At 63.1% G+C, this 56880-nt stretch carries 51 protein-coding genes and 1 tRNA gene (1 of these 52 only partly in view); 20 read left to right on the top strand and 32 right to left on the bottom strand.

Annotated features, from left to right (window positions below):
• Together treZ and glgA are read right to left on the bottom strand one after the other, a co-directional pair.
• Positions 1-1601, bottom strand: partial view of a malto-oligosyltrehalose trehalohydrolase gene (gene treZ / locus DMX11_RS11535; protein WP_110744649.1) — the 5' portion only. The gene continues 142 nt to the left of window position 1, outside the view; 1601 of the gene's 1743 nt are visible here — the first part of the coding sequence; the start codon lies at positions 1599-1601; its stop codon lies beyond the left edge, outside the window.
• A 13-nt stretch (positions 1602-1614) separates the two neighbouring features.
• Positions 1615-3174, bottom strand: a complete 1560-nt coding sequence (glgA, locus tag DMX11_RS11530) for a glycogen synthase GlgA (protein WP_110744648.1) — start codon at positions 3172-3174, stop codon at positions 1615-1617.
• Between the two features lie 563 nt (positions 3175-3737).
• Here glgA and DMX11_RS11525 point away from each other — a divergent pair.
• Complete coding sequence (locus DMX11_RS11525) at positions 3738-3944, top strand: PAAR domain-containing protein (protein ID WP_110744647.1); 207 nt, start codon at positions 3738-3740, stop codon at positions 3942-3944.
• A gap of 42 nt (positions 3945-3986) precedes the next feature.
• Here the strand turns inward: DMX11_RS11525 and DMX11_RS26040 are convergent, their stop codons facing one another.
• On the bottom strand, positions 3987-4154 hold the full coding sequence (locus DMX11_RS26040) for a DUF6026 family protein (RefSeq protein WP_013973320.1): 168 nt from the start codon (positions 4152-4154) through the stop codon (positions 3987-3989).
• A 205-nt stretch (positions 4155-4359) separates the two neighbouring features.
• On the opposite strand from DMX11_RS26040, the gene gnd reads away from it, so the two are divergent.
• From gnd to DMX11_RS11505, 5 genes are all read left to right on the top strand, one after another.
• The gene (gnd, locus tag DMX11_RS11520; protein ID WP_110744646.1) at positions 4360-5343 is read left to right on the top strand and encodes a phosphogluconate dehydrogenase (NAD(+)-dependent, decarboxylating); all 984 of its coding nucleotides are present in this window, start codon (positions 4360-4362) and stop codon (positions 5341-5343) included.
• Positions 5340-6845: a glucose-6-phosphate dehydrogenase gene (zwf, locus tag DMX11_RS11515; protein ID WP_110744645.1), complete on the top strand. Its 1506-nt coding sequence runs from the start codon at positions 5340-5342 to the stop codon at positions 6843-6845. Before gnd ends, zwf begins: the two co-directional genes overlap by 4 nt.
• A 5-nt stretch (positions 6846-6850) precedes the next feature.
• Positions 6851-8704, top strand: a complete 1854-nt coding sequence (locus tag DMX11_RS11510; protein ID WP_256590600.1) for a glycoside hydrolase family 15 protein — start codon at positions 6851-6853, stop codon at positions 8702-8704.
• Positions 8705-8790: 86 nt separating this feature from the next.
• Positions 8791-8943 (top strand): hypothetical protein, encoded by a 153-nt coding sequence (locus tag DMX11_RS26035; RefSeq protein ID WP_177410737.1) that lies wholly within the window; start codon positions 8791-8793, stop codon positions 8941-8943.
• On the top strand, positions 8943-9563 hold the full coding sequence (locus DMX11_RS11505; protein ID WP_110744735.1) for a TetR/AcrR family transcriptional regulator: 621 nt from the start codon (positions 8943-8945) through the stop codon (positions 9561-9563). Before DMX11_RS26035 ends, DMX11_RS11505 begins: the two co-directional genes overlap by 1 nt.
• Positions 9564-9600: 37 nt before the next feature.
• Here the strand turns inward: DMX11_RS11505 and preA are convergent, their stop codons facing one another.
• The 3 genes from preA to hydA all read right to left on the bottom strand — a co-directional run bounded on the left by preA (position 9601) and on the right by hydA (position 13764).
• Complete coding sequence (gene preA, locus DMX11_RS11500; protein ID WP_110744643.1) at positions 9601-10875, bottom strand: NAD-dependent dihydropyrimidine dehydrogenase subunit PreA; 1275 nt, start codon at positions 10873-10875, stop codon at positions 9601-9603.
• Positions 10876-12243 (bottom strand): NAD(P)-dependent oxidoreductase, encoded by a 1368-nt coding sequence (locus tag DMX11_RS11495; RefSeq protein WP_110744642.1) that lies wholly within the window; start codon positions 12241-12243, stop codon positions 10876-10878.
• An 81-nt stretch (positions 12244-12324) separates the two neighbouring features.
• Positions 12325-13764, bottom strand: a complete 1440-nt coding sequence (gene hydA, locus DMX11_RS11490) for a dihydropyrimidinase (RefSeq protein WP_110744641.1) — start codon at positions 13762-13764, stop codon at positions 12325-12327.
• 341 nt (positions 13765-14105) lie between these two features.
• Here hydA and DMX11_RS11485 point away from each other — a divergent pair, with 341 nt between their 5' ends.
• Positions 14106-15611 carry an NCS1 family nucleobase:cation symporter-1 gene (locus tag DMX11_RS11485; protein ID WP_110744640.1) on the top strand — a complete coding sequence of 502 codons (1506 nt, stop codon included), beginning with the start codon at positions 14106-14108 and terminating at the stop codon, positions 15609-15611.
• 11 nt (positions 15612-15622) lie between these two features.
• Positions 15623-16906 carry a Zn-dependent hydrolase gene (locus tag DMX11_RS11480; protein ID WP_110744639.1) on the top strand — a complete coding sequence of 428 codons (1284 nt, stop codon included), beginning with the start codon at positions 15623-15625 and terminating at the stop codon, positions 16904-16906.
• Here the strand turns inward: DMX11_RS11480 and DMX11_RS11475 are convergent.
• From DMX11_RS11475 to nhaB, 3 genes are all read right to left on the bottom strand, one after another.
• Positions 16903-17862 carry a ribonuclease Z gene (locus DMX11_RS11475; RefSeq protein WP_110744638.1) on the bottom strand — a complete coding sequence of 320 codons (960 nt, stop codon included), beginning with the start codon at positions 17860-17862 and terminating at the stop codon, positions 16903-16905. The genes DMX11_RS11480 and DMX11_RS11475 overlap by 4 nt on opposite strands.
• Before the next feature lie 88 nt (positions 17863-17950).
• On the bottom strand, positions 17951-18496 hold the full coding sequence (locus tag DMX11_RS11470; protein WP_110744637.1) for a lipocalin family protein: 546 nt from the start codon (positions 18494-18496) through the stop codon (positions 17951-17953).
• Between the two features lie 428 nt (positions 18497-18924).
• On the bottom strand, positions 18925-20427 hold the full coding sequence (gene nhaB, locus DMX11_RS11465) for a sodium/proton antiporter NhaB (protein WP_110744636.1): 1503 nt from the start codon (positions 20425-20427) through the stop codon (positions 18925-18927).
• 150 nt (positions 20428-20577) lie between these two features.
• Here nhaB and DMX11_RS11460 point away from each other — a divergent pair, with 150 nt between their 5' ends.
• Positions 20578-21390, top strand: coding sequence for a crotonase/enoyl-CoA hydratase family protein (locus DMX11_RS11460; protein WP_110744635.1), 813 nt, complete (start codon positions 20578-20580; stop codon positions 21388-21390).
• Positions 21391-21426: 36 nt separating this feature from the next.
• Positions 21427-22257 carry an NAD(+) diphosphatase gene (gene nudC, locus DMX11_RS11455; RefSeq protein WP_110744634.1) on the top strand — a complete coding sequence of 277 codons (831 nt, stop codon included), beginning with the start codon at positions 21427-21429 and terminating at the stop codon, positions 22255-22257.
• A gap of 68 nt (positions 22258-22325) precedes the next feature.
• Here the strand turns inward: nudC and DMX11_RS11450 are convergent, their stop codons facing one another.
• The 11 genes from DMX11_RS11450 to DMX11_RS11400 form a co-directional block, all read right to left on the bottom strand.
• On the bottom strand, positions 22326-23105 hold the full coding sequence (locus tag DMX11_RS11450) for a TSUP family transporter (protein WP_012051814.1): 780 nt from the start codon (positions 23103-23105) through the stop codon (positions 22326-22328).
• Between the two features lie 140 nt (positions 23106-23245).
• Positions 23246-24076, bottom strand: coding sequence for an alpha/beta fold hydrolase (locus DMX11_RS11445; RefSeq protein ID WP_110744633.1), 831 nt, complete (start codon positions 24074-24076; stop codon positions 23246-23248).
• A 90-nt stretch (positions 24077-24166) separates the two neighbouring features.
• Complete coding sequence (locus tag DMX11_RS11440) at positions 24167-25456, bottom strand: FAD-binding oxidoreductase (RefSeq protein WP_110744632.1); 1290 nt, start codon at positions 25454-25456, stop codon at positions 24167-24169.
• Between the two features lie 139 nt (positions 25457-25595).
• Positions 25596-27554: a DNA topoisomerase III gene (locus DMX11_RS11435; protein ID WP_110744631.1), complete on the bottom strand. Its 1959-nt coding sequence runs from the start codon at positions 27552-27554 to the stop codon at positions 25596-25598.
• A gap of 164 nt (positions 27555-27718) precedes the next feature.
• Positions 27719-28147, bottom strand: a complete 429-nt coding sequence (locus DMX11_RS11430) for a GNAT family N-acetyltransferase (protein ID WP_110744630.1) — start codon at positions 28145-28147, stop codon at positions 27719-27721.
• Entirely contained in the window at positions 28140-29306 is a 1167-nt protein-coding gene (locus DMX11_RS11425) for a cupin domain-containing protein (RefSeq protein ID WP_110744629.1), read from the bottom strand. The genes DMX11_RS11430 and DMX11_RS11425 overlap by 8 nt, the downstream gene beginning before the upstream one ends.
• Positions 29307-29387: 81 nt before the next feature.
• Positions 29388-30758 carry an adenylosuccinate lyase gene (gene purB, locus DMX11_RS11420; protein WP_110744734.1) on the bottom strand — a complete coding sequence of 457 codons (1371 nt, stop codon included), beginning with the start codon at positions 30756-30758 and terminating at the stop codon, positions 29388-29390.
• Between the two features lie 158 nt (positions 30759-30916).
• Positions 30917-31543 carry a high frequency lysogenization protein HflD gene (hflD, locus tag DMX11_RS11415; protein ID WP_110744628.1) on the bottom strand — a complete coding sequence of 209 codons (627 nt, stop codon included), beginning with the start codon at positions 31541-31543 and terminating at the stop codon, positions 30917-30919.
• Positions 31540-32664, bottom strand: coding sequence for a tRNA 2-thiouridine(34) synthase MnmA (mnmA, locus tag DMX11_RS11410; protein WP_110744627.1), 1125 nt, complete (start codon positions 32662-32664; stop codon positions 31540-31542). The genes hflD and mnmA overlap by 4 nt, the downstream gene beginning before the upstream one ends.
• 59 nt (positions 32665-32723) lie before the next feature.
• Complete coding sequence (locus DMX11_RS11405) at positions 32724-33164, bottom strand: NUDIX hydrolase (RefSeq protein WP_110744626.1); 441 nt, start codon at positions 33162-33164, stop codon at positions 32724-32726.
• Between the two features lie 97 nt (positions 33165-33261).
• The gene (locus DMX11_RS11400; protein WP_110744625.1) at positions 33262-35487 is read right to left on the bottom strand and encodes an NADP-dependent isocitrate dehydrogenase; all 2226 of its coding nucleotides are present in this window, start codon (positions 35485-35487) and stop codon (positions 33262-33264) included.
• A gap of 414 nt (positions 35488-35901) precedes the next feature.
• Between DMX11_RS11400 and icd the strand changes: the two genes are divergently transcribed.
• Complete coding sequence (icd, locus tag DMX11_RS11395) at positions 35902-37158, top strand: NADP-dependent isocitrate dehydrogenase (RefSeq protein ID WP_110744624.1); 1257 nt, start codon at positions 35902-35904, stop codon at positions 37156-37158.
• Between the two features lie 69 nt (positions 37159-37227).
• On the opposite strand, the gene cspD is transcribed toward icd, so the two are convergent.
• Positions 37228-37479 carry a cold shock domain-containing protein CspD gene (gene cspD / locus DMX11_RS11390; RefSeq protein WP_146230358.1) on the bottom strand — a complete coding sequence of 84 codons (252 nt, stop codon included), beginning with the start codon at positions 37477-37479 and terminating at the stop codon, positions 37228-37230.
• Between the two features lie 229 nt (positions 37480-37708).
• On the opposite strand from cspD, the gene clpS reads away from it, so the two are divergent.
• Positions 37709-38071, top strand: coding sequence for an ATP-dependent Clp protease adapter ClpS (clpS, locus tag DMX11_RS11385; protein ID WP_003251220.1), 363 nt, complete (start codon positions 37709-37711; stop codon positions 38069-38071).
• A 30-nt stretch (positions 38072-38101) separates the two neighbouring features.
• On the top strand, positions 38102-40372 hold the full coding sequence (gene clpA, locus DMX11_RS11380; RefSeq protein WP_110744623.1) for an ATP-dependent Clp protease ATP-binding subunit ClpA: 2271 nt from the start codon (positions 38102-38104) through the stop codon (positions 40370-40372).
• An 88-nt stretch (positions 40373-40460) separates the two neighbouring features.
• Here the strand turns inward: clpA and infA are convergent, their stop codons facing one another.
• The 3 genes from infA to aat all read right to left on the bottom strand — a co-directional run bounded on the left by infA (position 40461) and on the right by aat (position 42230).
• Positions 40461-40679, bottom strand: coding sequence for a translation initiation factor IF-1 (infA, locus tag DMX11_RS11375; RefSeq protein ID WP_002553999.1), 219 nt, complete (start codon positions 40677-40679; stop codon positions 40461-40463).
• Between the two features lie 102 nt (positions 40680-40781).
• Complete coding sequence (locus DMX11_RS11370) at positions 40782-41489, bottom strand: arginyltransferase (protein WP_110744622.1); 708 nt, start codon at positions 41487-41489, stop codon at positions 40782-40784.
• 57 nt (positions 41490-41546) lie between these two features.
• Complete coding sequence (gene aat, locus DMX11_RS11365; protein ID WP_110744621.1) at positions 41547-42230, bottom strand: leucyl/phenylalanyl-tRNA--protein transferase; 684 nt, start codon at positions 42228-42230, stop codon at positions 41547-41549.
• 303 nt (positions 42231-42533) lie between these two features.
• Between aat and DMX11_RS11360 the strand changes: the two genes are divergently transcribed.
• The 6 genes from DMX11_RS11360 (at position 42534) to cysG (ending at position 50196) form a co-directional block, all read left to right on the top strand.
• Positions 42534-45098 (top strand): DNA translocase FtsK, encoded by a 2565-nt coding sequence (locus DMX11_RS11360; RefSeq protein ID WP_371921789.1) that lies wholly within the window; start codon positions 42534-42536, stop codon positions 45096-45098.
• A 62-nt stretch (positions 45099-45160) separates the two neighbouring features.
• Entirely contained in the window at positions 45161-45784 is a 624-nt protein-coding gene (lolA, locus tag DMX11_RS11355; RefSeq protein WP_110744620.1) for an outer membrane lipoprotein chaperone LolA, read from the top strand.
• Positions 45785-45796: 12 nt separating this feature from the next.
• Positions 45797-47122 (top strand): replication-associated recombination protein A, encoded by a 1326-nt coding sequence (locus DMX11_RS11350; RefSeq protein WP_110744619.1) that lies wholly within the window; start codon positions 45797-45799, stop codon positions 47120-47122.
• Entirely contained in the window at positions 47119-47493 is a 375-nt protein-coding gene (gene crcB / locus DMX11_RS11345) for a fluoride efflux transporter CrcB (RefSeq protein WP_110744618.1), read from the top strand. The genes DMX11_RS11350 and crcB overlap by 4 nt, the downstream gene beginning before the upstream one ends.
• A 30-nt stretch (positions 47494-47523) precedes the next feature.
• Positions 47524-48804, top strand: a complete 1281-nt coding sequence (gene serS / locus DMX11_RS11340) for a serine--tRNA ligase (protein ID WP_110744617.1) — start codon at positions 47524-47526, stop codon at positions 48802-48804.
• Positions 48805-50196, top strand: coding sequence for a siroheme synthase CysG (gene cysG / locus DMX11_RS11335; protein ID WP_110744616.1), 1392 nt, complete (start codon positions 48805-48807; stop codon positions 50194-50196).
• A gap of 34 nt (positions 50197-50230) precedes the next feature.
• On the opposite strand, the gene DMX11_RS11330 is transcribed toward cysG, so the two are convergent.
• The 8 genes from DMX11_RS11330 to DMX11_RS11290 form a co-directional block, all read right to left on the bottom strand.
• Positions 50231-51190 (bottom strand): glutathione S-transferase family protein, encoded by a 960-nt coding sequence (locus DMX11_RS11330; protein ID WP_110744615.1) that lies wholly within the window; start codon positions 51188-51190, stop codon positions 50231-50233.
• 93 nt (positions 51191-51283) lie between these two features.
• Positions 51284-52285: a glycosyl transferase family protein gene (locus DMX11_RS11325; protein WP_371921790.1), complete on the bottom strand. Its 1002-nt coding sequence runs from the start codon at positions 52283-52285 to the stop codon at positions 51284-51286.
• Positions 52286-52296: 11 nt separating this feature from the next.
• A complete protein-coding gene (locus DMX11_RS11320; protein ID WP_110744613.1) occupies positions 52297-52632 on the bottom strand; it encodes a TusE/DsrC/DsvC family sulfur relay protein in 336 nt (111 codons plus the stop codon).
• Positions 52629-52925 carry a sulfurtransferase complex subunit TusB gene (tusB, locus tag DMX11_RS11315; protein ID WP_110744612.1) on the bottom strand — a complete coding sequence of 99 codons (297 nt, stop codon included), beginning with the start codon at positions 52923-52925 and terminating at the stop codon, positions 52629-52631. The genes DMX11_RS11320 and tusB overlap by 4 nt, the downstream gene beginning before the upstream one ends.
• On the bottom strand, positions 52925-53284 hold the full coding sequence (tusC, locus tag DMX11_RS11310) for a sulfurtransferase complex subunit TusC (RefSeq protein WP_110744611.1): 360 nt from the start codon (positions 53282-53284) through the stop codon (positions 52925-52927). The genes tusB and tusC overlap by 1 nt, the downstream gene beginning before the upstream one ends.
• Positions 53285-53286: 2 nt before the next feature.
• The gene (gene tusD, locus DMX11_RS11305) at positions 53287-53679 is read right to left on the bottom strand and encodes a sulfurtransferase complex subunit TusD (protein WP_110744610.1); all 393 of its coding nucleotides are present in this window, start codon (positions 53677-53679) and stop codon (positions 53287-53289) included.
• A gap of 121 nt (positions 53680-53800) precedes the next feature.
• Positions 53801-55180: a nucleobase:cation symporter-2 family protein gene (locus DMX11_RS11300; protein WP_016498869.1), complete on the bottom strand. Its 1380-nt coding sequence runs from the start codon at positions 55178-55180 to the stop codon at positions 53801-53803.
• A gap of 510 nt (positions 55181-55690) precedes the next feature.
• A complete protein-coding gene (locus DMX11_RS11290) occupies positions 55691-56362 on the bottom strand; it encodes a Bax inhibitor-1/YccA family protein (RefSeq protein WP_003251184.1) in 672 nt (223 codons plus the stop codon).
• Between the two features lie 251 nt (positions 56363-56613).
• On the opposite strand from DMX11_RS11290, the gene DMX11_RS11285 reads away from it, so the two are divergent.
• Positions 56614-56703 (top strand) — tRNA-Ser (locus tag DMX11_RS11285).
• The last annotated feature ends 177 nt before the right edge of the window (positions 56704-56880 follow it).

The raw sequence follows: 56880 nt of genomic DNA, 5'->3' as shown, positions 1-56880 counted from the left end.
AGGTTCAGGTCGATGCGCAGGATGCTGCCATTGCCCAACCGCCAGCGTGCGGTCAGCGCCTTGTCGCCGTGGACCTCGGCGCCCAGTGCACGGCTGCCGGGCAGGTGCGGGATGACATGGCGGTGGCGCAGGCGGAGTAGATGCTGGTACAGGCCGTGCCAGCCGGCGATCACTTCCTTGTTTTGCGGGCGTGATGACTCGAAAGTCTGCTCGGCATTGGGGTCGGGAATGTGCTCGCGCTGCTCGGGGTCGGCGAACGCGGTGAAGTGGGCGAATTCTCCACGGCGGCCTTCACGCACGGCGTCGGCCAGCTGGTCGTGAAAGTCGGTGAAGAACAGAAACGGCCGGCAGCTGCCATCGTCGTCGCCCATGAACAGCAAGGGGATCATCGGCGCCAGCAACAGCAGGCTGGTAGCTGCCCGCAGGGCCGGCGGCGGGCACAGGCGGGTCAGGCGCTCGCCGAGGGCGCGGTTGCCGACCTGGTCGTGATTCTGCAGGAACAACACAAAGGCGCTGGGCGCCAGGTGCCCGCTGGGTTCGCCGCGTGGCGTGCCATGGCGATTGGGCTGGCCCTGGAACACGAAGCCTTCGCCCAGGCAGCGCGCCAGTTGATCGATGGGGCGTTCTTTGTAGTCCGCGTAGTAGCCTTCGGTTTCGCCGGTCAGCAGCACATGCAGGGCATTATGGCCGTCGTCATTCCACTGGGCATCGAAACCCTGCTCCAGCAGGCCGGCCTGGTTGTGCTCGTTCTCCAGCACCAGCCACACGTGCCGCCCGGGTTCCACCGCGGCACGCACTCGCTGGGCCAGCTCGACCAGAAAGTCGGGCTGGTCGATGGCATGTACGGCATCCAGGCGCAGGCCGTCGCAGCGGTAGTCGCACAGCCACATCAGCGCGTTCTGGATGAAGTACTCGCGCACCTGCGGGCGGCGAAAGTCGATGGCCGCGCCCCAGGGGGTCTGGCGATCCTCGCGGAAGAACGGGCTGGCGTACTGATGCAGGTAATTACCGTCGGGGCCGAAGTGGTTGTACACCACGTCCACCAGCACCATCAGCCCTTCGCCGTGGGCCTGATCGACCAGCGCGCACAGCTGCTCAGGGCTGCCGTAAGTATTCTGTGGTGCATACGGCAGCACGCCGTCATAGCCCCAGTTGCGCTCACCAGGGAACTGCCCCAGCGGCATCAGCTCGACTGCGCTGATGCCCAGTTCGGCCAGGCGCGGCAGTTGCCGGGCCACGCCGTCGTAGCCATCGAGCAGGCCAACGTGCAGTTCCTGGATGACCGCCTCGTGCCAGGGGCGGCCTTGCCACGGATGTTGCCAGGTGTAGCGGGTGACATCCACCACCTGGCTTGGCCCCTGCACGCCGTCGGGCTGATAGCGCGACGCCGGGTCGGCCACCTGCAATTCATCATTGATACGGTAGCGGTAACGGTCACCGGCCTGGCAGGGAACCACGCCGGTGTACCAACCATCTTCTGCGGGCTGCAGCGCGAAGGCCGGCTGCTGCTCCAGTTCCACGCTCACGCTGCGCGCATCGGGTGCCCAAAGGGCGAAGCGCGCCGACGTGGCGTCCAGCAAGTGTGCGCCATGCCTGTGCATCTTCCACCCTCGCTCAGTAGTGGCTCAGTTGCGTCTGCTTGACCAGGTCCTCGTACAGGCGGGCGTAGGGTTCCACCGCTTGGCACCAGTTGAATGGCTGAGTCATCGACAGGCAGCGCATGGCATTCAGCAAGTCCTTCTTGCCATACACGTAGAAGGCGCGGCCCAGTGCTTCGCGGTAGCTCTCGACGGTCGACTCGTTGAACAGGAAGCCGGTGACGCCGCACTCGATGGTGTCGGCCAGGCCGCCGGTGTTACGCGCCACCGGTAGCGAGCCGAAACGCTGCGCGTACATTTGGCTCAGGCCGCACGGCTCGTAGCGCGACGGCATCAGCAGGAAATCGCTGCCGGCGAACATGCGACGCGCGTCGGTTTCGTTGAAGCCGATACGCACGCCGATACGGCCCGGGTGGCGGAGCGCCAGCTCGCGCATGGCCTGTTCTTCTTCCGGCTCGCCACGGCCGATAATCGCAATCTGACCGCCTTGCTCGACAATGTAGTCGGCCACACCCAGGGTCAGGTCCAGGCCTTTCTGATACACCAGTCGCGAGACCACGGCGAACAGGGGGCCTGCGGAGTCATCCAGACCGAACAGTTCGCGCACCTCCTGGGTATTGCGCGCCTTGCCTTCCCAGTCGTTGATGCTGAAGTTGTGCTGCAGGTGCTTGTCGGTGGCCGAATCCCAGCTTTCGTCGATGCCGTTGGGGATGCCCCCCAGCAGGCCTTGCTGGGCCTTGCTGGCAAGGAAACCGTGCAGGCCGCAGCCAAATTCCGGGGTGGTGATTTCCTGGGCGTAGGTGGCGCTGACCGTGGTGATGTGGCTGGAGTAGGCCAGGCCCGCCTTGAGGAACGACAGCTTGCCGTAAAACTCCATGCCCTCCTGTTGCATGGCATGGTCCGGGATTGCCAGTTCCGGGCTGCAGCCACGGCTGTACACGCCCTGGTAGGCCAGGTTGTGGATGGTGAACAGGGTCGGCGTGTTCAACCCGCGCCAGTGCATGTAGGCCGGTGCCAGCCCGGCAGGCCAGTCGTGGGCGTGCACCAGTTCAGGCTTCCAGTGGATCATGCCTTCCCCGGCGGCGATTTCGGCGGCGGCCAGGCCCAGGCGGGCGAAACGGATGTGGTTGTCGGGCCAGTCGCGGCCGTTGTTGGCACCATAGGGCGTGCCGTCGCGTTGGTACAGTTCGGGGCAGATCAGTACGTAGATCACCAGGCCGTCAACCATGTCCATACGGCCGATCTTGCAGGGCGGAAGGGCCGCGTGGCCGCCCAACTCGCCGACGATATGGATCGGGTTGTCGCTTTCCATGACCTGGGGGTAGCCCGGGATCAGCACCCGCACATCATGCAGGTGCGCCATGGCGCGGGGCAGCGCTGCGGATACGTCACCCAGGCCACCGGTTTTCACCAGGTCGGCGATTTCCGAGGTCACGAACAGGATCTTGCGCTTGTTGGGATTGTGCTGGCGCTGGGCGCCGGGTGCCTTGCCTGTCGTGGCGAAGTCCGGGGTGAGCGGCTCGCGGTTGTCCGGTTTGAATGAATCTGCGTGAGGCTCGACAGCGGCACTGATCATACTTCTCTCCGTCCCTATGCTTGGCCGGGTGCTGGCACCCATGGCGATATTTCGTGTTGGTTCTCTCTGCTTGCTGAATGCTGCGTAGTGCGTTCCATGCCCCAGGGTCGTGCGCGCACGCACGGCGCGATCGGCGTTCCGGCCGAAAGCGATTGGGCTGGTGGGTTGGTGGCCGTGGCTGGGAAGTCCCTTTGCGTTTGGCCTACTTAGTTCCTGACCTGCCCGCTTTCCGTAAAGTTCGACTTTTTTTCGTCACTCTTCCATTGAGCAAATGGCGGGCCGAAACCCGAGTGTAGGAGAGAAAAAGGTGAAAAGGTGACCCACTGGTCACTATTGTGATGCCGCGGAATAGACGCAAACGTTGGCGTATGGGAACGGATGTGAATGCACGGCTGGCGAGGGGGGTGAGGTGGCGGTCGGCATGCCCTACCATGATGAGGGCGCACTACTTTGGTGCGCGCCTTGGTCGCCAATGGGACACACTGCTGCACGTTCAGATGTGCGCAGTCCTACATCGGTGCGACGCCCTGCGCAGGTTCTTATCTTATCGGTGATACGGTCTAATGATGAGCCGGCGTGGGCTCAAGACAGGGGGCGACGGCGTTTGCGCTACTGCGAGCAGGTACGTACGGCCCGGCAAGTGCAGCGCGGCGATCACCAGCGGCTCGGCACTGATGATGGATGAAGGACAGCCGCTTGCAAGGGTGGGCGATGCTACCCGTCATGGTGGCATCCTGGAAAACGGCGATAGCAGTCGGTTGCTCGATTAAGCAAAGTGGGAGCTGTTCAGCCCCCACTGGGAAGGACCAAGGTCAGAGGCTGACGGCTTTGCCGTCGGTGCGCGCTTGCGCCAGCAGCAGGTTCAGTTGGGCAACCTGCTGGCGCAGCTGGTCGCGTTCGTCCTTCAGTTTACGCAGCTCATCACGGCGCACGGAGACATAGAGGGTCTGGGTTGGAGTGGCAGGCATCAAGGTACCCATGAGCACACCTCGCGGTTTTGGCTGGTGACAAGTTAAAGCGTAGACGCTTCACGCGGGGCGCATTCTGAATTCTTTTACAGGTCTTGGGAACTTTTTTGTTTATCGTGGTCTCGCCGTTCGTCGCTGAACCCTCGGCCGGCATGCTGGACTAATCTGAACAGCTGGACTGTGTTGACATCCATTTATGAAAGGGGAGCATCGGCTCATGCAACTGGGAATCGTCGGGCTGGGCCGCATGGGCGGCAATATCGCAAGGCGCCTGATGCGCGCCGGCCACCGTACCGTGGTGCACGACCGTAACCGTGAGGCCATCAGCGGCCTGGAGGGCGAGGGCGCCCAAGGGGCGCATGACCTGGGTGCGCTGGTACAAAAGCTGAAAGCGCCGCGCGCGGTGTGGGTGATGCTGCCAGCAGGTGAGCCCACCGAACAGACCATCGCCCAGCTGGCCGAGTTGCTGGAACCGGGTGATGCGATCATCGACGGCGGCAACACGTTCTACAAGGACGACATGCGCCGCGCGGCTGAGTTGGCCAAGCGCGGCCTGCATTACCTGGACGTCGGCACTTCCGGCGGGGTGTGGGGCCTGGACCGCGGCTATTGCATGATGATTGGCGGCGAGAAGGACGTGTTCGAGCGCTTGGAACCGCTGTTCAAGGCGTTGGCACCGGGTGTGGGCGACATCCCGCGTACCCATGGCCGCAGCGGCGAGCACCAGCGTGCCGAGCATGGCTATATCCACGCCGGCCCACCTGGGGCCGGGCACTACGTGAAAATGGTCCATAACGGCATCGAGTACGGCTTGATGCAGGCCTATGCCGAAGGCTTCGACCTGCTGCGCAGCAAGGGTGGCGACGAGCTACCGCAAGACCAGCGCTTCGACCTCAACGTGGCCGAGATCGCCGAAGTGTGGCGGCGTGGCAGCGTGGTGACCTCTTGGCTGCTCGACCTTACTGCCGATGCGCTGGTGGCCGACCCGCAGCTTGCCCAGTTCAGTGGTTCGGTGTCCGACAGTGGCGAAGGCCGCTGGACCATCGATGCCGCAGTGGAGCAGGCCGTACCGGTGCCGGTGTTGTCCAGTGCACTGTTCGCGCGTTTCCGTTCACGCCAGCAGCAAGGCACCTACGGTGACAAGATTCTCTCGGCCATGCGCCTGGGCTTCGGTGGCCATGTCGAGAAAAAAGGCGAATGACTAAACAGACCATACCCGCTGCCCCTCCATGCACCCTGTTCCTGTTCGGCGCCAATGGCGACCTGGTCAAGCGCCTGCTGATGCCGGCGCTGTACAACCTCAGCCGCGACGGTTTGCTGGACCGCAACCTGCGCATCGTCGGCGTCGACCATAACCCGGCCAGCGCCGAAGATTTCGCCGAGCGCCTGCATGCGTTCATGGTCGAGCGTGACAAGGGCGGCGAGGGTGCGGCAAGGTGCCTGGACGAAAAGCTCTGGGCCCGCCTGGCCAAGCGTCTGGATTACCAGACTGGCGATTTCCTCGACCCGGCCACTTATGCTGCCATCGGCAAACGCATCGACAAAACCAGCCATGGCAACGCCATTTTCTACCTGGCTACCTCCCCGCGTTTTTTCCCGGAAGTGGCACAGCGTCTGGGTGAAGCCGGCTTGTTGGACGAGTCCGCCGGTGGTTTTCGCCGGGTAGTGGTCGAGAAACCTTTCGGCACCGACCTGGCCAGCGCCGAGGCCCTCAATGCCTGCCTGCTGAAAGTGATGGGCGAGCGGCAGATCTACCGCATCGACCATTACCTGGGGAAGGAGACGGTGCAGAACATTCTGGTCAGCCGCTTCTCCAACGGGCTGTTCGAATCGTTCTGGAACAATCACTACATCGACCACGTGCAGATCACCGCTGCAGAAACCGTCGGTGTCGAAACCCGCGGTGCCTTTTACGATGGCACCGGCGCCCTGCGCGACATGGTGCCAAATCACCTGTTCCAGTTGCTGGCGATGGTGGCCATGGAACCGCCAGCTGCGTTCGGTGCTGACGCCGTGCGCGGCGAAAAGGCCAAGGTGGTCGGCGCCATCCGCCCCTGGTCGGCCAAGATGGCGCTGAAGAACTCCGTGCGTGGCCAGTACGGCAGTGGCAGGCAGGGGCGCAAGCAACTGCCCGGCTACCGCCAGGAGGCCAACGTTGCGCCTGACAGCCAGACCGAAACTTACGTGGCGCTGAAAGTGATGATCGACAACTGGCGCTGGGCCGGCGTGCCGTTCTACCTGCGTACCGGCAAGCGCATGAGCGTGCGCGACACCGAAATCGCCATCTGCTTCAAGCCTGCGCCGTATGCGCAGTTCCGCGAGTCTGAACTGGAGCGGCCCAAGCCCAACTACCTGAAAATCCAGATCCAGCCCAACGAAGGCATGTGGTTCGACCTGCAGGCCAAGCGGCCTGGGCCGGAGCTGGTGATGGAGAACGTCGAGCTGGGTTTCGCCTACAAGGACTTCTTCAAGATGACCCCGGCCACTGGCTACGAGACGTTGATCTACGACTGCCTGACCGGTGACCAGACGCTGTTCCAGCGGGCCGACAACATCGAGAACGGTTGGCGTGCTGTGCAGCCATTCCTTGATGCCTGGGCCCAGGGTGGTGAGGTGCATGAGTACCCGGCTGGTGAGGATGGGCCCGAGGCTGGCCATGAGCTGCTGACCCGGGACAAGCGCGAGTGGCACCGGTTGGGGTGAGACGTTTGCAAGCGCCTGAGCCGCGAAAGGGCCGGCACAGGCGATCAAATCAAGGAGGCTTGATGCCCGCCCATATTGAAGACTACGCCCTGCTGGGCAACTGCCGCAGTGCCGCCCTGGTCAGCCGTGATGGCGCGCTCGACTGGCTGTGCCTGCCACGGTTCGACGCCCCTGCGGTATTCGCCGCCCTGCTGGGCAACGAAGAAAACGGCCGCTGGCGCCTGGCCCCTTGCGACCCGGTCGAGCACAGCAGCCGCCAATACCTGGGCGACACCCTGGTACTGGAAACCACTTGGGTCACCGCCACTGGCCGTGCCCGTGTACTCGATTTCATGCCGCTGGGGGAAGTCAATTCGGTCGTGCGCATCGTCGAAGGCATCGCTGGCGAAACCCATTTCGAAATGGACCTGGTCATGCGCTTCGACTATGGCCGCAGCGTGCCCTGGGTCGAGCGCCTGGAGCCGTTGATCCTCAGCGCTGTCGCTGGCCCTGACCGGTTGATCTTGAGCAGCACCGTGCCCCCGCAAGCCCGCGACCACCATACCGGCTGCCGCTTTCGCGTCAGCACGGGCCAGCGCCAGGTCTTCAGCCTGCGTCACCAGCCCTCGCACTTGCCGGTGCAGCCCGACTGCAACATCGACGAAGCCCTGGCAAACACCTGCGAGCAGTGGCAGGCCTTCGCCGACCGCTGCCCGCAGGTAGGGCCGTATACCGCTCTGGTGCGCCGCTCGCTGCTCACCCTCAAGGCCATGACCTACGCCCCTACCGGCGGTATTGTCGCCGCCGTCACCACCTCGCTGCCCGAGCGTGTAGGTGGCGAACGCAACTGGGACTACCGCTTCTGCTGGCTACGCGACGCCACCATGACCCTGCTGGCGTTCATGAACCTCGGCTACTTTGATGAGGCCCAGGCCTGGCGTGAATGGCTACTGCGCTCGGTGGCCGGCAACCCCGAACAGATGCAGATCATGTATGGCCTGGCGGGTGAACGCGACCTGCAGGAATACACCCTGCCGTGGCTGGCCGGCTACGAGCACTCACAGCCGGTGCGGGTGGGCAATGCCGCCTCGCAGCAGGTGCAGCTGGATATCTACGGCGAACTGGCCGACGCCATGAGCCAGGCGATCAGGGGCGGCTTGCCGCGCCACCCGCGCAGCGCCGCGATCTCTCGCTTGATCCTGCCCTACGTGGAGCGCATCTGGCGCGAGCCGGACGAAGGTATCTGGGAAGTGCGCGGTGGCCGCCAGCAGTTCGTCCACTCCAAAGTGATGGCCTGGGTGGCGTTCGACCGTGCCGCCGGGTTGGCCGACACCACCGAAGAAGGCCGCGAACAGGGTCAGCATTACCGCCAGGTGGCTGACGAGATCCGCCGGGAAGTGTGTGAGCACGGCCTGGACAGCAGCGGCACGTTCTTCGTCCAGGCCTATGGTTCGAGCGAGATGGACGCCAGCTTGTTGCAGATTGCCCTCACAGGCTTCCTGCCAGCCGATGACCCCCGCTTCTTGCGCACGCTGGAGCAGATCGAACAGCGCTTGCTGAAAAATGGCCTGCTGCTGCGCTACGACACCGACAGCTGCACCGATGGCCTGACCCCGGGTGAGGGCACCTTCTTGGTCTGTTCATTCTGGCTGGCGGATGTCTACGTGCTGCTGGGGCGCCAAGCCCAGGCGCAGGCGTTGTACGAACACCTGACTGGCCTGTGCAACGACCTTGGCTTGCTGGCTGAACAGTACGACCCGGCCGGCCAGCGCATGCTCGGCAACTACCCCCAGGCGTTCAGCCATATCGGCATCATCAACACCGCACTGAATCTGCACCGCGCACAGTGCCCGGCGCGCGACCGTGCGCGTTGCGCATAAGCCAGCCACGGCTGCACAGGGATTGCGCTCGCATCCAGAAACAAGCGGAGTAGACTAGGTCAAACACCATTCGGCACGGAGCATACATGGGTATTCGCGGTACGGATCGGCAGATCGACAACATCGAGTGCAACAAGGGTGGCTTCGACACGTTTGGGCCAGTGCGCCCAAATGAACGGCGCTTTCATTTCATCGATCCGGACGGTCATGAATTGGCGGTGTGGGCGGCCCAAGCCTGATGGCCAACCACAAGATCGAAATCCGTCGGCGCAACATCGACAAGATTCTGCAAGCGGCGGAAAAGGTGTTTGCCGAGAAAGGCTACGGCGCCACCTCCATGGGCGATATCGCCGAGCAGGCCGAATTGCCGCGCTCCAACCTGCATTACTACTTCAGTACCAAGGACGAGCTGTTCCGGGCGGTGCTGCAGGACCTGCTGGACGTGTGGAAGCAGGACGCACTCTGCTTCGAGAACTTCGATGACCCGCGCGTGGTGCTGACCAGCTACATCCGGGCGAAGATGGGCCATTCGCGCTCGCGGCCGCTGGGCTCGAAGATCTGGGCCGAAGAGATGCTGCACGGGGCACCAGTGCTGGGGGTGAACCTGGATGAAAGCCTGGTGCCTTGGGCGAAAATGAAGGAAGCCAAGATTCGCCGTTGGGTGGAGGAGGGGCGAATTCTGCCGGTCGAGCCGTCGGCGTTGCTGTACATGATCTGGGCGTCCACCCAGCACTATGCCGACTTTGGTTACCAGGTGCAGTTGCTCAATGGCGGGGAGGTGCTGTCTGACATGGCGTTCGAAAGTGCAGTGCAGACGGTGACCAGCGTGATCTTGCGGGGGATCGGGCTGGAGCCGTGACCCCGCGAAGGGGGCTGCAGGGCAGCCCCCCATTGCTTCAACTGGCCTCGCGGTACGGGTTACGCGGATCCTGCGTCCAGTTCAGGTACGGCTTGCCGGTGTCTTGTGCCTCCATTTCGATGCAGTTTTCCACTGGGCAGGTGATCTGGCAGAGGTTGCAGCCCACGCATTCCTCCTCGATAACGCTGTAGGCATGCGTACCGTCAGATTTCAGCGTGCTGGCAATGGCCTGGTGCGAAGTATCCTCGCAGGCAATGTGGCAACGCCCACAGCCTATGCACGCCTCCTGGTCGATACGCGCCACCGACTTGAAGTTGATATCCAGGTACTTCCAGTCAGTGGTATGCCTCACCGCCTGTCCGCGGAACGCCTCGATAGTGCGGTGGCCATGCTGGTCCATCCAGCGTGCCAGGCCGTCCTTCATGTCTTCGACAATGCGGAAGCCATGCAACATCGCCGCCGTGCACACCTGCACCGCCCCACTGCCCAACGCCATGAATTCCGCTGCGTCGCGCCAGTTGCCGATGCCACCAATGCCACAAATCGGCAGGCCACGGGTTTCTGGGTCGCGAGCGATTTCCGCCACCATGTTGAGCGCAATCGGCTTCACCGCCGAACCGCAGTAACCGCCATGGGTGCTCTGGTCGCCAACGATGGGGTGGGCCACCATGCGGTCGAGGTCGACGCTGGTGATCGAGTTGATGGTGTTGATCAACGACACCGCATCAGCCCCGCCCCGGTGCGCAGCACGCGCCGACTGGCGGATATCGGTGATGTTCGGTGTGAGCTTGACGATCACCGGCAGTGAGCAGTACGTCTTGCACCATCGGGTGACCATTTCCACGTACTCCGGCACCTGGCCTACCGCTGCACCCATGCCGCGCTCCGGCATGCCGTGTGGGCAGCCGAAGTTCAGCTCGATGCCATCGGCCCCGGTGGCTTCCACCAGCGGCAGGATGAACTTCCACGATTCCTCCACGCACGGCACCATCAACGACACGATCAGCGCGCGGTCTGGCCAGTCCTTCTTCACCTGGGTGATTTCACGCAGGTTGATCTCCAGCGAGCGGTCGGTGATCAGCTCGATATTGTTGATGCCTTGTACCTGGCGGTTGGCGCCGTAGTGCGCTGAGTAGCGCGACGATACGTTGACCGCCGCCGGGTCTTCGCCCAAGGTCTTCCACACCACGCCGCCCCAGCCGGCTTCGAAGGCGCGGACCACGTTGTAGGCCTTGTCGGTAGGCGGTGCGGAGGCCAGCCAGAACGGGTTGGGTGCCTTGATACCGGCGAACACGATAGACAAGTCGGCCATTTACGCTGCCTCCACGTTGAGCATGAGTTGGGCATGGATGGCTTCGGCGGCCAGCTTGCCGTGTTGCACGGCCTGGACGGTGAGGTCCTGGCCAAGTGCCGTGCAGTCGCCGCCTGCGTATACGCCTGGCAGGTTGGTCTGCATGCTTGCGTCGACGCGGATACGTTCACCCTCGCGGGCCAGTTGGGCTGCCACCGGGTCGGTGAGGCTGGCAGCGTCGAAGCGCTGGCCGATGGCTTTGAAGATGGCGTCGGCGGCCAGTTCGAAGGTCTCCCCGGTATCGCGCAGGCGGCCTTCGGCCAGCTCGGTGCGGGCGAAGCGCATGCCGCGCACCTGGCCGACGTCATCCAGCAGCACGGCGTCGGGGCGGGCCCAGGTGTGCAGGCGTACCTGGTTGGCCTTGGCGATGTCCTGCTCGTGGCCGGTGGCGCCCATGTCCGCGTGGCCACGGCGATACACCAGGTTGACGTCGCGGGCGCCGAGGCGGCTCATTTGCACGGCCATGTCGATGGCGGTGTTGCCTGCGCCAATCACCAGGCAGCGGTCGGCCAACGGTAGCTGGCTCAGGTCATCGGCCTGGCGCAGTTCACGGATGTATTCGGTGGCGGCGAGCAGGCCGGGGGCCTCTTCATCCGGCAGGCCCAGCTGGCGCACCGCATTCAGGCCAAGGCCGAGGAACACCGCATCGTACTGGTCACGCAATTCGCCCAGGCTGAGGTTTCCGCCCAGGCGCTGACCAAGGCGAAGCTCGATACCACCGATGCCGAGCAGAAACTCCACTTCACGCTGGGCATAATCGTCGACCAGCTTGTAGCGGGCGATGCCGTACTCGTTGAGGCCGCCAGCCTTGTCGCAGGCCTCGAACACCACTACGTCATGCCCGTGCATGGCCAGCCGGTGGGCGCAGGACAGCCCCGCAGGGCCGGCGCCGACCACGGCGATACGCTTGCCGGTGGCGGGTGAGCGCTGGAACGGATGTTCACTGAATTGGGCGTTGTCCAAGGCATAGCGCTGCAGCTGGCCGATCAGCACCGGGGCGCACTCCTGCGCGTTGTTGCGCACACAGGCTTGCTGGCAAAGGATTTCGGTCGGGCAGACGCGGGCGCAGCTGCCGCCAAGGATGTTGGCCGAGAGGATGCGTTCGGCAGCGCCTTGCAGGTTCTCGTCGCTGATGCGGTGGATGAACGACGGGATGTCGATTTCGCTGGGGCACGCGTTGACGCAGGGGGCGTCGTAGCAATACAGGCAGCGTGCGCTCTCCACGGCGGCCTGGCGGGCGGTGAGGGGTGGGGCCAAGTCGCTGAAGCGCTCGGCCAGCTGGTCGGCGCCGGCGCGGGGGCGCGGCAAATGGTTCAGGGCGTTGGTCACGGTTGTAGCCTCTCTATTTTTTTAGGTGCAGGCGACAGGTAGTGCGGTGGATTCTGGGGCTGCACAGCAGCCCCAGTGGTTTCAGCGCTGAACAGGTATCGGCCGCTGCTGTTCCGCCCTGCGCCCCAGCACCTCGTACACCGAGGGATATGCCGGCCGTTCCACATACCGCCCCGCGCCCGGTTCGGCGCGCAGGTCGCCATCCGCCCAGAGCACCTTGCCCTGGCTGATGGTGTGGCTGGGGACTCCGCGCACGGTACGGCCTTCGAAGATGTTGAAGTCCACCCGCTGGTGGTGCGTCTGCGCCGAGATGGTGCGCGTGCCCTGCGGGTCCCACAGCACCAGGTCGGCGTCGGCGCCCACGCGGATGGCACCCTTGCGCGGGAACAGGTTGAAGATCTTGGCCGTGTTGGTCGACGTCAGCGCAACGAACTCGTGCATCGACAGGCGCCCGCTGTTCACCCCGGCATCCCACAGCACCGCCATGCGGTCCTCGATGCCGGCGGTGCCGTTGGGGATGCGGCTGAAGTCGTCGCGGCCCATGGCTTTTTGCTCGGCGCAGAAACAGCAGTGGTCGGTGGCGGTGGTGTGCAGGTTGCCCGACTGCAGGCCGCGCCACAGTGCCTCCTGGTGCTCACGCGGGCGGAACGGCGGGCTCATTACATAGCCGGCAGCTGTGGCCCAGTCCGGGTCACGGTACACGCTGTCGTCCAGCAGCAGGTGGCCGGGCAGGACCTCGCCGTATACCGGCTGGCCCTTGGCTCGCGCATAGGCGATTTCATCCAGCGCCTCACGGCTGGAAATGTGTACGACATACAGCGGCGTACCAATGGTTTCGGCGATGCGGATGGCACGGCTGGCCGCCTCACCTTCCACTTGCGAGGGGCGCGACAGGGGGTGTGCCTCAGGCCCGGTCAGGCCCTGGGCCAGTAGTTTCTTCTGCAGGTGGTAAACCAGTTCGCCGTTCTCGGCATGCACGGTGGGCACCGCGCCCAGTTCCAGGCAGCGCTCGAAGCTGGCCACCAGGGTGTCGTCGGCGGCCATGATCGCATGCTTGTAGGCCATGAAATGCTTGAAGCTGTTCACGCCATGCTTGGCCACCAGTTCGCCCATTTCCTCGGCCACCTGATCGCTCCACCAGGTAATGGCGACGTGGAAGCCATAGTCGCTGGCACTTTTCTGGGCCCAGCCGCGCCAGGTATGGAAAGCCTCCAGCAACGACTGCTGCGGGTTGGGGATGACGAAGTCGATGATCGACGTGGTGCCACCGGCAAGGCCTGCCGCAGTGCCACTGAAGAAGTCTTCGCTGGCCACGGTGCCCATGAACGGCAACTGCATGTGGGTGTGCGGGTCGATGCCGCCTGGCATCAGGTACTGGCCGCTGCCGTCGAGGATCTCGCAGTCGGTGGGTGGTTCGAGGTTTTGCCCAATGGCACGGATCAGGCCATCGGCACACAGGACATCGGCGGGGTAGCTCTCTTCGTGAGTAACTACGGTGGCGCCACGGATCAACAGGGACATGCCGTTTTCCTCGCAGGCTGACCGGTCTTGGCCGGTTCTTTGCATTGTCATGGAGGCCGGGCGGACAGGGCGGTCAATCCTGTCAGGCCTGACAAGATTCGAGGCTAGATGCTGATTCTGGATTCAGCAAGAAAATTTTCCCATTAATTTTGTGGTTTTTAAGTAGTTGATATTTAAGGAATTATTTTAAAGCGAAGATCGGCGACGGGGTTTTCAGGCTATTTGACTAACTTGACAAGATGAAAATCTGGTCGAGATTTCTATGCACATTCCGCGTGCGAACTCCGGTCATCGAATCAGCCTGATGAGCGAAAAATAGAAGAAAAACTGGAGAAGGGCCTATGCAACAGAGCAGATCGGAAGTGGTCGAGCAAGATGGCCTGTACGAGCTGTCCGAGGGCAGCGATGTTCTCGACAGCCCGCGCTACAACCACGATATAGCACCGACCAAAGTACACCAGCGCACCTGGAACAAATGGCACATCACCGCCCTGTGGGTGGGCATGTCCATCTGCGTACCCACCTACACCCTCGGCGGCGTGCTCACCGCCTACTTCGGCCTCAGCGTTGGCGAAGCGCTGCTGGCGATCCTGCTGGCCAACGTCATCGTACTTATCCCGCTTACCCTCAACGCCTTCCCCGGCACGCAGTACGGCATCCCGTTCCCGGTGCTGCTGCGTTCGTCGTTCGGCATTCTCGGCTCCAACGTACCGTGCCTGATCCGCGCAGTGGTGGCCTGTGGTTGGTTCGGTATCCAGACCATGTTCGGCGGGCTGGCCATTCACCTGTTCCTTGGTTCGGTGTTTGACGGTTGGAAGGCGCTGGGCGGGACAGGGGAGGTGATTGGCTTCATGATCTTCTGGTGCCTGAACCTGTGGGTGGTGCTGCGCGGCGCCGAGTCGATCAAGTGGCTGGAAACGCTGTCGGCACCGCTGCTGGTGGCAGTGGGCGTCGGTCTGCTGTTCTGGGCCTTGCCGCACATGTCGATGACCGAGCTACTGGCCCAGCCACCTAAACGCCCGGAAGGCGCCAGTGTGGTCAGCTACTTCTGTGCCGGGCTCACGGCCATGGTCGGCTTCTGGGCCACGTTGTCGCTGAACATTCCCGACTTCAGCCGTTACGCCCGCAGCCAGAAGGACCAGATTCTCGGGCAGATCTTCGGCCTGCCGCTGACCATGTTCCTGTTCGCCTCGCTGGGCGTGGTGCTGACTGCGGCCTCGGCGTCGCTGGTGGGCGAGACGGTGTCCGACCCGGTGAGCCTGATCGGCAAGATCCACAGCCCGTTCTGGGTAGCGTTGGCCATGGCGTTGATCGTGATCGCCACGCTGTCGACCAACACTGCGGCGAATATCGTGTCGCCGACCAATGACTTTCAGAACATCGCCCCACGCCTGATCGGGCGCAGCCGTGCGGTATGGCTGACCGGCTTTATCGGCCTGGCGCTCATGGGGCATGAGCTGCTGAAGAAGCTGGGCTGGATCGTCTCTGACCTGAGCCTGGAGAGCGTGTATTCCAATTGGTTGCTGGGCTACTCCAGCCTGCTCGGGCCGATAGCCGGGATCATGGTGGTGGACTACTTCCTGGTCCGCCGTCAGCAGCTGGACCTGGCCGGGCTGTATCGCGACGACGTGTATCCAGCGTGGAACTGGCCCGGTTTTGCCGCCTTCGCATTGCCGGTGGGCCTGACGGTGATGGCGATTGGCAACAGCAGTTTCAGCTGGTTCTACGACTATGGCTGGTTTACCGGCTCGCTGCTGGGCGGCGCGCTGTACTACGTCTTCGCCGGTTTGGCTGTGGGAGCGGGTTCACCCGCAAGGAAGCCTGCACCGACCACCAAAAAAGCCTGAAGGAGAAACCCGTGACCCCAGTCAAAGAGATCCTGAAGACCCCTACCCGGCACGTCGACAGCAACCGCTTGTGGCAATCGCTGATGGACCTGGCCCGCCTCGGAGCCACCGCCAAGGGCGGTGTCTGCCGCCTGGCGCTGACCGATCTCGACCGGCAGGCCCGCGACTTGTTCGTGCAATGGTGCGAGGCTGCCGGCTGCACGGTCAGCATTGACGCCGTCGGCAACATCTTCGCCCGCCGCCCCGGGCGCAACCCCAAGTTGCCACCGGTCATGACCGGGAGCCATATCGACACCCAGCCCACCGGGGGCAAGTTCGATGGCTGCTTTGGGGTGATGGCCGGGCTGGAGGTGATCCGCACCCTCAATGACCTGGGCGTGGAAACCGAAGCACCGCTGGAAGTGGTGGTGTGGACCAACGAAGAAGGCTCGCGCTTTGCCCCGTGCATGATGGGCTCGGGGGTGTTCGCTGGCAAGTTCACCCTCGAAGACACCCTGGCCAAGCGCGATGCCCAGGGCGTCAGTGTTGGCGAAGCGCTGAACGCCATCGGCTACGCTGGCTCGCGCGCTGTGCTAGGCCACCCGGTGGGGGCGTATTTCGAAGCGCATATCGAGCAAGGGCCGATTCTTGAGGACCAGGCCAAGACCATCGGTGTGGTCCTTGGCGCCCTGGGCCAGAAGTGGTTCGACCTGACCTTGCGCGGCGTCGAAGCGCATGCCGGCCCAACGCCCATGCACCTGCGCAAGGACGCGCTGGTGGGCGCCGCCGCCGTGGTGGAGGCGGTCAACCGCACCGCCCTCGGCCACCAGCCACACGCCTGCGGCACGGTGGGTTGCCTGCAGGCCTACCCCGGGTCGCGCAATGTGATCCCGGGTGAGGTGCGCATGACCCTGGACTTCCGTCACCTTGAAGGCGAACAGTTGAATGCGATGATCGCCGACGTGCGCACGGTGATCGAAGCGACCTGTGCCAAGCATGGCCTCAGCCACGAACTGGTGCCCACGGCCGACTTCCCGGCGTTGTACTTCGACAAGGGTTGTGTCGATGCGGTGCGTGAATCGGCCAAGGCGCTGGGTTTGCCGCACATGGACATTGTCAGTGGGGCCGGGCATGACGCCATCTTCCTGGCCGAGCTTGGGCCGGCGGGGATGATTTTCGTCCCGTGCGAGAACGGCATCAGCCACAACGAGATCGAGAACGCCACACCTGATGACCTGGCGGCTGGCTGCGCAGTGTTGCTACGGGCGATGTTGGCGGCGTCGGAGGCAATTGCCAGCGGGCGATTGGCGGCCTAAGCACTGGCCTCAAGATGGCCGTTACGGCCAAGGTGATAGCGCTGCAGGTCCTGCGCCAGGGTCAACTGCCCGCTGTAATGGGCGAGGGCCTCGTCGCGCACGTTGTCGATGTGCGGGCTACGGCGTGGGTCGTTCTGGTAGCGGGCGCTGAAATGCGTCAGTACCAGGTTGCGCACGCCAGTGGCCTCGGCAAAGCGTGCCACCTCAGCGGCCGTGCTGTGGCCGAACGTGCCCCCGGTGCGTTCGACCACTGCCTGGGTGAAGGTGGCTTCGTGCACCAGTACATCCGCCCCCCTGGCGACGGCTGCCAGCAGTTCTGGTTGGTCGTTGTCCCCGCACACGATTACCCGCCGTGGCGGGCGCGAAGGCCGCAGGTAGTCGTTGCCGTTCAGCAACTGCCCGTTGTAATTGACGGTCAACCCCTTGGCCAGCCCGCCCCACAGCGGGCCACGGGGTATGCCCTCGGCTTCCAGACGCTGGATGTCCAGGCGTGGCTCAGGGTTGATTTCGGTGAATACGAAACCCACGCTGGGCACCCGGTGCGACAGTTGCACGGTGGTCACCTGCAGGGTCTCGCTGCGCCATTCGCTCACCGCTTCCACGGGCAACAGGCGCAGCTCGAACGGCAGGAAGGTGTCGCTGGCAAGCAGGCCCTGCCGTACCCAGTCGTGGAGTGCGGCGGGCAGGATCACCTCCAGCGGCTGCGTGCGCCCGCTCATGCCCGCGCTGGCCAGCAAGCCGGGCAGGCCGAAGCAATGGTCACCATGCACGTGGGTGATGAAGATCGCGCGCAGGTCGCGGATCGAAAGCGGGGTGTGTAGCAGCCGGTGCTGGGTGCCTTCGCCACAATCGACCAGATACCAGTGGCTGCCACTCGCTTCGATCACGGCCGTGGCGCTGACATTGCGTGCCTTGGTGGGCACCCCGGCGGAGGTGCCGAGGAACAGCAGGTCCATACTCAGGCTCCTGTTTCAGGCCAGAAGCGACCGAGATGATAGGGGACGGCACACCTTAGCCGGATTGCCGCCCGCCGTCGACGGCCTGCTAGTCAGCCTGTCGCCAGATGAGCTTGCTGGTGTCATAACCTTGCTCGCGGGCGATGGTCAGCAGTTGTTCGCGCTGCTGGTCCGTGATTGCAGGCGTGCGCGAGAGCAGCCACAGGTATTCGCGGTTGGGGTGGCCGACCAGCGCCACACGGTAGTCCTTGTCGTGGTACAGCACCCAGTACTCGCCCTTGGTCAGGCCCGGTGCCAGGCGGCTGAACCAGTTGTCGAAGCGCACCCACAGCTTGTCGGTGCTGCCCGGCTGCTGGGCCTCGGCGATGCCTTTGGCTTCATTCCACTGGCCGTCCTTTTCCTGGCAGCGATTGGTTACATCGATACGGCCGTCCTCGCGCAAGCCGTAGCGTGCCTCGGACTTCACACAGTTACGTTGGAAGAACATCGGCAGTCGTGCCAGTTCATACCAAGTGCCCTGGTAGCGTTGCAAGTCGACCTGCTGGGTGCGCGGCGGTGCCGGGTGATCGTTGCCGGCGCAGCCGAGCAGGGCCAGGGTCATGCAGGAAAGCAGCAGTGTGGTGCGCAGCGCCATGAGAGACCTCCTTGGAGCGGATGGGGCTTACCTGGGGTTTGATGCGTTAGCGGGGCAAAAGTTGTATGGGAGTGGGGCATGTCTTTACATTGCAGTATGGCTGCGGGGGGCATGGCTCAAGCGTCATTTCGACCGTGAGATCGAGCGCCGCCCGCGCGGCGCATCGCGAGCTGCGCTCGCTCCTACGTTTGTTTCGGGCCAGTATTGCCTGCGCCAGCGCGCGCGACCGCCTTGTTCGTTCTACACAATATCGAGGCGGGCACCAAGGCGGGCGCGCGCCTCTGCCCCAGGAATAACTGGCCCGAAACGAACGTAGGAGCGAGCGCAGCTCGCGATGCGCCGCGCGGGCGGCGCTCGATCTCACAAACGACATCCCCCTGAAGCCATGCACCCCCAAACTGATGCACCCTCGCGCCAAACGGAGCACCTCACAGCCAGTACGTCACCGCCCACCACCCCAACCCGCCCATCACCACGGTGTAGGGCAGCGCCATCCACACCATCCGCCCATACGACAGCCGGATCAGCGGCGCGATTGCCGAGGTCAGCAGGAACAGGAATGCCGCCTGCCCATTCGGCGTCGCCACGCTGGGCAAGTTGGTGCCGGTGTTGATTGCCACTGCCAGCGTCTCGAAGTGCTCGCGGCTCATGCCGCCGTTGATAAACGCTTGCTTCACTTCGGTGATGTAGATGGTGGCAACGAACACATTGTCGCTGATCGCCGAGAGCAAGCCGTTGGCCAGGTACAGCATGCCCGGTTGCTGTTCGGCCGGTAGCGTCAGTACCCAGCTGATCAACGGGCTGAACAGTTGCTGCTGGTGGATCACCGCGACCACGGCGAAGAACACCACCAGCAACGAGGTGAACGGCATGGCGTCCTGGAAGGCCCGGCCCAGCCGGTGCTCATCGGTGATACCGGTAAACGCCGTGATCAGCACGATCACCATCAGGCCGATCAGGCCAACCTCGGCCACATGCAGCCCCAGGCACACGATCAGGATCAACGCAGCCACCCCCTGGACCCACAGCGCCAGACGCTGGGCCTGGGTGCGTGCGGCATCATCCTCGGCGGCATAGGCAGCCAGTACTTGGCGCACTGTCTCAGGCATCAGCGTGCCGTAGCCGAACAGGCGCAGCTTTTCCAGCAACACGCAGGTCAGCAGGCCGGCACCCAGCACCGGTATGGACACGGGCGCCACCTTGAGGAAAAAGTCAGCGAAGTGCCAGCCCATCTCGTGGCCGATCAGCAGGTTCTGCGGCTCGCCCACCAGCGTGCAAACGCCACCCAGGGCAGTACCCACTGCGCCGTGCATCAGCAAGCTGCGCAGGAACGCGCGAAACTGGTTCAGGTCATCACGGTGCAACTGCGCCACTTGCTGGTCGCTGTCCAGTGCGCTGTCTTCACGCGGGTTGGCACCGGATGCTACGCGATGGTAGACCGCATAAAAGCCGACCGCGGCGCTGATGATCACGGCTGTCACGGTCAGCGCATCGAGAAACGCCGAAAGGAACGCCGACAGTACGCAGAACAGTAGCGAGAGCATGGCTTTCGAACGCACACCCAGCAGAATGCGCGAGAACAGGAACAGCAGCAGCTCCTTCATGAAATGGATACCGGCGACCATGAACATCAGTAGCAGGATTACCGGGAAGTTGTGCAGCAACTCCTCGTACAGCGCCTGCGGCGTGGTCATCTGCAACAGCAGCGCTTCAACCAGCAACAGGCCACCGGGCATCAGCGGGTAGCACTTCAGCGCCATGCCCAGGGTGAAGATGAACTCGAGCACCAACGCCCAGCCGGCTGCAACCGGGCCTACGGTTACCAGCAGCAGTGGGTTCAGCAGCAGGAACAGGCAGATGACCGCCTTGTACCAAAGCGGCGACTGGCCCAGAAAACCGTGGGCGAGGGTGCCGGTCATTGAGCGTGACATGAATATGTATCCTTATAATTCGGCGATGGCGCACGGTGCCGGATCGGCGCGCCTTAGGCAAGGCGTGCAGTCCCGTTTTTGGCACAAGTGCGGCCATTGGGCTGGGTTACCATCCGCGTCATGAATTCTTCACCCACAGGAGTGCCGCCCGTGACCGAGTACAGCGCATTCAAGGTCGAACTGACCGACAATATCGCCCACGTTCAGATCAACCGCCCGGAGAAGGTCAACGCGATGAACGCGGCTTTCTGGGAAGAGATCGTTGCTATCTTTCGCTGGATCGACGAAACCGATGCTGTTCGGGTGGTGGTGATCAGCGGCGCTGGCAAGCACTTCTCCGCCGGTATCGATCTGATGATGCTGGCTTCGCTGGCCGGGCAAATGGGCAAGGACGTGGGGCGCAATGCGCGCTTCCTGCGCAGCACCATCCAGCGCCTGCAGGCCTCATTCACTGCCGTGGACAAATGCCGCAAACCCGTACTGGCGGCCGTGCAGGGCTACTGCATCGGCGGCGCCATCGACCTCATCTCGGCGTGCGACATGCGCTACTGCAGCGGTGATGTGCAGTTCTCGATCAAGGAAATCGACATGGGCATGGCCGCCGATGTCGGCACACTGCAACGTTTGCCACGTATCATCGGCGACGGCATGATGCGTGAGCTGGCGTTCACCGGGCGCAACGTTGCGGCCGATGAGGCCCTGCGCATCGGCCTGGTCAACCGGGTCTATGATGATCAGGCCGCGCTGATGGACGGAGTCTTTGCCATCGCCCGCGAGATTGCCGCAAAATCGCCGATCGCCGTGGCCGGCACCAAGGAAATGCTCAGCTACATGCGTGACCATCGCATCGACGATGGCCTGGACTACATCGCCACCTGGAACGCCGCGATGCTGCAGTCCGAAGACCTGCGCGTGGCTGTGGCGGCGCACATGAGCAAACAGAAACCGACGTTCGCCGACTGATCCGGCCGGGGGACGCGCAGTAAAGGAACCCCCGACATGTCAGCACGCTGGACTACCGCAGTACTCGACCCGCAGATTTCCGGAGGGCTGGCCGTGGCGCGCAGCCCGGAAGGTTTTTTGCTGGACGCCAATGGCGCGCTGTTCCCCCGCGACTGGCTCAAGCGCCAGGACCTCGACGTATTGTGCGAGCACGGTATCGGCCACTTCGACGGCCAGCCGGTGTTCCTGTTGGAGCTGCGCAGTGCCAGCGACGTGCCCGGCTGCAGCTGGCGGGGGTTGCGTGCGTTCATGCTGGAAGGCGACTCCGATCTCTACAAAGTGCTGGGCTATGCCGCGCAGATCGGCACCTGGGCCCGCGAGCATCGTTTCTGCGGCAGCTGCGGCCAGGCGATGACGCAAATTCGATGGGAGCGGGCGATGTATTGCCAGCCCTGCGACCTGCGCAGCTATCCGCGCATTTCACCCAGCATGATCGTGCTGGTGACCCGTGGTGATGAAATCCTGCTGGCGCGTTCGCCACGCTTCGTCACCGGCGTGTACAGCACCCTGGCAGGTTTTGCCGAGCCAGGTGAATCGGCCGAAGACTGCCTGGTGCGCGAAGTGCGGGAAGAGGTGGCGGTAGAGGTGCAGAACATCCAGTACGTGGGCAGCCAGTGCTGGCCGTTCCCGCATTCGATGATGTTGGGTTTCCATGCCGAGTATGCCGGGGGCGAGATAGTCATGCAGCCGGACGAGATCGAGGACGCCCAGTGGTTCAACGTCCACGACCTGCCGCCGCTGCCGGCCGGGCGGTCCATTGCCCGGTACCTGATCGACTTGTACGTTGCGCGGCGGCTAGGCTGTGCTATTCCGGCTTTCCCGTCCTAACTGCAGTCAGCAATGTTCTCCGACTAGGCGCAGGGCCTTGGCAATGCTCATTCCATTGCCAAAGCCCCTCAGGCCTGCCCGAACCAGTGCTGCCACGCTAAGCGCACCGTCAACGCCAGCACCACGGTGATGAACACCGGGCGGATGAATTTGCTGCCGCCGCTGATCGCCGTGCGTGCCCCAAAAAAGGCGCCGACCATCACCGACAGGCCCATGCACAGGCCGACGATATAGTCCACCTGCCCGGAAATGATGAACACCGTCAGCGCCGCGATGTTGCTGACGAAGTTCATGCTGCGCGCCACGCCGCTGGCGCGGACCAGGTCGATGGGGTACAGCAGCAGGGTACTGACCGTCCAGAAGGCCCCGGTACCTGGGCCCGCCACGCCGTCGTAGAAGCCCAGGGTGAAGCCTTGCGGCACTTGCCACTTTTTCTTGATGGGCGCATCGGCATCCAGGGGCGCCTTGGGCGTGCCGCCGAACAGCAGGTAGATGCCACAGGCGAAGACGATCACCGGCAGCATCTTGTTCAGCCATTCGGCAGGCATGTAGTGGGCGATGACCGCACCGAGCAACGCCCCGGTCAAAGTGGCGAACAACGCCGGGCGCCACTGCGCCGGGTGGAACAGTTTGCGTTTGTAGTAAGTGAAACTTGCGGTGGCCGAGCCGAAGGTGGAACTGAGCTTGTTGGTGCCGAGCACCAGGTGCGGTGGCATGCCGGCGGTGAGCAGGGCCGGGGTGGTGAGCAGGCCGCCGCCACCGGCGATGGCGTCGATGAAACCGGCGACGAAAGCGACCAGCGCCAGGATGAGTAGGGTTAGGGGTTCTACGGTGAGTTCGAAAGGCATGGTTTTTTGGCAGGCGGAGAGGCAAGGAGGCAGCAAAGTGCTGCACTAGAAGGGACACATGGTAATCCTGGGGAAGGTGTGTTGCCAGTGTCGGCCCTTTCGCAGGTAAACCCACGACAAGGGCCGGTACAGCTATCGCATCAGCTCCGGATAAACGCCAGCAGATCCGCGTTGATCACATCGGCATGGGTAGTCGGCATGCCATGCGGGTAGCCTTTGTAGGTTTTCAGGGTGCCATTGGGCAGCAGCTTCGCCGACAGCACCCCGGAGTTTTCATACGGCACGATCTGGTCATCGTCGCCATGCATCACCAGTACCGGCTGGTTTATGCCCTTGAGGTCTTCGGTGAAATCGGTCTGGGAAAACGCCACGATGCCATCGTAATGGGCCTTTGCACTGCCGATCATGCCTTGGCGCCACCAGTTGCCTATGATGCCTTCGCTGGCTTTGACGCCAGGGCGGTTGTAGCCGTAGAACGGCCCTGTTGGCACATCCCGGTAGAACTGGGCGCGGTTGCCGGCGACCTGGGCCTGGAAGTCGTCGAACACCGACTTGGGCAGGCCGCCAGGGTTGTCGGGGGTTTGTACCATCAAAGGGGGTACGGCCGCGATCAGCACGGCCTTGGCCACCTTGTCATCCGGGTACCGGGCCATGTAGCGCACTACCTCACCGCCGCCGGTCGAGTGGCCGACATGCACGGCACCCTGGGTGCCCAGGTGGGCGACCACGGCAGCTACATCGTCGGCATAGTGGTCCATGTCGTGGCCGTCCCACACCTGGCTGGAGCGGCCATGGCCCCGCCGATCGTGGGCGATCACGCGGTAGCTTTCGGCGAGGAAGAACAGCATCTGCGCGTCCCAGTCATCGGCACTGAGCGGCCAGCCGTGGTGGAAATGGATCACCTGTGCATCGCGCGGGCCCCAGTCCTTGTAGAAAATCTGTACGCCGTCCTTCGTGGTTACATAGCTCATGGTCGTGTCTCCTGGGTGCAGGAAGCGAAGGGAGCTATTGAGCATAGGAGGGATTTTGGCGGGTATCAGCAAGTTGTGTCGCACATGCCTTCAGGCCCGGTCGCGCATGCGGTACCAGGCTTTTGCCGCAGCTTCCAATGGGGCAGCCAGCAGGTCGCCACCGGGGAAGCGGCCGTTGTCGATGCCTTGGTACAGCGCCAACAGGTCGTCGTCACCGAGAATGGCATCACTCACCGCCCGCGCCGCTGCCAAGGTCGGCAGAACGCCATGGCCGGAGAAACCCTGCAGCCAGTAGCGCTGGCCGTCGCGGCCGACGTCCGGGGTGCGTTGCATGCTGCAATCAATATGCCCGCCCCAGGCATAATCGATGGCGACCCCGGCCAGTTGCGGGAACACCCGCTCCAGGTAAGGGCGGGTGGCGCTGGCGACGTCCTTGGGAATGCCGCCCAGGTAAGTGCAGCCACCGCCGAACAGCAGGCGGTGGTCTGGGGTGAGGCGGAAGTAGTCAGGTACGAACTGATTGTCGATCACGCAACTGTTGCGTGGCAGCAGTGAACGGGCGAAGTCGGCGTCCAGTGGCGCGGTGGCCACCTGGTAGGATCCGACCGGCAACAGGCGCCGCGACAGACCACGGTCGAGGCGGTCGATATAGGCGTTGCAGGCCAGCACCAACGCTTGGCAGCGTACTTCGCCGTTGTCCGTTCGGGCGATATAGCCGTTGCCGGCTTGTTGATAGCTGAGTACCTGGCTCTGTTCGTAGATGTGCCCACCACCGGCTTCGAGGGTGCGGGCCAGGCCTTGGGCCAACTTCAGCGGGTTGAGGTGGGCGCCTTTGGCGTCGTACAGCGCAGCTTGGTAACGGGGGCTGTCGATCCATTGCGGCAGCTCGTCGCGGCCGATCAGGCGCAGGGCGTCGTAGCCCCATTTGCGTTGAGCGTCGTGCAGGGCATCTTCAAGCATTTTCACCCGGCGCGGCAGCACGGCGGTCCATAGGCTGCCCAGCCGATAATCGATATCGAAGCCGTGGCGTTGGGGCAGTTCGCGCAGTTCGTCGGCCGCCCAGCACATGCTTGCCCACAGCCGTTGGGTGCGTTCCACGCCCAGGGCCTTTTCCAGTGGCGGCATGTCGCAAGACCAGCCGAGCAGGGCCTGGCCGCCATTGCGCCCAGAGGCAGCCCAGGCCACGCGGCTGGCTTCCAGCACGGTCACGCGCTTACCGGCCTGGGTCAGGCGCAGGGCCGTGTGCAGGCCGCTGAAGCCGGCGCCGATGATCAACACGTCGGTGTCATGGCTGCCTTGCAGGGTAGGGCGTAACGGGATGTTGGCGGGGTAAGTCTGGGCGTAGTAGCTGGCGACGTGCTGGGCGGACTGTTTGAACATGCAGAAGCCTCGTGAAAATTATTGTGATTATTTTCATGAAAACTTAGCAGGTAAATTTCATTGTGCCAACGTGTCGTGCGGGGCACATTGGGGTGTGCCGTGTGTACCGGCTTATTCGCGGATACCTTCATTACAACGGCTAGGTTGTCGCTTTTTTCCGAGGCTGGCGCGGTTTGCTGGCGGTAGTCTTGCCTCCAGCCACTTTGCTTTTGCCACCACCGCGACGCTTTTTCTTCCAGGGCGGCGCTGCCCCGGCTGCCGGCCCGCTGATGGTCATGCGCAGCCCGCTGCAGCGTTCCACCAGCTTGCCCATCCACGCCGATTGCCGGGCGACGAACTCTTCCAGAGTCATCTCGCCACTCTGCACCATGTCCAGTGCCTGCTCCCAGATCGCCGTGGTGCCAGGGTCGGCGATGGCGCGGGGCACGGCGTCGATCAGGCTGAACGCCGCAGGCGTGGCCGCGAGCGCTTTGCCGTTCTTGACCAGGTAGCCGCGGTCGAGCAGGCCCTGGATGATGCTGGCGCGGGTGGCTTCGGTGCCGATGCCGGTGGTTTCTTTCAGCTTCTGCTTCAGGCGCGGGTCCTCCACCAGCTTGGCCACGTTTTTCATCGCCTTGATCAGGTCGCCTTCAGTGAACGGCTTGGGCGGCTGGGTCCACAGGTCTTTCAGTTGCAGCCCTTGCACGGTGCAGTCCTGGCCTTCGCGCAGCACTGGCAACACTTGAGCCGGCGGTGCTTCACGACCCTTGGTGGGGGTCAGTGCCTCGGGCAGGGCGCGGCGCCAACCCGGCTCGACGATCTGTTTGCCGACGGCGCGCAGGGCATGCCCGGCACAGTCGAAGTCGGCCTGGGTGCGGTCGTACTCGTGGTTGGGCAGGAATTGCGCCAGGTAGCGGGCGCGGATCAGGGTATACACAGCCTTGTGCTTGCCCGACAGGCGCGACGGGTCGCTGGCAGCGGCAGTGGGGATGATGCCGTGGTGCGCACTGACCTTGGCGTCGTTCCAGGCCCGCGAGCGGCGCTGGGGCTCCAGAAACGGCTGCAGCGGCGCCAGGCTGGTGTCGGCACGCTGCAATGCTGCGAGAATGGCTGGCGCCTCGGCATGCTGGCTTTGCGGCAGGTAACCGCAGTCGCTGCGCGGGTAAGTGATCAGCTTGTGGGTCTCGTACAGCGCTTGGGCGATGTCGAGGGTTTCCTGGGCGCCGAGGCCGAATTTTTTCGAGCACAGCTCTTGCAGGGTGCCAAGGTCGAAGGGCAGCGGTGCGGCCTCGCGCACGCGCTCGGTGGCGACCTTTACCGCCCGGGCAGTGCCGGCCTGGCCGATATCCGCGGCGGCTTGTTGCGCCAGCTCCTGCTTCAGGCAGCGGCCCTGGTCATCGCAGGCGTCTTCGGGGGCGCGCCATTGGGCGTTGAAGCGCTGGCCGGCGTGCTCCAGCTGCACGTCGATGGCCCAGAACGGCACCGGCACAAAGTCGGCGATGCTGCGGTCGCGGTCGACCACCAGGCGCAAGGTAGGCGTTTGCACCCGGCCCACCGGTAGCACGCCCTGGTAGCCGGACTGGCGGCCAAGCAGGGTGAACAGCCGGCTCATGTTCATGCCGATCAGCCAGTCGGCGCGCGAGCGGCCCAGCGCCGAGTGGTACAGGTTGAAGGTTTCGTGGCCGGGCAGCAGGCGCGCCAGGGCCTTGCGGATGGAGGCGTCGTCCAGTGCCGATAGCCACAGGCGCTGCACCGGGCCACGGTAGCGGCAGTGCTCGACCAATTCGCGGGCGATCATTTCGCCCTCGCGGTCGGCGTCGGTAGCGATCACCAGCTCCCGGGCTTCGCCGAGCAGGCGCTTGACCGCCTTGAACTGGCTGGCGGTCTTGGGCTTGACCAGCATCTTCCATTTTTCCGGGATGATCGGCAGGTCGGCCAGGTTCCAGCGCTTGTAGCGTTCGTCGTAGCTGTCGGGCGGGGCGGTTTCCAGCAGGTGGCCTATGCACCAGGTGACGCAGACGTCGGTGCCTTGCCAGCAGCCGTCGCCCTTGCGGCTGGCGCCGAGCACTTTGGCGATGTCTTTTGCCTGGGAGGGTTTTTCGCAGAGGAACAGGCGCATGGCCGGGACGCTTTATCGGGGTGGTGGGCCATAGGATGCGCAAGCGGGGGCGCAGAGGCAAGTTTTATCTGGATGGATGTACAGGTTTTTGTGAGGGGAAGTGTCTTTACCTGAGCCGGCCGCTTCGCGGACAAGCCCGCGAGGCGGCCGGTGCAGGTTGTGGATCAGGCGCGCGAGTCGCGCACCATGTCCACGTGCGGGATGCCCGCTTCAAGGAACTCTTCGCTGACTACGCGAAAGCCCAGCCGCTCGTAGAACGGCGTGGCATGCACCTGGGCGCTGAGCATCTGCTGCTTCAGGTCGCGGTTCTGCGCTTCGACGATCACGGCGTTCATCAGCGCATCACCCACCTTCAGGCCACGCCAGTCCTTGAGCACCGAAATGCGCCCGATCGTGCCATCGGCCAGCAGGCGCGCAGTACCGATCGGGTAATCACCTTCCAGCGCCAGGAAATGCTGCGCGTCCATATCCTCCGAATCGAACTCCAGTTCCGGCGGAATGTGCTGCTCGGCCACGAATACCGCTTCACGGATTCGACGGATGTCGGCATTGTCCTTGTGCCAGTCGGCGAGGCGCACGCTGATTTTATTCATTGGCGAATCCCAGGCTTCCTTGTTTGATCAGCTGCTGTACCAGCATAAGGCCATCTTCGTCTTGCAGCCATTCTGCCAGGTTGTCGATGTGCAGGGCGTCGGCCGCACACACCAGCTTCAGCAGCTCGCGCAGTTTCCCCGGCAGTGGGCAGCTGCGACCGCTGGCGAACAGCAGCAGGTCATCTTCGAATTCCGACCAGGCCATGCGTGCAGCCGGGTTCCGGATCAGAATGGCGCCTTGCTCCAGAGCGTCGATCAGCTCTTCTTCGCTCAGCTCTTCGCCAACGATCTGCTCGGGGTAGCGCGGCTCGGTCATGAACTGGCCGAACCAGGTCAGCAGCAGGTCCTTGTCGCCCATGTGCTTGTCGAGCAGCGCCTTGAGGCGGTCGAGGGCGTCATGCTGGATCTGGTGCGGGTCGCTGACAGGCTGGGCGTCGGCGTCGCTGTAGCGTTCTTCGTCGGGCAGGAACTGGCCGAGGAAGTCGGTGAAGTGAGTCAGCACTTCAGCAGCGCTTGGGGCGCGGAAGCCGACCGAGTAGGTCAGGCAGTCATCCACGGCCACCCCGTAGTGGGCCAGACGCGGTGGCAGGTAGAGCATGTCGCCTGGTTCCAGGGTCCACTCTTCACTCTGCTCGAATTCAGCCAGGATACGCAGGTCGGCGTGCTCCAGCAGCGGGCTGTCGCTGCTGCACATCTGGCCGATCTTCCAGTTGCGCTGGCCGTGGCCCTGCAGCAGGAACACGTCGTAGTTGTCGAAGTGCGGGCCAACGCTGCCACCCGGGGTGGCGAAGCTGATCATCACGTCATCGATACGCCAGCTTGGCAGGAACCGGAAGTTCTCCAGCAGCTCGGCCACCTCTGGAACGAACTGGTCGACGGCCTGTACCAGCAGGGTCCAGTCTTTTTCAGGCAGCTCTGCGAAGGTGTCTTCGTTGAACGGACCACGGCGCAGCTCCCACGGGTGGGCGCCGTGTTCCAGCACGATGCGCGACTCGACTTCGTCTTCCAGGGCCAGGCCAGCCAGTTCGTCGGGGTCGATCGGGCTGATGAAGTCCGGGAAGGCCTGGCGCACCAGCAGCGGCTTCTTCTGCCAGTAGTCGCGCATGAATTCGCGGGCCGAGATGCCGCCGAGCAGCTGCAGTGGAGTATCAGGATTCATGTTCAACCTATTGAAAAAACGTAATTTTCGTCCGGGAATAAAAACGCCCGGCCAGGCCGGGCGTTGTACGCGACGGTCAGCTTAGATGCGTTTGGCCTGGGCTGCCGCGTTACCGATGTAGGTAGCAGGGGTCAGCAGCTTGAGCTCGGCCTTGGCGTCGGCTGGCATGTCCAGGCCGTCGATGAAGGTCAGCAACGCTTCAGGGGTGATGCCCTTGCCACGGGTCAGCTCTTTAAGCTTCTCGTAGGGGTTTTCGATGTTGAAGCGGCGCATGACGGTCTGGATCGGCTCGGCCAGCACTTCCCAGCAGGCGTCCAGGTCGGCAGCGATACGGGCTTCGTTGACTTCCAGCTTGCCAATGCCTTTCAGGCTGGCTTCGTAGGCGATGACGCTGTGGGCAAAGCCCACGCCCAGGTTACGCAGCACGGTGGAGTCGGTCAGGTCACGCTGCCAGCGCGAGATCGGCAGCTTGCTGGCCAGGTGCTGGAACAGCGCGTTGGCGATACCCAGGTTGCCTTCGGAGTTTTCGAAGTCGATTGGGTTGACCTTGTGCGGCATGGTCGACGAGCCGATTTCGCCGGCCACGGTCTTCTGCTTGAAGTAGCCCAGCGAGATGTAGCCCCACACATCACGGTCGAAGTCGATCAGGATGGTGTTGAAGCGGGCGATGGCGTCGAACAGCTCGGCGATATAGTCGTGCGGCTCGATCTGCGTGGTGTACGGGTTGAACTGCAGGCCCAGCTCGTCTTCGATGAACGCGCGGGCGTTGGCTTCCCAGTCGATCTGCGAGTAGGCCGACAGGTGGGCGTTGTAGTTGCCCACGGCGCCGTTGATCTTGCCCAGCAGCGGTACGGCGGCAACCTGGGCGATCTGGCGCTCCAGGCGGTACACGACGTTGGCCAGTTCCTTGCCCAGGGTAGTCGGCGAAGCCGGCTGGCCGTGGGTGCGCGACAGCATTGGCACGTCGGCGTGAGCGTGGGCCTGGGCGCGGATGGCGTCGGCGATCTGGCGCATCAGCGGCAGCAGCACGTCGTCACGGCCGGCGCGCAGCATCAGGGCGTGGGACAGGTTGTTGATGTCCTCGCTGGTGCAGGCGAAGTGGATGAACTCACTGACCTTGGCCAGCTCAGGCAGCTGGGCAGCCTGCTCCTTGAGGAGGTATTCGATCGCCTTGACGTCGTGGTTGGTGGTGCGCTCGATTTCCTTCACACGCTCGGCGTGCTCCAGCTTGAAATCGCTGGCCAGGTTGTCCAGCAGGGCGTTGGCTTCGGCGGAGAACGCCGGCACTTCGCCGATCTGCGGGTGGGCGGCCAGGCGCTGCAGCCAGCGCACTTCGACCAGGGCGCGGAAACGGATCAGGCCGAATTCGCTGAAAATGGGGCGCAGGGCCTGGGTTTTGCCGGCATAACGGCCGTCTACAGGGGAAACCGCAGTGAGCGAAGAAAGCTGCATGGGGTGTTCTCGGACAGTCAGGCTTTTGGAAGGGCGCATATCATACATGAAAATTGCGCCTGGGTCGGGTGGCTGACCAAAGGTCGGCCCAATTTGGATCTGGTGGCAGCCCCTGTGGGAGCGGGCATGCCCGCTCCCACAAAGGGCAGCCCAGCCCGTCAGGTGGGGCTGCGCATCATGTCGTACAGTTCGTTCAGCAACTTGCGCCGGCTGAACACCAGCTGCCAGCGGTGCCCGCCCAGCTGGCGCCACAGGCGCGCAGCGCGGATGCCGGCCAGCAGCAAGGCGCGGATCTTCGAGGCGTTGTTGGGCTGCTGCAGGAAGCGCATGTCGCCGTGTACCTGGATGCGCTGGCGCAAGGTGCTGAGGGTGTCCTGGTACAAGGCTCCACTGGAAGCGATGACGTTTTCGTGAACCAGGCCAAAATGATCCGCTTGCGACTGGATCTGTGGCAGGCGGTTGCCGATGGTGTCGAGCAGGTCGCCACGCTTGTTCAACTGGCGTTCCAGGCCCAGCATCGACAGGGCGTAGCGCAGCGGTTCGCGCTGCAGGCTGCTGGGGTCCCGCTCCAGGGCGCCGACCAGTGCGCGATAGCCGTCGCGCAGGTTCAGGTCGTCACCGCCGAACACTTCCAGGGTGTTATTGGGGTCACGTACCAGCAGGCTACCCAGCATGCAGGCGATGTTGGCCTCACTGGCCTGGCCGGTACGGGCGATGCGGTCGACCAGCACGGCGGCTTGGAACACGCCGCCCAGGGCAATCAATTGCTCCTGCAGGTTGCTCATGCGCGTGGGCTCCACGGCTCTGCGGCTTCGATCACGCCGCCACCCAGGCACACCTCGCCATCGTAGAATACGACCGACTGGCCTGGCGTTACCGCGCGTTGCGGCTCGTCGAACACGGCGCGGTAACCGTTTGCGGTCAGCGCCAGGGTGCACTGCTGGTCGCTCTGGCGGTAGCGCACCTTGGCGGTGAGCTGGCGCGGGCTGCTGAGGTCGACCGGGTTGACCCAGAAAATCTCCGAAGCCAGCAGGGCGCGGGAGAACAGCCACGGGTGTTCGTTGCCCTGGCCGACCACCAGCACGTTGCGGGTCAGGTCTTTGTGCAGCACGTACCACGGCTCGTCACCGGCATCCTTGAGGCCGCCAATGCCCAGGCCCTGGCGCTGGCCGATGGTGTGGTACATCAGGCCGTGGTGGCGGCCGATCACTTCACCTTCGGTGGTTTCGATATTGCCAGGCTGGGCCGGCAGGTACTGTTTGAGGAAGTCGCTGAAGCGGCGCTCGCCAATGAAGCAGATACCGGTGGAATCCTTTTTCTTGGCGGTGGCCAGGCCGTGTTTTTCGGCGATGGCGCGTACTTCTGGCTTTTCCAGCTCGCCGACCGGGAATAGCGTGCGGGCGATTTCCTTGCCGCCGACGGCGTGCAGGAAGTAGCTCTGGTCCTTGTTCGGGTCCAGGCCCTTGAGCAACTCGGTGAGGCTGCCGGTGTCGCGGCGGCGCACGTAGTGGCCGGTGGCGATCATGTCGGCACCCAGCGACAGGGCGTAGTCGAGGAACGCCTTGAACTTGATTTCGCGGTTGCAGAGGATGTCAGGGTTGGGCGTTCGGCCGGCCTTGTATTCCTCAAGGAAGTGCTCGAACACGTTGTCCCAGTATTCGGCGGCGAAGTTGGCGGTGTGCAGCTTGATACCGATACGGTCGCACACGGCCTGGGCGTCGGCCAGGTCTTCACGGGCGGTGCAGTATTCAGTGCCGTCGTCTTCTTCCCAGTTCTTCATGAACAGCCCTTCCACCTGGTAGCCCTGCTCGATGAGCAGAAGGGCGGAGACGGAAGAGTCCACGCCGCCGGACATGCCGACGATGACGCGGGTCTTGGCGGGGTCTTTTAGTGCTGGGCTGGTCATGGGTACCGGTGTGTATCAAGGGGGAAAAACGCCGATTCTATCAAACCCGCGGCGCTGCGTCAGTCGCGTAGCAGGTCGAGGCTGTGCAGCGGGCCTTCGAGGTAGTCATCCAGGCAGCGCGGCACCAGCTCGCTGCGCCAGCGGGCGGGGTCGGCCAGCAGTTCTTCGCGGGTCAGCCACACGGCGCGGACGATGTCGCTGTCCAGTGCCAGGTCGGTGTGGTGGCGCACGGGGCGGGCGGCGAAGCAGATGCGCTGGTAGGTCACGCCGTTGCTGGGGGCGGTGTACAGGTAGATGCCGACCACGCCGGTGAGCTCGACTTCCCAGGCGGTCTCTTCCAGGGTTTCGCGCAGGGCGGCCTGGGGCAGGGTCTCGTTGGGCTCGAGGTGGCCGGCAGGCTGATTGAATACGTGTTGGTTGGCCTTGAACTCCTCGACGAAGAGAAACTTGCCTTCGTGCTCGACGATGGTGGCGACGGTGATGTGGGGTTGCCAGGTCATGCGCATCTCCTCAAAGGTGTACAGGGGCCGAGCTTGTTTCCAGAAAGCACAAACCCCGGTGCGTGGCCGGGGTTTGTGCTGTTACTTCAAGCGAACCTTACAGGGCGGCGATGGCGCTGTTCAGGATCTGGCTTGGGCGCATCACCTTGGCAGTCAGCTCGGCATCCGGCGCGTAGTAGCCACCGATGTCGGCCGGCTTGCCCTGAACGGCGTTGAGCTCGGCGACGATGGTCTCCTCGTTCTCGGTCAGGGTCTTGGCCAGCGGGGCGAAGCGTGCCTGCAGGGCAGCGTCGTCGCTCTGGGCAGCCAGGGCCTGGGCCCAGTACAGGGTCAGGTAGAAGTGGCTGCCGCGGTTGTCGATACCACCGACTTTGCGCGATGGCGACTTGTTGGTGTCGAGGAACTTGCCGGTGGCCTGGTCCAGGGTGTTGGCCAGGACCTTGGCGCGCGGGTTGTCGTAGGTGTTGCCCAGGTGCTCCAGGGAAGCGGCCAGGGCCAGGAATTCACCCAGCGAGTCCCAACGCAGGAAGTTCTCTTCAACCAGCTGCTGCACGTGCTTCGGTGCCGAACCGCCGGCGCCGGTTTCGAACAGGCCACCGCCGTTCATCAGCGGCACGATCGACAGCATCTTGGCGCTGGTGCCCAGCTCCATGATCGGGAACAGGTCGGTCAGGTAGTCGCGCAGCACGTTGCCGGTCACCGAAATGGTGTCCTTGCCTTCGCGAATGCGGGCCAGGGAGAACTTGATGGCGTCGACCGGAGCCAGTACACGGATGTCCAGGCCAGTGGTGTCGTGATCCTTCAGGTACTTCTGTACCTTCTCGATCATCACGCCGTCGTGGGCGCGGGCCGGGTCCAGCCAGAACACCGCAGGGGTGTTGCTCAGGCGGGCGCGGTTGACGGCCAGCTTGACCCAGTCCTGGATCGGCGCGTCCTTGGTCTGGCACATGCGGAAGATGTCGCCGGCTTCGACGTTCTGCTCCAGCACGACGTTGCCCTTGCCATCGACTACGCGAACCACACCGTCAGCCTTGATCTGGAAGGTCTTGTCGTGGGAGCCATACTCTTCGGCTTTCTGCGCCATCAGGCCAACGTTCGGCACGCTGCCCATGGTGGTCGGGTCGAGGGCGCCGTTTTTCTTGCAGTCTTCGATGGTGGCCTGGTAGATACCGGCGTAGCAACGGTCCGGGATCACGGCCTTGGCGTCTTGCAGTTCGCCAGCAGTGTTCCACATCTTGCCCGAGTCACGGATCATGGCCGGCATCGAGGCGTCGACGATCACGTCGCTTGGCACGTGCAGGTTGGTGATGCCTTTGTCGGAGTTGACCATGGCCAGGGCCGGACGCTCGGCGTACAGGGCCTGGATGTCGGCTTCGATCTCGGCCTGCTTGTCAGCTGGCAGGTCCTTGATGCGGGCGTACAGGTCGCCGATACCGTTGTTGGCGTTGAAGCCGACCTCGGCCAGCGCTGCGGCGTGCTTGGCCAGCACGTCGCCGTAGAATTCTTCGACGATGACGCCGAACATGATCGGGTCGGAGACCTTCATCATGGTGGCTTTCAGGTGTACCGACAGCAGCACGCCAGAGGCCTTGGCATCGGCGATCTGCTCGGCGATGAAGGCTTTCAGGGCCTTGCGGCTCATGGTCGCGCAGTCGATGACTTCGGCAGCCTTGACCGCAGTCTTTTCTTTCAGCACGGTGGTGCTGCCGTCTTTGCCGACCAGCTCGATGCGCAGGCTATCGTCAGCTTCGATCAGTGCGGCTTTCTCACTGCCGTAGAAGTCGCCCTGAGTCATGTGGGCAACGTGCGACTTGGAGTCGGCGGCCCAGGCGCCCATTTTGTGCGGGTGCTTGCGGGCGTAGTTCTTGACCGACAGCGGCGCGCGGCGGTCGGAGTTGCCTTCGCGCAGCACCGGGTTCACGGCGGAACCCTTGATGCGGTCGTAGCGGGCACGGGATTCTTTTTCGTCCGCGGTGGCCGGCTCGTCGGCATAGTCAGGGATGTTGAAGCCCTTGCCTTGCAGTTCCTTGATCGCGGCCTTGAGCTGCGGTACCGAGGCGCTGATGTTCGGCAGCTTGATGATGTTGGCTTCAGGGGTGGTAGCCAGCTGGCCCAGTTCCGCCAGATGATCGCCTACTTGCTTCTCTGCGCCCAGTTGCTCCGGGAAGGCGGCAAGGATACGGCCGGCCAGGGAGATGTCGCGAGTTTCGACCGCGATGTCAGCCGAAGCGGTGAACGCTTCGATGATCGGCAGCAGCGAGTAAGTGGCGAGGGCGGGGGCTTCGTCGGTGAAGGTATAGATGATCTTGGAACGGGTGGGCATGCGGGTTAACTCTCTGTGTGCTGAGCGTGCTCGAGTCTCGTGGTGCGCAGGGTAGGCGCATCGCCCTGGCAGCGCCATGAGCGGAAAGTCGAGAGGCTGCGAGCGGTGATGGTGGATGCATCAGTCGAGCGTCAAGTGCTGAGCTGCGGTAACAACCCAGGCTTTATGGCCATTCATGGCCTAGGGCGGTCCGCATTTTCCTGGGATTCGCCCCGATGACCCTTCGGTCGCGGCGGAGTATACCAAACCATTCGGGCTAATCAGCAAGGCCAAGTGATATCGGCCCATTTATAAGACCAAAGACTAAGCGGCAATGTGGCGTAACGCCGCATGCCTTGCAGGTCGGCAGATGTGGTTTAGGCTGATTGCAGCGCATGATGTCCAAACCACACCCGACAGCGGAGTAGTGCAAGCATGGGATACCAGAAAATCAAGGTTCCGACCGACGGCGCCAAGATCACCGTCAATGCAGACCATTCGCTCAACGTGCCTGACAACCCGATCATTCCTTATATCGAAGGCGACGGGATTGGCGTCGATGTTTCGCCGGTCATGATCAAGGTGGTCGACGCCGCCGTGCAAAAGGCCTATGGCGGCAAGCGCAAAATCGCCTGGATGGAGGTGTACGCCGGCGAAAAGGCCACCCAGGTGTACGACCAGGACACCTGGCTGCCCCAGGAAACCCTCGATGCCGTGCGTGATTTCGTGGTGTCGATCAAGGGCCCGCTGACCACCCCGGTCGGGGGTGGCATCCGTTCGCTGAACGTCGCCCTGCGCCAGCAGCTCGACCTGTATGTGTGCCTGCGCCCGGTGCTGTGGTTCCAGGGGGTGCCGAGCCCGGTGAAAAAGCCGGGTGATGTCGACATGGTGATTTTCCGCGAGAACTCCGAGGACATCTATGCCGGGATCGAGTGGAAGGCCGGCTCGCCCGAAGCGAACAAGGTGATCAAGTTCCTGAAAGAGGAAATGGGGGTCACCAAGATCCGCTTCGATCAGGACTGCGGCATTGGTGTCAAGCCGGTGTCCCGCGAGGGCACCAGGCGCCTGGTGCGCAAGGCCCTGCAATATGTGGTGGACAACGACCGGGAGTCGCTGACCTTGGTGCACAAGGGCAACATCATGAAGTTCACCGAAGGGGCCTTCAAGGACTGGGGCTACGAGGTGGCCCGTGAGGAGTTCGGCGCCGAACTGCTCGACGGCGGGCCGTGGATGAAGTTCAAGAACCCGAAAACCGGCCGCGAGGTGATCGTCAAGGACGCCATCGCCGATGCCATGCTGCAACAGATATTGCTGCGCCCGGCCGAGTACGATGTGATCGCTACCCTCAACCTTAACGGTGACTACCTGTCCGACGCTCTGGCGGCTGAGGTGGGGGGTATCGGCATCGCCCCGGGCGCCAACCTGTCCGACACCGTGGCCATGTTCGAGGCTACCCACGGTACCGCGCCCAAATATGCCGGGCAGGACAAGGTCAACCCGGGCTCGGTGATCCTGTCGGCGGAGATGATGCTGCGCCACATGGGCTGGACCGAGGCGGCCGACCTGATCATCAAGGGCACCAATGGGGCGATTGCGGCCAAGACCGTGACCTATGACTTCGAGCGCTTGATGGAGGGGGCGACGCTGGTGGGCAGTTCAGGGTTTGGCGATGCGATGATCAAGCATATGTGAGGCAATGGAAAACCGGCCGCTCCATGAAGAAGCGGCCGGTTTTTTCATCTGCCGGCAAAGCGAAGCAGGTCAGGCGTTGGCCGTAACGACCTCCGGCGTGATATCTGCCTTCACGGCTGCGTTACCGGAAATGTTCACCGCGTGCTTGCCCTTGGGGCCCTGCACAATGTCGAACGTCACGGTCTGGCCGGCCTTGAGGGTCTTGTAGCCGTCCATCTGGATGGCGGAATAATGGGCGAAGAGGTCTTCGCTATCGCCATCGGCATTGACGAAACCATAGCCTTTGGCGTTGTTGAACCACTTGACTTTACCGCTTGCCATCCCAATGTCCCTCTGCAAAGGACTCCATCACTGGAGTATCATCCACTTCATCCGCATACGAACCTGCGAAAAATCTGGTTGACTGCGCGGATCTTTATCGACCACGGTGGGTTCTTATTGGTTGTAACACCGTTTTGCCGATAGTCAAGGTCACGCGGCGCCTGCGCCGGCCGCGGCCTGTGCAGTCAACCCACTACCTTAACCTGACGCTCATGATGAAATTCTTTCCATGCATGCACCTAGTGAGATTCGACTAACATTCAATCAGGATCGCCCGCAATCGAATGAGGACGACGGCTCAGGTCTTGCAGTTCAGGAAGCCAAGCCGATCCTGCAGGCGCCACCGATGTACAAGGTGGTTTTATTCAACGATGACTACACGCCGATGGATTTCGTCGTCGAAGTGCTCGAGACGTTCTTCAGTCTGAACCGCGAGCTGGCGACCAAGATCATGCTGACCGTCCATACCGAGGGGCGGGCAGTGTGCGGATTGTTTACCCGTGACATCGCCGAAACAAAGGCAATGCAGGTCAACCAATACGCCAGGGAAAGCCAGCATCCGCTACTCTGTGAAATCGAGAAGGACGGTTAATCGCCGACCACTTGGGTATGAGGTGAAGCTATGTTAAACCGCGAGCTCGAAGTCACCCTCAATCTTGCCTTCAAGGAGGCTCGTTCGAAGCGTCATGAGTTCATGACCGTCGAACATCTGCTGCTGGCACTCCTTGACAATGAGGCTGCCGCGACCGTTCTGCGCGCCTGTGGCGCCAATCTCGACAAGCTCAAGCACGACCTGCAAGAGTTCATCGATTCCACCACCCCGCTGATTCCCGTCAATGACGAAGACCGCGAAACCCAGCCAACCCTGGGCTTCCAGCGCGTACTGCAGCGTGCCGTGTTTCACGTGCAAAGCTCCGGCAAGCGCGAAGTAACCGGCGCCAACGTGCTGGTGGCGATCTTCAGCGAACAGGAAAGCCAGGCCGTGTTCCTGCTCAAGCAGCAGAGCGTGGCCCGCATCGACGTGGTCAACTACATCGCCCATGGCATCTCCAAGGTGCCGGGGCATGGTTCGCAGTCTGAAAGCGACCAGGAAATGCAGGACGAAGAGGGCGGCGAAACCTCCTCTTCGAGCAACCCGCTGGATGCCTACGCCAGCAACCTGAACGAACTGGCGCGTGCCGGTCGTATCGACCCGCTGGTCGGTCGCGAGCAGGAAGTGGAGCGCGTAGCGCAAATCCTTGCCCGTCGACGCAAGAACAACCCGCTGCTGGTGGGTGAGGCCGGTGTGGGCAAGACCGCCATCGCCGAAGGCCTGGCCAAGCGTATCGTCGATGGCCAGGTGCCCGATCTGCTGGCGCAAAGCGTGGTGTACTCGCTCGACCTGGGTGCGCTGCTGGCTGGCACCAAGTACCGCGGTGACTTCGAGAAGCGCTTCAAGGCGCTGCTCGGCGAACTGCGCAAGCGCCCGCAGGCCATTCTGTTCATCGACGAAATCCATACCATCATCGGCGCCGGTGCGGCGTCGGGCGGGGTGATGGATGCCTCGAACCTGCTCAAGCCGCTGTTGTCTTCGGGTGAAATCCGTTGCATCGGCTCGACCACCTTCCAGGAGTTCCGCGGCATTTTCGAGAAAGATCGTGCCTTGGCGCGCCGCTTCCAGAAGGTGGATGTCAGCGAGCCATCGGTCGAAGATACCGTGGGCATTCTGCGCGGCCTGAAAGGGCGTTTCGAAAGCCACCACAACATCGAGTACAGCGACGAAGCCCTGCGCGCCGCTGCCGAGCTGGCCTCGCGCTACATCAATGACCGCCACATGCCGGACAAGGCCATCGATGTGATCGACGAAGCTGGCGCATACCAGCGCCTGCAGCCGGAGGCCAATCGCGTCAAGCGTATCGATGTGCCGCAAGTCGAGGATATCGTGGCCAAGATTGCGCGCATTCCGCCCAAGCACGTGACCAGTTCCGACAAGGAGCTGCTGCGTAACCTTGAGCGTGACCTGAAACTGACCGTGTTCGGCCAGGATCAGGCCATCGACTCGCTGGCGACTGCGATCAAGCTGTCGCGTGCCGGCCTGAAGTCGCCAGACAAGCCAGTCGGTTCGTTCCTGTTCGCCGGCCCGACCGGCGTGGGTAAAACCGAGGCTGCCCGGCAGTTGGCGAAGGCGCTTGGCGTCGAACTGGTCCGCTTCGACATGTCCGAGTACATGGAGCGCCACACCGTGTCGCGCCTGATCGGTGCGCCACCCGGTTATGTCGGCTTCGATCAGGGCGGTTTGCTGACCGAGGCGATCACCAAGCAGCCGCATTGCGTCTTGCTGCTCGACGAAATCGAGAAGGCCCACCCGGAAGTCTTCAACCTGCTGCTGCAGGTGATGGACCACGGTACCCTGACCGATAACAACGGGCGTAAGGCTGACTTCCGTAACGTGATCCTGATCATGACCACCAACGCCGGGGCCGAAACCGCGGCGCGGGCGTCGATTGGCTTTACCCATCAGGACCACGCGTCCGATGCCATGGAAGTTATCCGCAAGAGCTTCACGCCTGAGTTCCGCAACCGCCTGGATACCATTATCCAGTTCGGCCGCCTGAGCCACGAGACGATCAAGAGCATCGTCGACAAGTTCCTTATCGAACTGCAGGCGCAGCTGGAAGACAAGCGTGTGCTGCTGGAAGTCAGCGATGACGCCCGCGGCTGGCTCGCGGCATCGGGCTACGACGTGCAGATGGGTGCGCGGCCGATGGCGCGGCTGATCCAGGACAAGATCAAGCGGCCGCTGGCCGAAGAGATCCTGTTTGGCGAACTGGCCGAGCATGGCGGCGTGGTGCACGTCGACCTGCGCGATGGCGAACTGGTGTTCGACTTCGAGACCACGGCTGAGGTTGCGTGATGTGCGGGGGGCTGCCTTGCAGTCCCCTTGCAATTTCGTAAGGCACAAAAAAGCCCGGCTCATGGCCGGGCTTTTTCATGGCTTGAGCTTAGCGCGCACGGTAGGTGATGCGGCCCTTGCTCAGGTCGTACGGTGTCAGTTCGACGCGGACCTTGTCGCCAGTGAGAATACGAATGTAGTTCTTGCGCATCTTTCCGGAGATGTGCGCGGTTACGACGTGCCCGTTTTCCAACTCCACGCGGAACATGGTGTTGGGCAGGGTGTCGACGACAGTACCTTCCATTTCGAAGCTGTCTTCTTTCGACATGCAGTTGAGCCCTCGGTATCCAGTGTTAGCCCGACGCATAACCGCAGCGGGCAAAAAAGTGGCGTGGATTATGCCCGAAAACTGCGTGTCAAGCCAATGCTTTCAGTTGAGGGTGACCCAGCGCTGGTTTATCAACAACTCGATAGGCCGATACTGCGTCTTGTAGTTCATTTTCTTGCAGTTCTTGATCCAGTAACCCAGGTAGACCGCCTCCAGGTTCTGGCGCAGGGCTTCGGTGATCTGCCAGAGGATGGCGAAGCGGCCAAGGCTGCGGCGCTCTTCGTCCGGTTCGTAGAAGGTGTACACCGCCGACAGCCCGTTGGGCAGCAGGTCGCACACCGCCACTGCCAGCAGGCGGCCTTCCAGGCGGAACTCGTAGAACCAGCAGAATGGCAAGTCGCGCACCAGGAAGGTGGAGAACTGGTCGCGGCTTGGCGGGTACATGTCACCATCGGCGTGGCGCGTTTCGATATAGCGTCGGTACAGCTCGAAGTATTCTTCCTTGAACGCCGGGCGCGCTGCGGCCACCGTCAAGTCGGCGTTGCGCTTGAGAATGCGCCGCTGCTGTCGGTTGGGAATGAAGCGTGCCGCCGGGATGCGCGCCGGCACGCAGGCGTTGCAGTTTTGGCAGTGCGGGCGGTACAGGTGGTCGCCGCTGCGGCGAAAGCCCATTTCCGACAGGTCGGCGTACACGTTCACGTCCATCGGCTGGCTGGGGTCGAGGAACAGTGTGGTCGCCTGCTCGTCGGGCAGGTAGCTGCAGGAGTGGGGTTGAGTGGCATAAAACTTCAACCGCGCCAGCTCTGTCATGATCAACCCCCATCGGTGAGACGTTGCTTTAAGTGTAAGCCAGCTATGGCAACTCGCCTAGGCAACCACCCAGGTAGCGCTGTTGGGCTGGTCGAGGTGGCGTGCCAGGTAGCCGGCGAACTCGGCACGGCTGATGGCCTGGGCGCCCAGGCTGTGCAGGTGGTTGGTCGGCATCTGGCAGTCGATCAGCACGAAGCCGGCCTGGCGCAGGTGCTCGACCAAGGTCACGAAGCCTACCTTGGAGGCGTTGTCCGCACGGCTGAACATCGATTCGCCGAAGAACAGCTGGCCCATCGCCAGGCCATACAGGCCGCCGACCAGCTCGCCGTCCTGGCGTACCTCCACCGAGTGGGCGATGCCGCGCCGGTGCAGTTCGCAGTAGGCGTTGCGCATGGTGTCGGTGATCCAGGTGCCGTCGGCGTAGTCGCGGGGCGCGGCGCAGGCGGCGATCACCGCCGGGAAATCAGTGTCGAAACTGACCTGGTAGCGGCCCTGGCGCATCAGCTTGGCCAGCGACCGCGACACGTGCAGTTGGTCTGGCAGCAAGACCGTGCGCGGGTCGGGTGACCACCAGAGGATCGGCTGGCCGTCCTGGTACCAGGGAAAGCAGCCATGGCGATAGGCCTGCACCAACCGCTCCGGGCTCAGGTCGCCGCCAGCGGCGAGCAGGCCGTTAGGGTCGTGCAGGGCCTTTTCCAGGGGCGGGAAGGTCAGCGAGTCGCGGGTCAGCCAGGTGAGCATGGTCTATCGTGCGGTGGGGGAGGGGAGAGGGCAGCATGGCGCGGGTGAAAACCAGGGTCAATGTCTTTGAGGGTCCCACGGCTGTGGCTCGTGCAAATTGGGCAATTTCCTACACATTCATGAAACCACAGGCACCATCCGCTACATTTGCTGTCACACCTGTGCAAAAACACAGCATAAGCCTTTGTCACAAAAGAAAATGCGTGCTCAAATTGCAGCTATACGAAAGTCGCCCCCACTCAAGCGCCTTATGGCGCGCCGTCATGGCAGTGGGCGGGCAGTAATGTTAAAAGTAGTGGTTCATTGGCCGCACCGCCGGCCGATCACTATTGGACGCGCACCACGCGCAGGAATAGACGCGTTTTGAAGAAAAACACCGCAACCCCAGCTCCATTGCCCGTGCCCCTGTGGCGGCAACAGCTGCACTATCGCCTCAAGGAGGGTGCGTTGATCGCTGTCGGCGCCCTGTGCCTTTACCTGTGGATGGCGCTGCTGACCTACGACACCTCGGACCCGGGCTTCAGCCACACCGCCACCGTGGACCAGGTACAGAACGCCGCCGGGCGTGCCGGTGCCTACTTCGCCGACATCCTGTTCATGGTGCTGGGGTACTTCGCCTATATCTTCCCGCTGCTGCTGGCAGTCAAGACCTGGCAGATCTTCCGCCAACGCCACCAACCGTGGGACTGGAGCGGCTGGCTGTTCTCCTGGCGGCTGATCGGCCTGGTGTTCCTGGTGCTGTCGGGGGCGGCGCTGGCGCATATCCACTTCCACCCGTCGGCGAGCCTGCCGTTCTCTGCCGGGGGGGCGCTGGGCGAAAGCCTTGGCGATCTGGCGCGCAACCTGTTGAACGTGCAGGGCAGCACGCTGATGTTCATTGCCCTGTTCCTGTTCGGCCTGACCGTGTTTACCGACCTGTCGTGGTTCAAGGTGATGGACCTGACCGGCAAGATTACCCTCGACCTGTTCGAGCTGGTGCAAGGCGCCGCCAACCGCTGGTGGGAAGCCCGCAACGAGCGCAAGCGCCTCGAAGCACAGCTGCGCGAGGATGAGCGGGTGCTCAAGGCCGCGCCGATGGCCGCCGAGAAGCGCGAACCGGCCAAGCCGGCCCTGCGTGAACGTATCTTCAAGCGGGAAGAAGCACCTGCCCCGGTGGCTGAGCCGCGTGAGCCGACCCTGAGCCGCGAACCGGTCGTGCCGCGCGAGCCAACCCTCGCCCGCGAGCCGGTGGTATCACGCGAGCCGATAGTGCCCCGTGCGCAGCCCGCCACCCCGATGATCGTGCCGCCGTCAGCCGACAAGGCGCCAGAGCCGAGCAAGCGGGTGATGAAGGAGAAGCAGGCGCCGCTGTTCATCGACAGCGCCGTGGAAGGCACCTTGCCGTCGATTTCCATCCTTGACCCGGCCGAGCAGAAAAAGATCGAGTACTCGCCAGAATCCCTGGCCGGTGTCGGTCAGCTGCTGGAAATCAAGCTCAAGGAATTCGGCGTGGAGGTGTCGGTAGACTCGATCCACCCGGGCCCGGTGATTACCCGTTACGAAATCCAGCCTGCCGCCGGCGTGAAGGTCAGCCGTATCGCCAACCTGGCCAAGGACCTGGCGCGTTCGCTGGCGGTGACCAGTGTGCGTGTGGTCGAGGTTATCCCCGGCAAGACCACCGTGGGTATCGAGATCCCCAATGAAAACCGGCAGATGGTGCGCTTCTCTGAAGTGCTGGCCACGCCGCAGTATGACGAACAGAAATCGCCGGTCACGCTGGCCCTGGGGCACGACATCGGCGGCAAGCCGGTGATTACCGACTTGGCCAAGATGCCCCACCTGCTGGTGGCCGGTACCACCGGTTCTGGTAAGTCGGTGGGTGTGAACGCGATGATTCTCTCGATCCTGTTCAAGTCCAGCCCGGAAGACGCGCGGCTGATCATGATCGACCCGAAAATGCTCGAACTGTCGATCTACGAAGGCATTCCGCACCTGCTGTGCCCGGTGGTCACCGACATGAAGGACGCCGCCAACGCGCTGCGCTGGAGCGTGGCCGAGATGGAGCGGCGCTACAAGCTGATGGCGGCCATGGGCGTGCGTAACCTGGCCGGCTTCAACCGCAAGATCAAGGATGCCCAGGAGGCAGGTGAAATCATCCATGACCCGCTGTACCGTCGCGAGAGCATGGACGACGAGCCGCCGGCGCTGAAAACCCTGCCAACCATCGTGGTGGTGGTGGACGAGTTCGCCGACATGATGATGATCGTCGGCAAAAAGGTCGAAGAGCTGATCGCCCGTATCGCGCAGAAGGCGCGGGCGGCGGGTATCCACCTGATCCTCGCCACCCAGCGGCCGTCGGTGGACGTGATCACCGGCCTGATCAAGGCCAACATTCCGACCCGTATGGCGTTCCAGGTGTCCAGCAAGATCGACTCGCGGACCATCATCGACCAGGGTGGTGCCGAGCAGCTGCTGGGCCATGGTGACATGCTGTACATGCCGCCGGGCACCAGCCTGCCGATCCGGGTGCACGGCGCCTTCGTGTCCGACGATGAGGTGCACCGCACGGTCGAGGCGTGGAAACTGCGTGGCGCCCCGGACTACAACGATGACATCCTCAACGGCGTCGAAGAAGCCGGTAGCGGCTTTGATGGCGGCGGCGGTGGTGGCGACGGTGACGATGCCGAAACCGACGCCCTGTATGATGAAGCGGTGCAATTCGTGCTCGAGAGCCGTCGTGCTTCGATTTCTGCCGTGCAACGCAAGCTGAAGATCGGCTACAACCGTGCCGCGCGCATGATCGAGTCGATGGAGATGGCCGGCGTTGTCACCCCGATGAACAGCAACGGCTCGCGGGAAGTGATTGCCCCGGGCGGCCCGCGCGACTGATGAACACCCTGCCGGGCGCCAACGGTGGCGTCCGGCCTTTTCAACGCTCAATGAGGATTCCCATGCGCGCGATTCGCATGCTGTTGGTTTCTGCCCTGACCCTGGGCTCGGTTACTGCTTATGCCGGTGAGCAAGACGTACAACGCCTGACGCAGCTGCTGGAAAAGTCGCAGACCCTCGAGGCCAACTTCTCCCAGCTGACCCTGGGTGCCGACGGCACCAGCCTGCAGGAAACCTCGGGCAAGATGACGGTCAAGCGCCCGGGCCTGTTCTACTGGCACACCGATGCACCGCAGGAGCAGGTGGTGGTGTCGGACGGCAAGAACGTCACCCTGTGGGACCCGGACCTGGAACAAGCCACCATCAAGAAGCTCGACGTACGCCTGAACCAGACCCCGGCGCTGCTGCTGTCGGGTGATGTGTCGAAGATCAGCCAGAGCTTCGACATCGCCTCGAAGGAGCAGGGCGAAGTGATGGACTTCACCCTCAAGCCCAAGACCAAGGACACCTTGTTCGACTCGCTGCGCGTGTCGTTCCGCAAGGGCCTGATCAATGACATGCAACTGATCGACAGCGTCGGCCAGCGCACCAACATCCTGTTCAATGGCGTCAAGGCCAACCAGCCGGTGCCGGACAGCACGTTCAGGTTCGACATCCCCAAAGGCGCGGACGTGATCAAGGAGTAACCGGAGCTCGTCATGGACCTGTTTCGAAGCGAACCTGTCGCCCAGCCCCTGGCCGCTCGCCTGCGCCCGTCCAACCTGGACGAGTATGTCGGCCAGGAGCACTTGCTGGCGCGCGGCAAACCGCTGCGTGAAGCGCTGGAGCAGGGCGCGCTGCACTCGATGATCTTCTGGGGGCCGCCAGGGGTGGGCAAGACCACGCTGGCGCGGCTGCTGGCGCAGTTCTGCGACGCCCACTTCGAAACCGTCTCGGCGGTATTGGCCGGGGTCAAGGAGATCCGCCAGGCGGTCGAGGTGGCGAAGCAGCAGGCCGGCCAGTATGGCCGCCGCACCATCCTGTTCGTCGATGAAGTCCACCGGTTCAACAAATCGCAGCAGGACGCGTTTTTACCCTATGTGGAAGACGGCACCCTGCTGTTCATCGGTGCCACCACCGAAAACCCGTCGTTCGAGCTTAACAACGCGCTGTTGTCACGGGCGCGGGTCTACGTGCTCAAGAGCCTCGACGAGGCGGCGCTGCGCAAGCTGGTCAACCGTGCACTGACCGAAGAGCGTGGCCTGGGCAAGCGCAACCTGCGGGTCGGTGACGAGGCCTTCAAGATGCTGATGGCCGCCGCCGATGGCGACGGCCGGCGGATGCTCAACTTTCTCGAAAACGCCTCTGACCTGGCTGAAGACCGTAGCGAGATCGATGTCGAGATGCTGCAGAGCCTGCTGGGTGACAGCCGCCGCCGTTTCGACAAGGGTGGCGAGGCGTTCTACGACCAGATTTCTGCGCTGCACAAGTCAGTGCGCGGCTCCAACCCCGATGGGGCACTGTACTGGTTTGCGCGCATGCTCGACGGTGGCTGCGACCCGTTGTACATCGCCCGCCGCGTGGTACGCATGGCCAGCGAAGACATCGGCAACGCCGACCCGCGCGCGCTCAGCCTGTGCCTGGCGGCGTGGGATGTACAAGAGCGCCTGGGTAGCCCCGAGGGCGAGCTGGCAGTGGCACAGGCCATCACCTACCTGGCCTGCGCGCCGAAAAGCAACGCCGTGTACATGGGCTTCAAGACCGCCCTGCGTGAAGCGGCCGAACATGGCTCGCTGGAGGTGCCGCTGCACCTGCGCAATGCCCCGACCAAGCTGATGAAACAGCTGGGTTACGGCGACGAGTACCGCTATGCCCACGATGAACCCGACGCTTATGCTGCCGGCGAGGACTACTTCCCCGACCAGCTTGAGCCGCGCCAGTACTACCAGCCGGTGCCGCGTGGCCTGGAACTGAAAATTGGCGAGAAGCTGCGCCACCTGGCCGACCTTGACCGCAACAGCCCCCGTCAGCGGAGAAAACCGTGATTGCAGTGATAGCCGCGGTCAGCGCGGGTGGTATCGCCGGTACCCTGTTGCGCTTTGCCACTGCCAACTGGGTAACGGCCCACTGGCCACGGCACTTCTATGCCGGTACGCTGGCGGTCAACCTGGTTGGCTGCTTGCTGATCGGCGTGCTCTATGGCCTGTTCTTGCACAAGCCGCTGGCGCCGGTCGAATTGCGTGCCGGCCTGATTGTCGGCTTCCTCGGCGGCCTGACGACCTTTTCCTCCTTCTCGCTCGATACCGTGCGCCTGATGGAAAGCGGGCAAGTGCCCCTGGCCTTGGGCTATACCAGTATCAGCGTGGTGGGCGGGCTGCTCGCGACCTGGGCCGGCCTGTCCCTGACCCGATTCTGAACCAACACCTACACATAACGAGAGAACGATATGCTCGATTCCAAACTGTTACGCGGCCAACTTCAGGAAGTGGCGGATCGCCTGGCCTCCCGTGGCTTCAGCCTGGATGTCGCGCGCATCGAATCACTGGAAGAGCGCCGCAAGGCGGTGCAGACCCGCACCGAGCAACTGCAGGCCGAGCGTAACGCCCGTTCCAAGTCCATTGGCCAGGCGAAGGCCAAGGGCGAGGATATCGCGCCGCTGATGGCTGACGTTGAGCGCATGGCCAACGAACTGGCCGCCGGCAAGGCCGAACTGGATGAGATCCAGGCCGAGCTGGACGGCATCCTGCTGACCATCCCGAACCTGCCGGACGCCAGCGTACCGGTCGGTGCCAGCGAAGACGACAACGTCGAAGTGCGCCGTTGGGGCACGCCGAAGGCCTTCGACTTCGCAATCCAGGACCACGTCGCCCTTGGCGAGGTTAGCGGTGGCCTTGACTTCGAAGCCGCTGCCAAGCTGTCCGGCGCGCGTTTTGCCGTGCTGCGTGGGCCGATCGCCCGCCTGCACCGTGCCCTGGCGCAGTTCATGATCAACCTGCACACCGGCGAGCACGGCTACGAGGAGCACTACACCCCGTACCTGGTGCAGGCTCCGGCCCTGCAGGGTACCGGCCAGCTGCCGAAGTTCGAGGAAGACCTGTTCAAGATCACCCGTGAAGGCGAGGCGGACTTCTACCTGATCCCGACCGCCGAAGTGTCGCTGACCAACCTGGTGGCCGGGGCAATCCTCGACGCCAAGCAACTGCCGTTGAAACTGGTCGCGCACACCCCTTGCTTCCGCAGTGAAGCCGGCGCTTCTGGCCGTGACACTCGCGGCATGATCCGCCAGCACCAGTTCGACAAGGTCGAGATGGTGCAGGTGGTGGAGCCTGCCAAGTCGATGGAAGCCTTGGAAGGCCTGACTGCCAACGCCGAGCGCGTGCTGCAACTGCTGGAGCTGCCGTACCGTGTGCTGGCCCTTTGCACCGGCGATATGGGCTTTGGCGCGGTGAAAACCTACGACCTGGAAGTGTGGGTGCCTAGCCAGGACAAATACCGCGAGATCAGCTCGTGCTCCAATTGCGGCGACTTCCAGGCGCGCCGCATGCAGGCCCGCTGGCGTAACCCGGAAACCGGCAAACCAGAGCTGGTGCACACCCTCAACGGCTCCGGCCTGGCCGTGGGCCGTACCCTGGTGGCCGTGCTGGAAAACTACCAGCAGGCCGACGGCTCGATCCTGGTGCCGGAAGTGCTGAAGCCGTACATGGGCGGCGTCGAGGTCATCCGCTAAATGGATTACCTGCCGCTGTTCCACAAGCTGCAGGGCGGCCGCGTGCTGGTCGTCGGCGGCGGCGAGATTGCCCTGCGCAAAGCGCGCCTGCTGGCGGATGCCGGCGGTGTGCTGCGCGTGGTGGCGCCGGATGTCGACGGCCAACTGGCCGCGCTGGCCAGGGAAGGTGGTGGTGAGGTACTGGTGCGTGGCTATCAGGCCGCCGACCTGGTCGGCTGCCGGCTGGTGATTGCGGCGACCGACGACCCTGGGCTGAACGCCCAGGTGTCGGCCGATGCACAGGCCCTCAGCCTGCCGGTCAACGTGGTGGATGCGCCAGCCCTGTGTACAGTGATATTCCCGGCGATCGTCGACCGTTCACCGCTGGTGATTGCGGTATCAAGCGGCGGTGACGCCCCGGTTTTGGCGCGTTTGATTCGCGCCAAGCTCGAGGCCTGGATCCCGGCAGCCTATGGTGAGCTGGCCGGGTTGGCCGCGCGTTTCCGGCACAAGGTCAAAGCCTTGTACCCGGACGTCAACCAGCGACGCGGCTTCTGGGAAACCGTGTTTCAGGGGCCGATTGCCGAGCGCCAGCTGGCCGGGCAGGGGGCCGAAGCCGAGCGTCTGTTGCAGGCGATGGTAGAAGGCGCGCCGCTGCAGCAGGGCGGTGAGGTGTACCTGGTAGGAGCGGGCCCGGGTGATCCGGACTTGCTCACCTTCCGTGCCTTGCGTCTGATGCAGCAGGCCGATGTGGTGCTCTACGACCGCCTGGTAGCGCCCGCCATCATCGAGATGTGCCGGCGTGATGCCGAGCGCATCTACGTAGGCAAGCGCCGCGCTGACCATGCCGTGCCCCAGGACCAGATCAACCGCTTGCTGGTCGATCTGGCCCAGCAGGGCAAGCGCGTGCTGCGCCTGAAGGGTGGCGACCCGTTTATCTTCGGCCGGGGCGGCGAAGAGATCGAAGAGTTGGCCGAGCATGGCATCCCGTTCCAGGTGGTGCCGGGCATTACCGCCGCCAGTGGTTGCTCCGCGTATGGCGGGATTCCGCTGACTCACCGCGACTATGCCCAATCGGTGCGCTTCGTCACCGGCCATCTGAAAGACGGCACCAGCAACCTGCCGTGGAATGACCTGGTGGCGCCGTCCCAGACACTGGTGTTCTACATGGGATTGGTGGGCTTGCCGACCATCTGCGCCGAGCTGATCAGTCATGGGCGGGCGGCAAGCACCCCGGCGGCGTTGGTGCAGCAGGGGACTACGCGTAACCAGCGGGTGTTTACCGGTACACTGGCAGACTTGCCGGACCTGGTGGCCCAGCATGAGGTGCATGCGCCGACCCTGGTGATTGTTGGGGAAGTGGTGCAGCTGCGCGAAAAGCTGGCCTGGTTCGAAGGTTCGCAGAACAGCTGAGAACGTTTGGGGCTGCAATGCAGCCCCGGCTTTCTCAAGCCTGCCAAATTCCTTTACCCACCAACCGCGCTCGATCATGCGTCAAGCCAAAGTCCTGCAAAGGCCCTTTAGGCACGATCCCGTTCGGGTTGATGGTCTTGTGGCTCATGTAATAGTGCTTCTGGATATGCTCCATATCCACGGTCCCCGCCACTCCCGGCCACTGGTACAGCTCACGCAGCCAGTTCGACAAGTTGTGGTAGTCGCTGAGGCGCCGCAGGTTGCACTTGAAATGCCCGTGATACACCGCATCGAACCGCACCAGCGTGGTAAACAGGCGTACATCGGCCTCGGTCAGGTACTCACCGGCCAGGTAGCGATTGCGGCTCAGCAAATCTTCCAGATAATCGAGTTCGTTGAACACATCGTCAAATGCCGCCTCGTAGGCGTCCTGCGTTGTGGCAAACCCCGCGCGGTACACGCCGTTGTTCACCGCCGGGTAAATGCGCCCGTTCAGTGCCTCGATAGCCGGGCGCAGTGGCTCGGGGTAGAGGTCCAGGGTATTGCCGGTCAGCTCGTTGAACGCGCTGTTGAAAATACGGATGATTTCTGCCGACTCATTGTTGACGATGCGCTTTTCTTTCTTGTCCCACAGCACAGGCACAGTCACGCGGCCGGTGTAGTGCGGATCATCCTGGGTATAGCGCTGGTGCAGGTACTGCAGGGCGTCGAGGTGGTCACCGCTGGAGCCTTGCTGCTGATCGAAGGTCCAGCCATGGTCTTGCATCAGCCAGCTGACCACCGATACATCGATCAATGGTTCCAGGCCTTTGAGGGCGCGCACAATCAGGGTACGGTGGGCCCATGGGCAGGCGAGCGACACGTACAGGTGGTAGCGGCCGGCCTCAGGGGCGGGCAACTGATTGCGGCGTTGGGCGTTTTCGCGTTTGAACGTGCCGTCCTTGCCGTTTTCATACCACTGGTCATGCCAGCGGCCGTCGATCAAAAGGCCCATGGTGAGCTCCTGAAACAAAGTTGTTTGTCATGGAGCCCAGTCTAGGCCAAATCGTTCGAACGAATAGCGCAAAGATCGGGGTTGTATAATCGATTAAATCGATTTGTTTCGTGCATCCCAGTAGCCTTGGGCGGTCGCAAAGGCCTGCTCACGGTCCTGTCCCAAGCCGCGCAGGGCCAGGGCCATGGTCGCGATCAGGGCCTTCTCGCCGTAGCTGTCTTCCACTTCCCCGCGCCAGAACGCCTGCAAGTGCTCGGCCTGCAGGCTGGCTGGTTTGACATGGCGGCGCTCGCTCAGCGCCGGCCACTCTTCGTCCCACGCTTCGCCTGCGGTGGTGCCGTAGAGGTGGCTGATGACATCCGGGTTGACTTCGATCTCGCCGCCATCACCTTTGATCACCACGGCATGGTCGCCGAGCAGGCGGCTGGCCTCCCGGTGCACCGCTTGGTAACCGGGGTGGAAGATGCTCTGCAGACCACAGCGTGCGCCCAGGGGGTTGAGCACCCGGGCCAGGGAGTGGATTGGCGAGCGCAGGCCCAGGGTGTTGCGCAGGTCGATCATGCGCTGCAACTGCGGCGCCCAATCGTGCAGCGGGAAAAATGCCAGATGGTGCTGGTCCAGCGCGTTTTCGACTGCAGCCCAGCCGCGGCACAGCGGGATCTGCAACAGGGCGAGCAACTGCTCGGTGTACATGCGCCCGGCGGTATGTGCGCCGCCGCCGTGCATCAGAATGCGCACACCATTGCCGGCCAGGCATTTGGCGGCCAGCAGGTACCAGGGTAGGTGGCGCTTCTTGCCGGCGTAGGTCGGCCAGTCCAGGTCCACGGCGATGCGCGGCGCCTGCAGGTGGGCACGCAGGGCTTCGGTGAAGCCGGCCAGCTCTTCGGCGCTTTCTTCCTTGTGCCGCAGCAGCATCAGGAAAGCGCCGAGTTGGGTGTCCTCGACTTTTCCTTCCAGCAGCAGGGTCATGGCCGCGCGGGCCTCCTCGCGCGTCAGGCCGCGCGCGCCGCGCTTGCCCTTGCCGAGAATGCGCACGAATTCGGCGAACGGGTGTTCGGCGGGGGTTTCCAGGGTAAGCGGGCGAACGTCAATCAAGGAGGGTTGGGTCATATGCAGTTGGTCGGCTTGGGCAGGCCCGCCAGCTTGGCGGCAAGTTTGGCGGGGGTGCCGTTGAACAGGCGGTTCAGGTGCGGGCTGTTGCCCTTGTCCGGGCCCAGCTTCAGAGCGGTGTACTTGATCAGCGGGCGAGTGGCCGGTGACAACTGGAATTCCTGATAGAACTGGCGCAGCAGTTCGAGGATTTCCCAGTGGTCCGGCGTCAGCGCAATGCCTTCGCGTTCGGCCAAGGCTTCAGCGGCAGCGTGGGACCAGTCTTGCAAGTCGACGAGAAAGCCGTCCTTGTCCACGGCGATCGCCTGATCGCCAACGGTAAGCGTATTCATAGCCAGCTGTTGACCTTGTCGTATTGCAGCGACAGTTCGACGAAACCGGCGTAGTCCACGGCCTTGGCCAGGTCGTTGCCGATCGCGCGGGCCTGCAGGTCTTCGTCCAGCGCGAACAGGCGCTGAGCCAGGCCGGCATCGTGCAGTTGGCGGTGCGGTTCGCTGCCGCTACGCAGGGCGTATACCGCATCGCCACACAACATCAAAGCGTCATCGGTGCCGAGCAGGCGCAGGCAGCTGGCCAAGCGTTCGTCACCAAACGGGGAGTGGGCAAGTACATGCAAGGTTGTCATCAGAGTGTTACCACCTGGTCGAAACGGGCGATCAGCGCGGTCAGTGCCGCGTCATCGAGCACTTGCACCGGCAGCGTCAGGCTATCGGCGGCCAGGCCACGGCGGGCCAGGCTGTGGCTGCAGGCGAACAGTTCTTCGACGCCGAACATTGGCAGCGCCTGCAGGTTGGCGGCCAGGTTCTTCTGTTCCACGGCGGCAGGTTGCTGGCCGGGAGCAAGCTGGAAAACGCCATCATCGAGGAACAGCATGCCCAGCGGCAGGTCGAACGCGCCGCCGGCCAGGGCGATATCCAGTGCCTCCCGGGCGGATGGGCCACTCCCAGGCGCCTGGCGGCTGATGATCAACAAGGATTTGGCCATGGTCAGTCGCCTCCGAAGCAAACAAGGCGGTCGGCAACTTGCGCTGCTTCGTGCAATTGGCCCAGGCCGGACAGCTCCCACGGCTTGGGCAGGTTGATGGCCGGGCGCTGGTAACGGTTGGCTTCCGCTTCGTCGAGCACGCCACGGCGCAGGGCGGCGGCGATGCACACCACCGCGTCCAGCTGCTGGGTCTCGATAAAAGCACGCCACTGAGCAGCTACATCGACTTCGTCCTGGGGCGCGACCACGTTGGCCGAGGCACTGTGCACCCCGTCCTGGTAGAAGAACAGCCGGGCAATCTCATGCCCGCCGGCCAGCACCGCCTCGGCATAGCGCAAGGCGCGCCGGGAGGAGGGCGCATGGGCCGGGGAGAACACCGCGATAGCGAATTTCATGGGTTACTCATGCAAGGGAATGCCGCCATGATAAAGCAAAAAAGCCCGCGCCCGCTTGTGCAAGCGGCGCGGGCTTCTATGTATCCGTGTGTCCTGCGCGCCCCCAGACAGGCAGACACCCTTAAGCCTGCTCCTTGCTCTCCGGCAAGAACCAGTTCAACACCAGCGCGCAGATCCCCCCAGTAGCCACACCCGACTCCAGCACATTGCGAATCGCCGCCGGCATATGCGCCAGGAACTCCGGCACCTGCGCCACACCCAGGCCCAGTGCCAACGACACGGCGATGATCAGCAGAGCACGACGGTCCAGCCGGGTGCTGGCCAGAATATTGATACCCGACGCCGCAACCGCCCCGAACATCACCATGGCCGCGCCACCCAGCACCGGCTCCGGCACTGCCTGGATCACCCCGGCAACGCTCGGGAACAGCCCCAGCAGCACCAGCATCACGGCAATCCACATACCGATGTGGCGACTGGCGATACCGGTCAGCTGAATCACCCCGTTGTTCTGGGCAAAGATCGAACTGGGGAACGTGTTGAAGACACCGGCCAGCAGCGAGTTGGCACCGTTGACCAGCACGCCACCCTTGATCCGCTGCATCCATACCGGCCCTTCTACTGGCTGGCGCGACACCTTGCTGGTGGCGGTAACATCACCGATGGCTTCCAGCGAGGTGACCAGGTAAATCACCAGCATCGGAATGAACAGCGCCCATGAGAAGCCCAGGCCAAAGTGCAGCGGGGTCGGCACCTGGAACAGCGCGGCTTCGTGCATGCCGGTGAAGTCCAGGCGGCCCATGTAGCCGGCCAGCGCGTAACCGACCGCCAGGGCGATGACAATGGCGCAACTGCGCATCCATACCACGGGGACGCGGTTGAGGATCACGATGATCGCCAGCACCACGCCCGACAGCAGCAAGTTATCGCCGTTGGCAAAGGTGCCGTTGGCCATGGCGCCAAAGCCACCGCCCATGCTGATCAGACCTACCTTGATCAAGGTCAGGCCGATCATCAGCACCACGATACCGGTCACCAGCGGGGTGATCAGGCGTTTGACGAACGGCAGAATGCGCGACACGCCCATCTCCACGAACGAGCCCGCAATCACCACGCCGAAGATGGCGGCCATCACACCCTCTACCGGCGTGCCTTGCTTGACCATCAGCGCGCCGCCCGCAATCAGCGGGCCGACGAAGTTGAAGCTGGTGCCCTGCACGATCAGCAGCCCGGCGCCGAACGGGCCAAAGCGCTTGCACTGGACGAAGGTGGCGATACCCGAGATTACCAGCGACATGGAAACGATCAGGTTGGTATCACGCGCAGAAACGCCCAGCGCCTGACAGATCAGCAGGCCAGGGGTAACGATTGGCACGATGATCGCCAGCAGATGCTGCAGGGCAGCCAGCAGGCCGATGAGCAGCCGCGGTTTGTCCTCCAGGCCAAGCACCAGTTCATTGGCAGGCGCCGCTGCGCCTGGGCTGTGTTCGTGTGAGCTCATTGCTGAAAGCCGCCCCGGAAGAAAAAAGGAGCGCATTCTACGGGGTGATGAGGGATTGGGGTAGAGAAAAGCACGATGGCGGCATGATCGGCGAGCATTTGCCTGATTATCTGACTTTTTGGTCAATAAATACGGTTGGCAGGGTTGTGGGGGCGCGGGTGTCCGCCTTGAGGGATAGGGAGGGGCAGAAATCGAGCGCCGCCCGCGCGGCGCATCGCGAGCTGCGCTCGCTCCGTTTGTTTCGGGCCAATTTTGCCTATGGGATTTTCGCGCGAACGCCTTTGGGCATGGCTCACTATCGCGTTGGGCGAGCAAGGCGTTCGCGCGCGCTGGCACAGACGATACTGGCCCGAAACAAACGTAGGAGCGAGCGCAGCTCGCGATGCGCCGCGCGGGCGGCGCTCGATTTATCAGGCGCTGAACCTCTACCGACGTACACCCGCACCCCAATCCCCTTTCGAACATCCACAAAAAAGCCCGCCGAAGCGGGCTTTCTCACGCAGCAATCAATCAGTCATCACGACCCATGATGCCAAACAACTGCAGCAGGCTGACAAACAGGTTGTAGATCGACACATACAGGCTGATCGTCGCCATGATGTAGTTACGCTCGCCACCATGAATGATCGCGCTGGTCTGGAACAGGATGCACACCGACGAGAACAGCACGAAGCCCGCGCTGATCGCCAGTTGCAGGCCGCTGATCTGGAAGAAGAAGCTGGCAACGACGGCACCCAGCAATACGAAGAAGCCTGCAGTGATGAAACCACTGAGGAAGCTCATGTCCTTGCGGGTAATCAGCACGTAGGCCGACAGACCGCCAAACACCAGCGCCGTCATGGCAAACGCCGAACTGACCACTTCAGCGCCACCGGCCATGCCCAGGTAGCGGTTGAGGATAGGGCCGAGGATGAAGCCCATGAAGCCGGTGAGGGCAAAGGTAGACACCAGACCCCAAGCCGAGTCACGCAGTTTGTTGGTAAGGAAGAACAGCCCGTAGAAGCCGATCAGCACCACGAACACATTCGGGTAGCCGACGCGCATCTGCTGGGCAACGAAGGCCATGACACCGCTGAAGGCGAGGGTGAGCGCCAGCAGGCTGTACGTGTTGCGCAGGACCTTGCTGATCTCCTGCTGCTCGACCTGCTGGCCGTGGTGTACGGCGTAATCCTGTTCGCGCATGGCGACACTCCTTGGTAAACCTGTGGTTTCGAACGTTCAGATGCTAGGAGTCTATCAGAGCTCCTGCAACCCGCGACACAGAGAGTTTGACAGCGTGTTTCATTGAGGTATTATGGCGGCCGCAAAACGAGCTGCAAGCGTGGCCAAGTCGTCTATGGCAACGGTCTTGAAACCGTCGATGGGCAACTATCCTGAAGTTCTTATTTCAGGTAGTTCCCAGATGTACACTTGACAGCAGCAGCGTCTGCATCGGGGAATTGGCAGAGTGGTTGAATGCACCGGTCTTGAAAACCGGCGAACGTGAGAGCGTTCCCAGGGTTCGAATCCCTGGTTCCCCGCCAAAATCGTTGAAAAAAGGGCTAGATGATATCTAGCCCTTTTTTTATTAGCTCTGTCCCGTCCTGAATAAGGTTTACACCTTTCCCCCGAGAATCTGGAGAGCTCGATGGTGCATGGTGTGAAGCGAACACAGCGTGATTACTCGCTGACTTTTAAATTGGCCGTAGTGGATCAGGTCG

The organism is Pseudomonas sp. LB-090624 (assembly GCF_003205205.1).
Classification (GTDB): Bacteria; Pseudomonadota; Gammaproteobacteria; order Pseudomonadales; family Pseudomonadaceae; genus Aquipseudomonas.
This window is presented reverse-complemented; position numbering and strand designations above follow the sequence as displayed.

Excerpts from the sequence above, each read along its gene's own strand:
- glgA (WP_110744648.1), bottom strand. The coding sequence starts at position 3,174 with ATGATCAGTGCCGCTGTCGAGCCTCACGCAGATTCATTCAAACCGGAC.
- DMX11_RS11525 (WP_110744647.1), top strand. The coding sequence starts at position 3,738 with ATGATGAGCCGGCGTGGGCTCAAGACAGGGGGCGACGGCGTTTGCGCT.
- DMX11_RS26040 (WP_013973320.1), bottom strand. The coding sequence starts at position 4,154 with ATGGGTACCTTGATGCCTGCCACTCCAACCCAGACCCTCTATGTCTCC.
- gnd (WP_110744646.1), top strand. The coding sequence starts at position 4,360 with ATGCAACTGGGAATCGTCGGGCTGGGCCGCATGGGCGGCAATATCGCA.
- zwf (WP_110744645.1), top strand. The coding sequence starts at position 5,340 with ATGACTAAACAGACCATACCCGCTGCCCCTCCATGCACCCTGTTCCTG.
- DMX11_RS26035 (WP_177410737.1), top strand. The coding sequence starts at position 8,791 with ATGGGTATTCGCGGTACGGATCGGCAGATCGACAACATCGAGTGCAAC.
- DMX11_RS11505 (WP_110744735.1), top strand. The coding sequence starts at position 8,943 with ATGGCCAACCACAAGATCGAAATCCGTCGGCGCAACATCGACAAGATT.
- preA (WP_110744643.1), bottom strand. The coding sequence starts at position 10,875 with ATGGCCGACTTGTCTATCGTGTTCGCCGGTATCAAGGCACCCAACCCG.
- hydA (WP_110744641.1), bottom strand. The coding sequence starts at position 13,764 with ATGTCCCTGTTGATCCGTGGCGCCACCGTAGTTACTCACGAAGAGAGC.
- DMX11_RS11485 (WP_110744640.1), top strand. The coding sequence starts at position 14,106 with ATGCAACAGAGCAGATCGGAAGTGGTCGAGCAAGATGGCCTGTACGAG.
- DMX11_RS11475 (WP_110744638.1), bottom strand. The coding sequence starts at position 17,862 with ATGGACCTGCTGTTCCTCGGCACCTCCGCCGGGGTGCCCACCAAGGCA.
- DMX11_RS11470 (WP_110744637.1), bottom strand. The coding sequence starts at position 18,496 with ATGGCGCTGCGCACCACACTGCTGCTTTCCTGCATGACCCTGGCCCTG.
- nhaB (WP_110744636.1), bottom strand. The coding sequence starts at position 20,427 with ATGTCACGCTCAATGACCGGCACCCTCGCCCACGGTTTTCTGGGCCAG.
- nudC (WP_110744634.1), top strand. The coding sequence starts at position 21,427 with ATGTCAGCACGCTGGACTACCGCAGTACTCGACCCGCAGATTTCCGGA.
- DMX11_RS11450 (WP_012051814.1), bottom strand. The coding sequence starts at position 23,105 with ATGCCTTTCGAACTCACCGTAGAACCCCTAACCCTACTCATCCTGGCG.
- DMX11_RS11445 (WP_110744633.1), bottom strand. The coding sequence starts at position 24,076 with ATGAGCTATGTAACCACGAAGGACGGCGTACAGATTTTCTACAAGGAC.
- DMX11_RS11440 (WP_110744632.1), bottom strand. The coding sequence starts at position 25,456 with ATGTTCAAACAGTCCGCCCAGCACGTCGCCAGCTACTACGCCCAGACT.
- DMX11_RS11435 (WP_110744631.1), bottom strand. The coding sequence starts at position 27,554 with ATGCGCCTGTTCCTCTGCGAAAAACCCTCCCAGGCAAAAGACATCGCC.
- DMX11_RS11430 (WP_110744630.1), bottom strand. The coding sequence starts at position 28,147 with ATGAATAAAATCAGCGTGCGCCTCGCCGACTGGCACAAGGACAATGCC.
- DMX11_RS11425 (WP_110744629.1), bottom strand. The coding sequence starts at position 29,306 with ATGAATCCTGATACTCCACTGCAGCTGCTCGGCGGCATCTCGGCCCGC.
- purB (WP_110744734.1), bottom strand. The coding sequence starts at position 30,758 with ATGCAGCTTTCTTCGCTCACTGCGGTTTCCCCTGTAGACGGCCGTTAT.
- hflD (WP_110744628.1), bottom strand. The coding sequence starts at position 31,543 with ATGAGCAACCTGCAGGAGCAATTGATTGCCCTGGGCGGCGTGTTCCAA.
- mnmA (WP_110744627.1), bottom strand. The coding sequence starts at position 32,664 with ATGACCAGCCCAGCACTAAAAGACCCCGCCAAGACCCGCGTCATCGTC.
- DMX11_RS11405 (WP_110744626.1), bottom strand. The coding sequence starts at position 33,164 with ATGACCTGGCAACCCCACATCACCGTCGCCACCATCGTCGAGCACGAA.
- DMX11_RS11400 (WP_110744625.1), bottom strand. The coding sequence starts at position 35,487 with ATGCCCACCCGTTCCAAGATCATCTATACCTTCACCGACGAAGCCCCC.
- icd (WP_110744624.1), top strand. The coding sequence starts at position 35,902 with ATGGGATACCAGAAAATCAAGGTTCCGACCGACGGCGCCAAGATCACC.
- cspD (WP_146230358.1), bottom strand. The coding sequence starts at position 37,479 with ATGGCAAGCGGTAAAGTCAAGTGGTTCAACAACGCCAAAGGCTATGGT.
- clpS (WP_003251220.1), top strand. The coding sequence starts at position 37,709 with ATGCATGCACCTAGTGAGATTCGACTAACATTCAATCAGGATCGCCCG.
- clpA (WP_110744623.1), top strand. The coding sequence starts at position 38,102 with ATGTTAAACCGCGAGCTCGAAGTCACCCTCAATCTTGCCTTCAAGGAG.
- infA (WP_002553999.1), bottom strand. The coding sequence starts at position 40,679 with ATGTCGAAAGAAGACAGCTTCGAAATGGAAGGTACTGTCGTCGACACC.
- DMX11_RS11370 (WP_110744622.1), bottom strand. The coding sequence starts at position 41,489 with ATGACAGAGCTGGCGCGGTTGAAGTTTTATGCCACTCAACCCCACTCC.
- aat (WP_110744621.1), bottom strand. The coding sequence starts at position 42,230 with ATGCTCACCTGGCTGACCCGCGACTCGCTGACCTTCCCGCCCCTGGAA.
- lolA (WP_110744620.1), top strand. The coding sequence starts at position 45,161 with ATGCGCGCGATTCGCATGCTGTTGGTTTCTGCCCTGACCCTGGGCTCG.
- DMX11_RS11350 (WP_110744619.1), top strand. The coding sequence starts at position 45,797 with ATGGACCTGTTTCGAAGCGAACCTGTCGCCCAGCCCCTGGCCGCTCGC.
- serS (WP_110744617.1), top strand. The coding sequence starts at position 47,524 with ATGCTCGATTCCAAACTGTTACGCGGCCAACTTCAGGAAGTGGCGGAT.
- cysG (WP_110744616.1), top strand. The coding sequence starts at position 48,805 with ATGGATTACCTGCCGCTGTTCCACAAGCTGCAGGGCGGCCGCGTGCTG.
- DMX11_RS11330 (WP_110744615.1), bottom strand. The coding sequence starts at position 51,190 with ATGGGCCTTTTGATCGACGGCCGCTGGCATGACCAGTGGTATGAAAAC.
- DMX11_RS11320 (WP_110744613.1), bottom strand. The coding sequence starts at position 52,632 with ATGAATACGCTTACCGTTGGCGATCAGGCGATCGCCGTGGACAAGGAC.
- tusB (WP_110744612.1), bottom strand. The coding sequence starts at position 52,925 with ATGACAACCTTGCATGTACTTGCCCACTCCCCGTTTGGTGACGAACGC.
- tusC (WP_110744611.1), bottom strand. The coding sequence starts at position 53,284 with ATGGCCAAATCCTTGTTGATCATCAGCCGCCAGGCGCCTGGGAGTGGC.
- tusD (WP_110744610.1), bottom strand. The coding sequence starts at position 53,679 with ATGAAATTCGCTATCGCGGTGTTCTCCCCGGCCCATGCGCCCTCCTCC.
- DMX11_RS11300 (WP_016498869.1), bottom strand. The coding sequence starts at position 55,180 with ATGAGCTCACACGAACACAGCCCAGGCGCAGCGGCGCCTGCCAATGAA.
- DMX11_RS11290 (WP_003251184.1), bottom strand. The coding sequence starts at position 56,362 with ATGCGCGAACAGGATTACGCCGTACACCACGGCCAGCAGGTCGAGCAG.